This is a genomic window from Veillonella magna DSM 19857, from assembly GCF_000428745.1.
GTDB classification, from domain to species: Bacteria; Bacillota; Negativicutes; order Veillonellales; family Veillonellaceae; genus Veillonella_A; species Veillonella_A magna.
In genome coordinates this window covers 1-46,139 of the sequence record NZ_AUAN01000012.1, presented here as the reverse complement: position 1 = coordinate 46,139, position 46,139 = coordinate 1, and the positions used below count along the sequence as shown (strand labels likewise).

37 protein-coding genes are annotated in these 46,139 nt (G+C 46.1%); 31 read left to right on the top strand and 6 right to left on the bottom strand.

From position 1 onward, the window contains the following. Window positions 1-149 precede the first annotated feature (149 nt). A complete protein-coding gene (locus G344_RS0105455) occupies window positions 150-581 on the bottom strand; it encodes a hypothetical protein (RefSeq protein ID WP_028255327.1) in 432 nt (143 codons plus the stop codon). A gap of 1,154 nt (window positions 582-1,735) precedes the next feature. Here G344_RS0105455 and G344_RS11470 point away from each other — a divergent pair. The 16 genes from G344_RS11470 (at window position 1,736) to G344_RS10750 (ending at window position 26,341) form a co-directional block, all read left to right on the top strand. Continuing rightward, a complete protein-coding gene (locus tag G344_RS11470; protein ID WP_051245777.1) occupies window positions 1,736-5,674 on the top strand; it encodes a YadA-like family protein in 3,939 nt (1,312 codons plus the stop codon). Between the two features lie 559 nt (window positions 5,675-6,233). Beyond that, window positions 6,234-6,899, top strand: a complete 666-nt coding sequence (locus G344_RS0105445) for a helix-turn-helix transcriptional regulator (protein ID WP_028255326.1) — start codon at window positions 6,234-6,236, stop codon at window positions 6,897-6,899. A 17-nt stretch (window positions 6,900-6,916) separates the two neighbouring features. Then, window positions 6,917-8,125 (top strand): diaminopropionate ammonia-lyase, encoded by a 1,209-nt coding sequence (dpaL, locus tag G344_RS0105440; RefSeq protein ID WP_028255325.1) that lies wholly within the window; start codon window positions 6,917-6,919, stop codon window positions 8,123-8,125. Window positions 8,126-8,272: 147 nt separating this feature from the next. Further along, on the top strand, window positions 8,273-9,583 hold the full coding sequence (locus G344_RS0105435; protein WP_028255324.1) for a YgeY family selenium metabolism-linked hydrolase: 1,311 nt from the start codon (window positions 8,273-8,275) through the stop codon (window positions 9,581-9,583). A gap of 91 nt (window positions 9,584-9,674) precedes the next feature. Beyond that, the gene (gene ygeW, locus G344_RS0105430; RefSeq protein WP_028255323.1) at window positions 9,675-10,868 is read left to right on the top strand and encodes a knotted carbamoyltransferase YgeW; all 1,194 of its coding nucleotides are present in this window, start codon (window positions 9,675-9,677) and stop codon (window positions 10,866-10,868) included. 99 nt (window positions 10,869-10,967) lie between these two features. Further along, window positions 10,968-11,903: a carbamate kinase gene (arcC, locus tag G344_RS0105425; protein ID WP_028255322.1), complete on the top strand. Its 936-nt coding sequence runs from the start codon at window positions 10,968-10,970 to the stop codon at window positions 11,901-11,903. 23 nt (window positions 11,904-11,926) lie between these two features. Further along, the gene (gene ssnA, locus G344_RS0105420; RefSeq protein WP_028255321.1) at window positions 11,927-13,255 is read left to right on the top strand and encodes a putative aminohydrolase SsnA; all 1,329 of its coding nucleotides are present in this window, start codon (window positions 11,927-11,929) and stop codon (window positions 13,253-13,255) included. Between the two features lie 46 nt (window positions 13,256-13,301). Beyond that, on the top strand, window positions 13,302-14,990 hold the full coding sequence (locus G344_RS0105415) for a selenate reductase (RefSeq protein WP_028255320.1): 1,689 nt from the start codon (window positions 13,302-13,304) through the stop codon (window positions 14,988-14,990). A gap of 99 nt (window positions 14,991-15,089) precedes the next feature. After that, window positions 15,090-17,642, top strand: a complete 2,553-nt coding sequence (gene xdh / locus G344_RS0105410; RefSeq protein ID WP_028255319.1) for a selenium-dependent xanthine dehydrogenase — start codon at window positions 15,090-15,092, stop codon at window positions 17,640-17,642. A 17-nt stretch (window positions 17,643-17,659) separates the two neighbouring features. Further along, window positions 17,660-18,994: a nucleobase:cation symporter-2 family protein gene (locus tag G344_RS0105405; protein ID WP_028255318.1), complete on the top strand. Its 1,335-nt coding sequence runs from the start codon at window positions 17,660-17,662 to the stop codon at window positions 18,992-18,994. Window positions 18,995-19,300: 306 nt separating this feature from the next. After that, on the top strand, window positions 19,301-20,590 hold the full coding sequence (locus G344_RS0105400) for a nucleobase:cation symporter-2 family protein (RefSeq protein ID WP_374014747.1): 1,290 nt from the start codon (window positions 19,301-19,303) through the stop codon (window positions 20,588-20,590). Between the two features lie 271 nt (window positions 20,591-20,861). Further along, window positions 20,862-21,308, top strand: a complete 447-nt coding sequence (locus G344_RS0105395) for an MOSC domain-containing protein (protein ID WP_028255316.1) — start codon at window positions 20,862-20,864, stop codon at window positions 21,306-21,308. A gap of 22 nt (window positions 21,309-21,330) precedes the next feature. After that, window positions 21,331-22,299, top strand: a complete 969-nt coding sequence (gene moaA / locus G344_RS0105390) for a GTP 3',8-cyclase MoaA (protein ID WP_028255315.1) — start codon at window positions 21,331-21,333, stop codon at window positions 22,297-22,299. Between the two features lie 23 nt (window positions 22,300-22,322). Then, window positions 22,323-23,471 carry an aldose epimerase family protein gene (locus tag G344_RS0105385; protein WP_028255314.1) on the top strand — a complete coding sequence of 383 codons (1,149 nt, stop codon included), beginning with the start codon at window positions 22,323-22,325 and terminating at the stop codon, window positions 23,469-23,471. A 232-nt stretch (window positions 23,472-23,703) separates the two neighbouring features. Beyond that, window positions 23,704-24,255, top strand: a complete 552-nt coding sequence (locus G344_RS10755) for an ECF transporter S component (protein WP_038155034.1) — start codon at window positions 23,704-23,706, stop codon at window positions 24,253-24,255. Between the two features lie 232 nt (window positions 24,256-24,487). Next, window positions 24,488-26,341 (top strand): carbon starvation CstA family protein, encoded by a 1,854-nt coding sequence (locus tag G344_RS10750; RefSeq protein ID WP_071838096.1) that lies wholly within the window; start codon window positions 24,488-24,490, stop codon window positions 26,339-26,341. A gap of 223 nt (window positions 26,342-26,564) precedes the next feature. On the opposite strand, the gene G344_RS0105370 is transcribed toward G344_RS10750, so the two are convergent. Together G344_RS0105370 and G344_RS0105365 are read right to left on the bottom strand one after the other, a co-directional pair. After that, window positions 26,565-27,401, bottom strand: a complete 837-nt coding sequence (locus G344_RS0105370) for a LytR/AlgR family response regulator transcription factor (protein ID WP_028255313.1) — start codon at window positions 27,399-27,401, stop codon at window positions 26,565-26,567. Window positions 27,402-27,419: 18 nt separating this feature from the next. Further along, window positions 27,420-29,138: a LytS/YhcK type 5TM receptor domain-containing protein gene (locus G344_RS0105365; RefSeq protein WP_028255312.1), complete on the bottom strand. Its 1,719-nt coding sequence runs from the start codon at window positions 29,136-29,138 to the stop codon at window positions 27,420-27,422. Window positions 29,139-29,437: 299 nt separating this feature from the next. Between G344_RS0105365 and G344_RS11990 the strand changes: the two genes are divergently transcribed. Then, window positions 29,438-29,578, top strand: coding sequence for a hypothetical protein (locus G344_RS11990; protein WP_169718812.1), 141 nt, complete (start codon window positions 29,438-29,440; stop codon window positions 29,576-29,578). 123 nt (window positions 29,579-29,701) lie between these two features. Here G344_RS11990 and G344_RS0105355 read toward each other — a convergent pair whose 3' ends face one another. Continuing rightward, on the bottom strand, window positions 29,702-30,595 hold the full coding sequence (locus tag G344_RS0105355) for a fumarylacetoacetate hydrolase family protein (RefSeq protein WP_028255311.1): 894 nt from the start codon (window positions 30,593-30,595) through the stop codon (window positions 29,702-29,704). 15 nt (window positions 30,596-30,610) lie between these two features. After that, window positions 30,611-31,015 (bottom strand): hypothetical protein, encoded by a 405-nt coding sequence (locus G344_RS0105350; RefSeq protein ID WP_028255310.1) that lies wholly within the window; start codon window positions 31,013-31,015, stop codon window positions 30,611-30,613. A gap of 249 nt (window positions 31,016-31,264) precedes the next feature. On the opposite strand from G344_RS0105350, the gene G344_RS0105345 reads away from it, so the two are divergent. From G344_RS0105345 to G344_RS0105325, 5 genes are all read left to right on the top strand, one after another. After that, a complete protein-coding gene (locus G344_RS0105345) occupies window positions 31,265-32,278 on the top strand; it encodes a 2-hydroxyacid dehydrogenase (RefSeq protein ID WP_244869498.1) in 1,014 nt (337 codons plus the stop codon). Between the two features lie 42 nt (window positions 32,279-32,320). Further along, window positions 32,321-33,991: a glutamine--tRNA ligase/YqeY domain fusion protein gene (locus tag G344_RS0105340; RefSeq protein WP_028255308.1), complete on the top strand. Its 1,671-nt coding sequence runs from the start codon at window positions 32,321-32,323 to the stop codon at window positions 33,989-33,991. Between the two features lie 14 nt (window positions 33,992-34,005). Further along, window positions 34,006-34,650 carry a hypothetical protein gene (locus G344_RS0105335; protein ID WP_156886155.1) on the top strand — a complete coding sequence of 215 codons (645 nt, stop codon included), beginning with the start codon at window positions 34,006-34,008 and terminating at the stop codon, window positions 34,648-34,650. Window positions 34,651-34,968: 318 nt separating this feature from the next. Then, window positions 34,969-35,538 carry a DUF3793 family protein gene (locus G344_RS0105330; RefSeq protein ID WP_028255306.1) on the top strand — a complete coding sequence of 190 codons (570 nt, stop codon included), beginning with the start codon at window positions 34,969-34,971 and terminating at the stop codon, window positions 35,536-35,538. Window positions 35,539-35,557: 19 nt separating this feature from the next. Next, complete coding sequence (locus G344_RS0105325; RefSeq protein WP_028255305.1) at window positions 35,558-35,977, top strand: flavodoxin; 420 nt, start codon at window positions 35,558-35,560, stop codon at window positions 35,975-35,977. Window positions 35,978-36,334: 357 nt separating this feature from the next. On the opposite strand, the gene G344_RS0105320 is transcribed toward G344_RS0105325, so the two are convergent. Further along, complete coding sequence (locus G344_RS0105320; RefSeq protein ID WP_028255304.1) at window positions 36,335-37,501, bottom strand: pyridoxal phosphate-dependent aminotransferase; 1,167 nt, start codon at window positions 37,499-37,501, stop codon at window positions 36,335-36,337. Window positions 37,502-37,704: 203 nt separating this feature from the next. Between G344_RS0105320 and G344_RS0105315 the strand changes: the two genes are divergently transcribed. From G344_RS0105315 to G344_RS0105275, 9 genes are all read left to right on the top strand, one after another. Further along, complete coding sequence (locus G344_RS0105315; RefSeq protein ID WP_156886156.1) at window positions 37,705-38,832, top strand: RuBisCO large subunit C-terminal-like domain-containing protein; 1,128 nt, start codon at window positions 37,705-37,707, stop codon at window positions 38,830-38,832. Between the two features lie 166 nt (window positions 38,833-38,998). Then, window positions 38,999-39,817, top strand: a complete 819-nt coding sequence (gene larE / locus G344_RS0105310) for an ATP-dependent sacrificial sulfur transferase LarE (protein ID WP_028255302.1) — start codon at window positions 38,999-39,001, stop codon at window positions 39,815-39,817. A gap of 9 nt (window positions 39,818-39,826) precedes the next feature. Continuing rightward, entirely contained in the window at window positions 39,827-40,282 is a 456-nt protein-coding gene (locus G344_RS0105305; protein WP_028255301.1) for a hypothetical protein, read from the top strand. A gap of 69 nt (window positions 40,283-40,351) precedes the next feature. Beyond that, complete coding sequence (locus G344_RS0105300; protein WP_028255300.1) at window positions 40,352-41,164, top strand: MBL fold metallo-hydrolase; 813 nt, start codon at window positions 40,352-40,354, stop codon at window positions 41,162-41,164. A 4-nt stretch (window positions 41,165-41,168) separates the two neighbouring features. Continuing rightward, on the top strand, window positions 41,169-42,278 hold the full coding sequence (locus tag G344_RS0105295; RefSeq protein WP_028255299.1) for a S1C family serine protease: 1,110 nt from the start codon (window positions 41,169-41,171) through the stop codon (window positions 42,276-42,278). Between the two features lie 9 nt (window positions 42,279-42,287). Then, a complete protein-coding gene (gene rlmH, locus G344_RS0105290) occupies window positions 42,288-42,767 on the top strand; it encodes a 23S rRNA (pseudouridine(1915)-N(3))-methyltransferase RlmH (RefSeq protein ID WP_028255298.1) in 480 nt (159 codons plus the stop codon). A 23-nt stretch (window positions 42,768-42,790) separates the two neighbouring features. Beyond that, a complete protein-coding gene (locus G344_RS0105285) occupies window positions 42,791-43,663 on the top strand; it encodes a hypothetical protein (protein ID WP_028255297.1) in 873 nt (290 codons plus the stop codon). A 145-nt stretch (window positions 43,664-43,808) separates the two neighbouring features. Then, the gene (locus tag G344_RS0105280) at window positions 43,809-44,267 is read left to right on the top strand and encodes a CBS domain-containing protein (protein WP_028255296.1); all 459 of its coding nucleotides are present in this window, start codon (window positions 43,809-43,811) and stop codon (window positions 44,265-44,267) included. A 277-nt stretch (window positions 44,268-44,544) separates the two neighbouring features. Next, a partial coding sequence (locus tag G344_RS0105275) for an ESPR-type extended signal peptide-containing protein (protein WP_028255295.1) occupies window positions 44,545-46,139 on the top strand: 1,595 nt, incomplete at its 3' end.

Here is a 46,139-nt window from a genome sequence, read left to right as displayed (position 1 = left end):
AAAAAGTATCCTACGATAGCTATGCAGAATGCCCTTCGTAAGACCGGGCTTCAAAGAGCTATCGTAGGATACTTTTTTATCTATTCATTTCATTCGTAAGACTTGACTGCTAAGACATGAGTCGCCCTCTTGGTTATGTGGTTTATATCTTATAGTAAATGATGTTCTTTTGCGAGGGAACGGATTTCTTGTTCTGATAAGCCGGTGTATTTGCTAATTAAAGCTATGGAGGCTTTGTCCTCCAACATGGATATGGCCATTTTTTGCGCGCGCAATTGACTGCCGGCAGCTTGTCCTTGCTTTAGCCCTTGACTCAGTCTCTCTTTGCGTCCAGCAGCTAATCCTTCCTTACGTCCAATGGCAATTCCTTCACGAATACCATCATTATGTCGCACCAGTAATTCCATTTCGTAGTCTATTATATCTTCATGGACTAATAACGATCCAGTAGGTAACGCGTAAGAAAAATAAGTATCGGTGTTGGTGGCTTCATCTGCGGATATATTTCTTCTCTTAGACACGGTGTCTATTCTATCAGACGTAATGCTATCCACATTAGAAGAAAGTCGTTTGGTAATCATATAATCCCTCCTTACTATTAAAAGTACGAGGAGGAAGTGTTGTTATCCTATGTAACTTTTGAACTGTTCATTATTCTACTCTCGGTGCTAGTGCGTACTCTCAGTATTGATTTATAAAAGTCCTATATATGAATGCTATACGTCATGACTTACGGAGACTATTTTATTTTTACAAAAATTTATTATAATTTTATAAAATATATTTACAGAATAACATACTCTTTAGTATAATACTACCAGGTAATTATTTTATCTCCTCGCTATGTCATTTTCACAATACGATGACATAACCCTATATATAATTCCCACACATGATACGACACTCTAATTATATATAGAATAGAATAATTACTACACACAGCGGAAGGCACCTATGTCAGATTCAATGACCCCTTGACATAGGTGTCTTCCGCTGTGTTTCTTTATGATTTGTATGAAAAGATATATGATTAAAATAAGGAAGTTGATAGATAGGTAAATAATAGTACATGAATTGTATAAACGTTATAACAAATAATAAATATAATTTATAAAAAATACTTTACATGTATATGTATTCTTTAGTATAATGATTGTGGTAGTTATTTGAAGCACTGTATTGTGTCATCTTCACAACCTCGTGACATGCTATAGTTCTATATATTTTTCCCAACAACCTAAATATATAGGCTTAAGTAATTACCGTACAGAGAGAGTACCTATGCTATATCCAACACTCTTGTCCCCACTGCATAGGTGCTCTTTTTTATTTAAGTATCATATAGTATATGGACATGGATGCTATATGTATCTTGTTAATGTATTTCCTCGGTATTTGTGTATGTGAGGAGTTATACGGAAAAAAGAAGAGATTTATATAGAGTGCAGTTGGCACAAGTAGTAGAAGAAGAGAACGGCGGTAATCACAAGTATTTCCGCTGTTCTTTTTCGCTATATTACGCTGAATAACGTTATAAATAAGTAAAATATTTAATTATCTATGGAAATCAAAAAAATACCTAGAAATACCTAGAAATATCTTTACAAAAACCAATGAGTGTAGTTATAATATGAAACGGAAATATACTATGGTTTATGTATACTTTAAATTGGCTATAGTGTAGTGGGTTGTGCTTTGTATTTTTTTTGTTTTGGGGACATGTTAGGAGATGACGATGAGAAAGGGTAAAAATAAGTTAACTCTTACGACAGCTTTTCGGAATGGGTCATCCGAAAAGAAAGAATTGTTAACGAAAAGCGTATTATCAGCGTTGGTAGTAGGGACGGCCTTTACGGCTGCACTAGGCGTAACCTCTACGGTAAGTGCAGTTGAACAGGAGCACAAAGTAGCTGATGTTAATAACCGCATCGCTATGTACATGACCGGCAGTGACAATGTAGATGCGACGGCGACAACTACGGATGCTATTGCTATCGGTAATGGCGCGGCTGCAACTACGTATGGCACCATTGCTATCGGTGCCAATACCGGTGGTATATCTACAGATAATGAAGAAAATCAGGCGAGTACAGCAACAAATGCTATTTATATTGGACACCATGCCGGTAAGAGTACATCCGGTGAGGCAGTGGTGGCGATTGGTGCCAATGCCGGTGATAATATGTCCGGTAGTAGTACGATAGCGATTGGTCCTACGGCAGGTGGCAGTGCAGCTGACGCAGACATGATGATCGCTATTGGTGAGCAAGCCGGTTATACGCAGCAAGGTGCTAAGAACATACATATCGGTGGAAATACCGGTTATGAGCAGCATGGTACAAGAAATATCAACCTAGGCAATCAAAGCGGTATGGAGACGGTAGGCGATGACAATTTCTTTGTCGGCTCCGAAGCAGGGTACCAAGCACAAGGCAGCGGTAATATTATGATCGGTAAACGGGCCGGTACAAGATGGGATGATAAAGAAGAGGATGTAGCAGCTGATATTACACCGGTCCAAGGAAGCAATAATATTTTTCTTGGTGAGTCCAGTGGCATGAGTACTCATGGGGATAATAATATTGCCGTAGGTCCTTATGCAGGACGTGCAACACAAGGTTCTAATCAAGTAGCCGTTGGTGATCATGCCGGAACGGCCGTACAAGGTGAGTTTAATACATCATTGGGTGCGAGTGCCGGTCCTGGCATGGTTGGCGATTATAACATAGCCTTAGGTGCAGAAAGCGGCGATCGTCTGGTCGGCAGCCATAATGTTGTGGGGGGTTACAGAGCCGGTCGATTAGGAAATGGTAGCAGCAATACCTTGCTCGGTATGTATGCCGGTGAAGCTGTTGTGGGAAGCTATAATGCAGCGTTAGGTTCACATGCCTTTAACGAGGGTAAAGGCGAAGCCAATACCGCAGTAGGTCATATGTCGATGTACAAGTCCCGTGCGGCACGCAGTGTGGGTATAGGTAGCGATGCCGGTTATATGATGGAAAACTTAATAAGAGAAGGAACGAGTGACCCCGGTTATACCTATACGGCACTTGATGGTAGTGCGCAGGCCAATGCTATCGGCAACGTGGCCGTTGGTTATAAGGCAGGTCGTTTGGTGAAAGGCGAAGGCAATACCTTCATCGGTGACGGTGCCGGTGTAGGCAATCAAAGCGCAACGCCTATCAAGACTCGTCAGAAAGAAGTGAATTATGCGGTAGCCATCGGTGCGAACGCTACTACTGTAGGCAATGAAATGATTGCGATCGGTAGAGAAACCGGTGTAGGCTCTGATAAGAATGCCAAGTCGGTATTTATTGGTTCCGGTGCCGGTGTAAATAGTCATGGCAATGATAACGACACTCGTAATGTGTACATTGGTGAACAGGCCGGTAAAGAAGTGACCGGTGCTTTAAATACAATGACCGGCGTTGAAAGCGGTATGAACAGTACCGGTAATCGAAATGCTTTCTACGGATACCAGGCCGGACAAAGCAATAGCGGCGGCAACAACGTAGCTGTCGGTCACAGAGCGTTAGTGGCGAATATGGGCTACAGCAATGTAGCTGTCGGTGAACAGGCCGGACTCAATACGTTATCTTCCAACATGGTAGCTATCGGTAACGGTGCCGGTGTCATGATGGATAATTTAAAAAACACCGGTTCATTACAAGCTCTTGATGGCGGTAGTATGTTGACGGCAGTCGGCAATATTGCTATCGGTGATAAGGCCGGTCGTTTGGCTAAAGGTCAAGGCAATGTGTTCTTAGGAAGCGAGGCCGGTGTAGGTCAGCAGGATGCCAGCAGCAAGACGGAACAGAAAGAAGTAAATAATGCTATCGTGGTGGGTACCAAAGCAAAATCTACCTCGGATGATACTATTGTGTTGGGGCGTGAAAGTGGGATAGCTGACGATGCGGAAAACTCTATTGCGATTGGTAGTGAAAATACTATTACGAATGCTCAGGTAGTTGCATTGGGGAATGGCATTACTACTACGGCAGCTAACTCTGTATTTTTAGGCTCCGGCAGTGCGTATGTTGCCGATGATGTAGACCGTACGAAAGGCACGGCTAATGATTACACTTCTATGGGCAATGGTGAACACAATTATACATTTGCCGGTGGCGATCAAGTTGTTGGTGTAGTCAGCGTGGGTTCCGGCACAGCTACACGTCGTATTCAGAATGTGGCCCCGGGCTTTATCGGTGTACATAGCACAGATGCTATTAATGGTAGCCAGTTGTATGCTGTAATGAATACACCGGTTCGCATCTCCAGTGGCGGCAAAGTAGCAGACAGCGGTTACACTAAGGGGAGCGCAGTGACGCCTAATGAAGGGTCCTTTACAGTAAACGATCTTGCCTTTGATTTTGGCGATGGCTTACTGGCGAAAGCTGTAAAAGATGGCAATAAGAACGTTATCTTCGTAGGGCTTGATAAAGAAACGATTAATAATGATGAAAGCTTCCGTGGCCTTAAAGGTGAAACCGGAGACAAAGGCCCACAAGGTGACAAAGGTGAAACCGGAGATAAAGGTCCACAGGGTGATAAAGGTGCAACCGGTGACCAAGGTCCGCGCGGTGAGCAAGGTGCTAAAGGTGAAACCGGAGATAAAGGTGTAACCGGAGACCAGGGAGCTAAAGGAGAGACCGGCGACCAAGGTCCACGCGGTGAGCAAGGTGCTAAGGGTGAAACCGGTGACAAGGGTCCACAGGGCGACAAAGGTGCAACCGGTGAGCAAGGCCCACGCGGTGAACAAGGCTTACAGGGCGAACAGGGCCCACGCGGTGAACAAGGCCCACAGGGAGAACAAGGTCCTCGGGGTGAACAAGGCGCCAAAGGTGAAACCGGAGACAAAGGACAGACCGGTGATCAGGGAGCTAAAGGTGAGACCGGAGATAAAGGACAGACCGGTACAGAAAATGTTACTAAAGAGACGACTGTAGTTAAAAATGTAGCCGGTAGTGCTATCTTTAAAGCCGGTGTAACCGAGGATAATAAGGAAGGTTATCTCGTTACTAAAATAGGTGATACGATTTACAAAGTGTCTGATTTAAATAAGGACGGTTCCGTAAAAGAGTCTGCGACGCCGGTAAATCCTGAGGATGTAGCAGCTGTACAGGTATTGACTGATGTAAATCGTGATAGTAGTGTTCCTGTAAAGTTAACCAATGTAGAGAATGGAGATAAAACTGAGAATTCTACGGATGCAGTAAACGGTGGTCAGTTATACGCGGTAGAAAAGAAAGTAGATACTAATACGAAACGCATCGATCAGGTAGAACAGCAGGTTGGCAATAATACACAAGCTATTCGTGATCTTCGGAAAGAAAGCCGTAAAGGCGATGCGATGAATGCGGCTCTTGCTGCTCTTAAACCGGTAGCCTATAATCCGGCAGAACCGACACAGATTATGGCCGGTGTAGGTACATATCGAGGTGAACAAGCAGTTGCTGTTGGTGCGGCACATTATGTAAATGGTCGTACTATGCTTAACGGTGGTATTGCTTATGCAGGTAACTCTCATGTTATGGCCAACTTAGGTGTAACATGGCGCATCGGTAGTGGAGAGGTGCCGAAAGCTACTTCTGAATTTGAAGATGAAGTGAAAGAGTTACGTGCTATGGTAGCTGAGTTGAGAGAACGTTTAGCTGCTATCGAAAAGGGTAAATAGTAGCTATCTATTATAACCGTGAGTGGGATCACGTTGTAAAAGAAGATTGGGTATATATAATAAATAAAATAAACTCCTGTAGGATGGGTATAATCAAGACTCTGTCCTACAGGAGTTTTTTATTTACTAAATTCTCATATCAATGGTGTACCAAACAAATTTTTTGGTGGATTTTCAAAACAAACCTAACGAATTGTTAGGTAAAAGTTATAAATCAAAATAATTTTTATGTTAGTGATGATTAAAAGACATAGCATATGCAAGAAGTGAAATTAGGATAGAGAGAACAGAAGAGATAAAAGAAAAATCGCATAATCACTGACTTTGTTGAATTTTATTGATAAATTAATAATGTATATCCTATAGAAATTCGATTAAATTCTTTACTGTGCTGAAGAAAATTTTCTAATAAACATATAAAGTGTGATTAATTATAACCAAACAGCAATTGTTGTATGCCAAACTGTATGTTATGATGTGGCCATAGGGAAACCTAAAAAATTGTTAGATTGATTACCAAAAACAATAGGTAAACCAAAAAGATTGTTAGGGAGGGCCTATGCAATATGGTTTAAAGCAACTGGAGCAAATCGCTCATGGGCTTGCGATGCAATTTGGTAGCTCGTGTGAAGTGGTTATCCATGATGCGAGAACAAAAGGCATGGAAGGCACCATTGTTTGCATAGAAAACGGCGAGATATCCAATCGTCGCGTAGGTGATGGACCTTCCCATGCAGTACTGGAAGCCATTAAAAGTGGCGACAAAGAGTTGGCTGATCGGTATGGATATTTAACAAGAACCAAGGACGGTCGCGTGTTTCGGTCCAGCACCATTTATATCAGAGATGAAGACGGCAACATTCATTATGTATTCTGTATCAACTCGGATATTACGGATTTGTTGAATCTGCAAAAAGCGGTAGCCGGTATTACCGGTAGCACGGGTCTTACGGAAGGTCCCGCGGAAAAACCGGATGCGGAACGAATTACCACCAGCGTAGCGGACTTACTGGATGATTTAATTGCGCAAGCGGTAGCCTTGGTGGGTGTACCAGCCGGTGAAATGACGAAAGCCCAACGGTGTCAGGCGATTAAATATCTCAATGATGCCGGAGCGTTCTTAATATCTAAGGCAGCCGATAAAATTACTGATTACTTTGGTATTTCAAAATTCACGTTATACAGCGATCTTAATTCGGTAAAGGAAAAAGACGCCGCATTATAAAGGAGGAGTACAACGGAATGGATGCAATGAAATGGGTAGTTAATACGATGACGAAGTCGGAGGATAAAAATCTGGCGATTATGTCCATCGAAGAAGGGGAAAAAGCGAGAGCCTTTCATCAAAGCTTCCCGCAGTATGAGGTAACTCCGTTGACGGAGCTGCCGCTGATGGCGGATCATCTTGGTCTCGGTACCTTGTTTGTAAAGGATGAGTCGTATCGTTTTGGTTTGAACGCTTTTAAGGTATTGGGCGGCTCCTACTCTATGGTTAAGTATGTAGCTCAGAAATTGGGTAAGGACGTATCGGAATTAACATATGATGTATTCACTTCCGAAGAGCTCCGCAAGGAATTCGGACAGGCGACCTTCTTTACTGCCACTGACGGCAACCATGGTCGCGGTGTAGCGTGGGCAGCTAAACGGTTAGGTCAAAAGGCAGTTATCTTTATGCCGAAGGGCACCACCGAGACGCGCTTAAAGAATATTGAAAAAGAAGGCGCTACGGTTACTATCGAAGAGTTAAATTATGACGATTGCGTACGCAAGGCAGTAGCGGAAGCCGCTAAAGTTGATAACGGCGTAGTGGTTCAAGATACGGCTTGGGACGGCTATGAAGAAATTCCGAGTTGGATTATGCAGGGCTACGGTACGATGGCATTGGAAGCCGGCGATCAGCTTAACGAAAAGGGCGTTATGCCGACACACATCTTTGTTCAGGCCGGGGTTGGTTCCTTAGCCGGTGCGGTTACCGGATATTTCACTAATCTTTATAAGGATGCACCGGTAAAACCGAAGATTATCGTTGTGGAAGCACAGGCAGCCGATTGCTTGTATCAAGGCGCTTTGGCCGGCGATGGTAAACCGCGTATCGTAGGCGGTGACCTTCAGACGATTCAGGCCGGGCTTGCTTGCGGTGAACCGAACACGATTTCTTGGGATATCCTGCGTAACCATGTGGATGTATTCGTATCTGCTCCTGATTGGGTAGCGGAATTGGGTATGCGCATGACGGCAGCACCGCTTAAAGGCGATAAACCTATCGTATCCGGTGAATCCGGTGCGGTTCCGTTCGGTACGGTAGCGGCGATTATGACGATGGATGCGTATAAAGAGCTGCGTGATGAATTAGGTCTTGGCAAAGATTCTAAGGTGCTTTGCTTCTCCACCGAAGGGGATACGGATCCGATTCGCTACAAAGAAATCGTATGGGAAGGTAAAAACTTCTAAGACAATAGCGACACAATTACCGTTACGTTATGGATAGTAACGGTAGCCTCAACTAAGTAACACGAATGAGTAACACATGATTTGATATACACTTCTAATACATAGAACGCATGTAAAGTAGGTTGGACACAGAGGAGGAATTTTACAATGGATTTTGAAGCAATTAAAAAAGCGGCACAGGGATATGAAGGCGCTATGACTAAGTTTTTACGTGACTTGGTTCGCATTCCGGGCGAAAGCTGCGATGAAAAAGGTCATATCGACCGCATCGCCGAAGAAATGCGTGCCGTTGGCTTTGATGAAGTTGTCATCGATAAACAGGGGAATGTACTCGGTTACATGGGTACCGGTAAAACATTGATCGGTTATGATGCTCACATCGATACAGTAGGTATCGGTAACCGCGATAACTGGGAATTCGATCCGTATGAAGGCTATGAAACAGAAACCGAAATCGGTGGTCGTGGCGTATCCGACCAGATGGGCGGTATCGTATCCGCTGTGTACGGTGCTAAGATTATGAAAGACTTAGGTCTTTTAAATGATAAATATAAAGTGCTCGTTACCGGTACGGTACAGGAAGAAGACTGCGACGGTCTTTGCTGGGAATATATTATCAAGGAAGACGGTGTTCGTCCTGAATTCGTAGTATCCACGGAACCGACGGACGGCGGTATCTATCGCGGTCAGCGCGGTCGTATGGAAATCCGCATTGACGTTAAAGGCGTATCCTGCCATGGTTCGGCTCCGGAACGCGGCGACAATGCGATTTACAAAATGGCCGATATTCTTCAAAACATTCGCGATCTTAACGAAAATGATGCCGAAGAAGGTACGGAAATTAAAGGTCTCGTAAAAATGCTCGACCCGAAATACAACGATCAGTGGGAAGAAGCTCGCTTCTTGGGTCGCGGTACGGTAACGACTTCCGAAATTTTCTTTACCTCTCCGAGCCGTTGCGCTGTAGCCGACTCCTGTGCAGTATCTCTTGACCGCCGCATGACGGCCGGTGAAACTTGGGAAAGCTGCCTCGATGAAATTCGTGCATTGCCGGCTGTTAAAAAATATGGCGACGATGTAAAAGTATCCATGTACCAGTATGATCGTCCGTCCTACACCGGTCTTGTATATCCTATCGAATGCTACTTCCCGACTTGGGTTATTCCGAAGGATCACAAAGTAACGGTAGCTTTGGAAGAAGCGTATAAAGCATTGTACGGTGAAGAACGCATCGGTGACTCCACGACTATCGAAATGCGTAAAGCTCGTCCGCTTACCGATAAATGGACCTTCTCTACAAACGGTGTATCCATCATGGGCCGTAACGGCATTCCTTGTATCGGCTTTGGACCGGGTGCGGAAGCACAGGCACATGCGCCTAACGAAAAAACTTGGAAAGAAGACCTTGTACATTGCGCCGCTGTATACGCAACCTTACCGGGCATGTACTGCAAATAAAAATCCTATACATACCGACGGCGACCTCGCGTCGCCGGAGTGGTATGGTGCAACAAATATAATAACTATAAATTGAAAAGAGGATACAACAATGACTGATTTCAACAAAGCAATTAAAGACTTAGAAAAATTGGATTTCAAAGGCATGTTCGGTGATGATTTCTTCTTGACTTGGGAAAAATCCGAAGATGAATTAAAAGCTGTTTGGGCTGTAGCCGATGCTCTTCGCGCTCTTCGCGAACGCAACATTTCGACGAAAGTGTTCGACAGCGGTCTCGGTATCTCCTTGTTCCGCGATAACTCTACCCGTACTCGTTTCTCCTTTGCTTCCGCTTGTAACTTGTTAGGTCTTGAAGTACAGGATCTCGACGAAGGTAAATCGCAGATCGCTCACGGTGAAACCGTACGTGAAACGGCTAATATGATTTCCTTCATGGCTGATGTTATCGGTATCCGCGATGACATGTATATCGGTAAAGGGAATGCCTACATGCATGCTGTAGCTGATGCAGTTAAGGAAGGTAACGAAGACGGCGTATTGGAACAGCGTCCGAACCTTGTTAACCTCCAGTGCGATATCGATCATCCTACACAGTGCATGGCCGATGCAGCACATATCATCAACGAATTCGGCGGCCTTGAAAACCTTAAAGGCAAAAAAATTGCTATGACTTGGGCATACTCCCCGTCGTACGGTAAACCGCTTTCCGTACCGCAAGGTGTAATCGGTCTCTTCACTCGCCTTGGTATGGAAGTTGTATTGGCGCATCCGGAAGGCTATGAAGTAATGCCGGAAGTAGAAGAAGTAGCTAAGAAAAATGCACAGGCATCCGGCGGTTCCTTCCGTCGTACCAATAGCATGGAAGATGCTTTCAAAGATGCAGACATCGTATATCCGAAGAGCTGGGCACCGTTTGCAGCTATGGAAAAACGTACCAACTTGTACGGTGAAGGCGACATGGAAGGCATTAAAAAGCTGGAAAAAGAATTATTGGAACAGAATGCACAGCACAAAGATTGGGCTTGCACTGAAGATATGATGAAATTAACGAAAGATGGCAAAGCATTATACTTACACTGCTTGCCGGCAGATATTACGGGGGTAAGCTGCGACGAAGGTGAAGTAGATGCTACTGTATTCGATCGTTATCGCGTACCGCTTTACAAAGAAGCAAGCTACAAACCGTATGTTATTGCAGCTATGATTTTCTTGAGCAAATTCCAGGATCCGGTAGGTCTCTTAAAAGAATTAGAAGAAAAGGGAACTAAACGGGTTCTCCGCTAAGAGAGACGAGAGCTACTTGGGGTTCCCAGGTAGCTCTTTATGTTTACAAAAAATGAAGCTTATAGATATAGAAGCACAGGTATTAATTGAGGTGGAATTATGAAAAAACGCGCTGTTATCGCCTTAGGCGGTAATGCTTTGGGAAATACATTGCCGGAACAGATGATTGCCGTAAAGGGAACATCTAAGGTTATCGTCGATTTAGTGGAAGCCGGCTATGATGTGGTAGTTACGCATGGTAACGGTCCGCAGGTAGGCATGATTAATAACGCTATGGCAGCATTGTCTAGGGAAAATCCGAAGCAGCCGAATACGCCGTTATCCGTATGTGTGGCCATGAGCCAAGCATACATCGGGTATGATTTGCAAAATGCGATTCGCGAAGAGCTGCTCAATCGAAATATCAAGGATTTGGCAGTGTCGACTATGGTAACGCAGGTACGCGTGGATGAAGAAGATCCAGCGTTTCAGCATCCTACAAAACCGATCGGTCATTTCATGACGGAAGAAGAAGCTAAGTATGCAGAAGAACATTACGACTACAAATGCGTAGAAGATTCCGGTCGCGGCTGGCGCCGTGTCGTAGCTTCGCCGGCACCGGTAGAAATTGTGGAATTGGAAGCCATTAAACAGCTCGTTGGCAAACAATTGGTGATTTGCTGCGGCGGTGGCGGTATTCCGGTTGTACACAACGGTAATCATTTATCCGGTGCTTCGGCCGTTATCGACAAGGATTGGACCAGTAGCTTGTTGGCTGCCGAAATTGATGCGGATGTATTCATTATTTTGACGGCAGTAGAAAAGGTGGCTGTAAACTTTGGTAAACCGGATCAGCAGTGGCTGGATGATATTACTGTAGAAGAAGCTCGTCAATATGCGGCAGAAGGTCAGTTTGCTGCGGGCTCCATGCTTCCTAAGGTGGATGCAGCGATTAAATTTGCGGAAAGTAAAAAAGGTCGTACGGCTATTATTACACTTCTCGAAAAAGCCCGTGAAGGTATTGAAGGTAAAACGGGGACTCGAATTCACTTATAAGCCGTTACAGGAAGGAGTTACCTATGATTTTGCTTGGTGAAGGCACAGTAATTACACGGGATCCTGCCAATCCTATCATCACCCGCGGGGCAGTGGTAATGGATAAGGGAGCCATTGTGGAAGTCGGTGCGTATGATACATTGAAAAGTAAGTATGCGGATGCGACCGTTGTAAACGCGCACGGTAAATTGATTATGCCCGGATTTATTAACGCGCATCATCATATTTATTCGGCTCTTGCGCGCGGACTTAGCATTCCCGGTAATAATCCAACCAATTTTAATGAAATATTAGAAGGCTTATGGTTTTTCCTCGATCGCCATTTAAAGAAAGAGGACGTGTGGGCCAGTGCGGTGGCTACCTATCTGGCGTGCATTGAAAACGGCGTGACATCTATTTTTGATCATCACGCCAGTTATGGGGAAACGGAAGGGTCCCTTAGCGTGATTGCCGATGTAGCGCGTCAATTCGGCGTGCGTTCCTGTCTTTGCTATGAAGTAAGCGATCGCAACGGCCATGAAGAAATGGAAAAAGCGGTAGCGGAAAACGTACGCTTTGGCAAGGAAGCGGCTAAGGATCCGGCGCATTTAGGTGCCATGTTTGGTTTACATGCATCGTTTACGTTAAGCGATGATACGTTGGCGTATGTAAGGGAACAAAATATAGATAAGCTAGGCTATCACATTCATGTAGCGGAAGGTATGGCCGATGTGGATGACAGCTTGGCCAAGTACGGTGTACGGACGGTGGAACGGTTGTATCGTCAGGGGATTTTGGGCGATCGCACGATTGCCGGTCATTGCATTCACGTAGATGCGGAAGAAATTAAACGTTTGCAAGAGACAAAGACGACGGTGGTACATAATCCGGAAAGCAATATGGGTAATGCTGTAGGGGCACCGGACATCCTAGCATTGTACAAAGCCGGTGTACGACTTGGTCTCGGTACGGACGGCTATACCAGTGATATGCTGGAATCGTATAAGGTGGCCAATTGCTTGGTAAAACACAGAAGCGGGCTACCGAATCAAGGGTGGACGGAAATTCCAACGATGCTCTTTGACAATAACAGAGACATTGCTGGTGATTTCCTTAATGCCCAGGTAGGCATACTGAAGGCGGGAGCGGCAGCGGATGTTATCGTAATGGATTACACGGCACCGACGCGATTAGATGCAACAAATATAAACGGACATTTGTTGTTCGGCGCCAACGGTATGAATGTAATTACTACTATCAGTGACGGTATCGTGCGTATGCAGGATCGTCAGTTGGTAGGTATGGATAAAGAAAAGCTGATGGAAGAAGTACGCCGCGTAGCGGACGGACTTTGGAAGCGGCTGTTGGCGTAAGACGGATAAGTATCCGGTATCTAATTAGACAAAGGAGAGTGTCCTCATGAGCGACATTATGTATCCCGTATGTTTTGATACCTTAATGAATCATATTTTTAAGGAATATGCGTTGCATAACCGTATTTTTAATGTAGAGTCAATACATCGCTATGAAGGAAGCAATACCTTATCGGCTTTCGGCGTGACGATGGAAAATCCCTTGGGACCGGCAGCCGGTCCGCATACGCAGTTGGCGCAGAATATTGTAGCAGCCTATGTGGGCGGGGCACGTTTTATCGAGTTAAAAACCGTACAGACCATGTATGGCGAAGAACTGGGCATTCCTCGTCCGTGCATTAACTCTAACGATGAAGCATATAATGTGGAATGGTCATCGGAATATCGCGCTGATGAAGCCATGAACGAATACATCAAAGCATGGTTTGCGGTAAAGCTTATCAGCAAGGAATTCGGCTTTGGCGATCCGAACGGCTTTATCTTTAATATGAGCGTAGGCTATAACCTAGCCGGTATCAAGGACCCGTTGATCGATGGTTTTATCGAAAATCTAAAAAAAGCAGGGGCTACCCAATGCTGGCAGAGCTGCAAGGAATGGGCGTTACAAAATCTTCATCGCTTCACCAATGTTGATGCAGCTTATGTGGAAAGCATTAGCGATGAAATTTGCCAGTCCATTACGTTATCCACCATGCACGGTTGTCCGGCCAATGAAATTGAATCTATTTGCGAATATCTCATTACGGAAAAGAAACTGAACGTATATCTGAAATGTAATCCAACGCTGTTAGGCTATGACACGGTACGCGAGCTACTTGATGCAACGGGCTTTGATTATGTTACCTTTGATAAGCATCAGTTCGAAGTCGATCCGGGAATGAATGATGCAGTGCCGATGATTCAGCGTCTTCAGAAAGTGGCGGAAGGCATTGGCAAACAGTTTGGCGTGAAGTTGACGAATACCTTCCCGGTGACAATCGGACACGGTGAATTGCCGGGTGAGCAGATGTATATGTCCGGTAAGTCCTTGTTCCCGTTGACGATTTCCGTTGCGGCTGCGTTGGCGAAGGCTTGCGATGGTAAATTGGCCATTTCTTACAGCGGTGGCGCGGATCGCAAGACGATTAAACGCATTTTTGCTGCCGGCATTTGGCCGGTAACCGTATGTACGACGCTTCTTCAGGGGGCCGGCTACAATCAGCTGGATGCCTTGGCGAAGGAAGTGGAAGCCGTAGACTATGGTACAGTGGGAACACTTGATGTAGCCGCTATTGAAGCATTGGCAGAGGAAGCCAAGAGCAACCAAGCCTTACATAAAACAGCGGCTATGCGCAAAAAGCGTGATGCCAAACCGGGCTTCCAAGATGCGCATTCCACGGACTATGCCTGCAAGATTACTTGTGGCAACTGTGTTCGCGTATGCCCGAACAGAACTAACGAAATGATTACCGTAGATGGTAAAAAATTGATTATACATATTGATGAATCGTGTAACGAATGCGGCAACTGTGCTTGTAATTGTATCGAGCCGTGCCAACCGTATAAGGATCGCTTGACGCTCTTCCTTGATGAAGCGCGAATGGAAGCCAGCACGAATGATGGTTTCTATAAAGAGGGAGATCGGTGGGGATTCCGCTTTAAAGGGCAGCGTGGCGTAGCGCCGTTAGCGGATGTACCGGCGGAGCTGCAACCGATTATTGCAACGTTTGAAGAAACGATGCCGTATTATTTCTAGCCTATGTGCATAATGTAGATAAATATTACAGGTCTGCGGTACTGGTTGGTATCGCAGTGCCTGTAATAGTGATAACTAATGAAGGGAGGTTCCTTGTATATGTTTCGTTTTCAGGTAAATGGTGAGTGGCGCGAGTCCGAAAAAGACATGAAGCTACTTGATTACTTGCGTGATGAATTGCATTTAACGGGAACTAAAGACGGCTGTGGTGCCGGTGCATGCGGTGCTTGTACGGTAATCGTAGACGGTAAAAAAGTAAAATCCTGCGTGTTTAAGTTGTCCATGTTGGAAGGTAAGCACGTAGTTACTATAGAAGGTTTGACCGAACGGGAACGTGAGGTCTATGCGTACGCGTTCGGCGAGTGCGGTGCTGTACAGTGCGGTTTCTGCATTCCCGGTATGGTCATCAGCGCAAAAGCGTTGTTGGATGAAAACCTCAATCCTACGCGTGATGATGTAAAGCTGGCGATTAACGGTAATATTTGCCGTTGTACGGGCTATGTAAAAATTGAAGATGCCATCTTGATGGCTGCTAAATTTTTCCGCGAAGATTTACCCATTCCGCAAAGTGATCGGTCCGGTAAAATCGGTACGCTGCTTCACCGGGTGGATGCGAAGGAAAAAACCTTGGGCACCGGTCGTTATGTAGATGATATGGTATTGCCGGGTATGATTTATGCCAAGGCAGTACGCTCTAAATATCCGCGGGCTATCGTAAATAAAATCGATATTTCAAAAGCAAAGGCACATCCGGACTGCGTAGAAGTATTGGTGGCAAAGGATGTTCCTTTTAATAAGACCGGTCATATCATTCCGGATTGGGACGTACTTATTGCAGAAGGCGATACGACGCGCTATGTAGGCGATGCCATTGCTTTGGTGGCGACGGCTCATAAAGAAACGCTTGATGAAGTATGCGGGTTAGTCGATGTAGATTATACGGAATTGGAACCGATTACTTCGCCGGCGCAGGCATTGGCGGAGGGCGCTCCGAAGCTACATCCGAAAGGGAATGTACTGGCCCATGAAGTGTTGTCTCGCGGCAATGCGGAGGAAGCTATTGCTAACGCTAAATATGTGGTGACGCGTCATTATTCGACTCCGCAAACAGATCATGCGTTTATGGAACCGGAATGTGCGATTGCCGTAAAACGCGATAATGGCGAACTCGATTTATATACGGGCGGACAAAGTGTATACGATGAACAGCATGAAGTATCACGGATGTTAGAAATTCCGGCAGAGGCCGTACATGTACACAGCATGCTCGTCGGCGGCGGCTTCGGCGGTAAAGAGGACATGAGCGTACAGCACCATGCGGCGCTTATGGCGTGGAAAACGGGTAAACCGGTAAAGGTTAAATTCTCTCGTCAGGAAAGTCTGGACATTCACGTAAAACGTCATGCCATGGAAATGGATATTACCACCGCTTGCGACGAAGAAGGCAACATCGTTGGCAGTAAGGTAATTATCGTATCCGACTGTGGTGCCTATGCATCCTTGGGTGGCCCGGTATTACAGCGTGCCTGCACGCACTCCGGTGGTCCGTACCATTACGATAACTTTTATGTGGAAGGCACCTGTGTATATACCAACAATGTACCGGGCGGCGCGTTCCGTGGTTTCGGGGTAACACAAAGTTGCTTCGGGCAAGAGGTAAATATCGACTTGCTCGCAGAGATGGTAGGCATGGATCCGTGGGAATTCCGTTATAAAAATGCGATTCGCCCCGGTGAATCGTTACCGAACGGGCAGTTAGCCGGACCGGAAACGGGGCTGGTGGAATGCCTTGAAGCCGTTAAGGATGCTTACTATGCCGGTGAACGTACGGGGCTGGCGGTATGCATGAAGAACAGTGGTATCGGCGTAGGTTTACCGGACGTAGGTCGAGTGCGTCTCGTGGTTATTGATGGCAAGGTACATATTCGTACGTCGGCCGCTTGTATCGGTCAGGGCATCGGTACCGTGGCTACGCAGATTCTATGCGAAACGGCAGGTATTTCGGCAGATGATGTAGTTATGGAAGCGCCGGATACGGATTTAACGCCGGATTCCGGTACTACGACGGCATCAAGACAGACCGTCTTTACCGGTGAGGCTACCCGCAAAGCAGCTGCCGATCTTAAAGAAGCGTTGGCAGGTAAGACGCTTGCCGATTTGGAAGGTATGGAATTCTACCAGGAATATCACGGTATTACCGACAAGATGGGATCGCCGAAACCGCATCCGGTCAGCCATGTGGCATATGGTTACGGTGCTTGTGTGGCGACTATCGATGAAAAGAATTTTGTGTCCCAAATGGACGTGGCGTTCGATGTAGGTCGCGTCATCAATCCGAAGGCCTGCGAAGGTCAGGTGGAAGGCGGTACACTCATGGGCATGGGGTACGGCGTTTCGGAAGATTTCCTTATGGATAAGGGACAAGTAAAAAGTAAATACGGCACCCTTGGCCTTCTTAGAGCCAAGCAGCGCCCTCAAATTCATGTAAGCTTTATTGAAAAGGGAACGCCGGATCAAATGGCGTACGGTGCCAAAGGAATTGGTGAAATCAGCAGTATCCCAATGGCTCCGGCTATTTCAAATGCGTATCGTCGTATTGATGGTGAGGAAAGACGTTCCCTTCCACTCAAACATACGGGGTATAAGAAATAGTCAGGAGTTGAAGAAGAATGAAACAAGGCGAAACAACAGTAAGTCCGGTAGACCAAATTCTGCCGGTAGGCCATATGTTTGCCTATGGATTACAGCATGTATTGGCCATGTATGCCGGTGCGGTAGCCGTGCCGATCATCGTGGCCCAGGCATTGGGGCTCAGTACGGAGCAGCTTACATATTTAATTAATGCCGACCTTATGGCTGCCGGCATAGCTACGTTGATTCAAACATTGGGATTTTGGAATGTAGGGGCTAAAATTCCGATGATTCAAGGGGTAAGCTTTGCATCGGTAGCGCCGATGCTCGTCATCGGTCACGAGCAAGGGTTGCCGGGCATTTTCGGAGCGGTTATGGTAGCCGGGGCGGTAGCGTTTTTCCTATCGCCGTATTTCAGCCGCTTAATTCGATTCTTCCCGCCGGTTGTTACGGGGACAATCATTACTCTTATCGGTATTTCTTTGTTGCCGGTAGCCGTGCGCTGGGCCGGCGGCGGTAATCCGGCAGCTCCGGATTTTGCAAGCATGCATAATTTGTTATTGTCGCTCATTACCTTGGGTATTGTTGTGATTGTATATCGTTGCTTTAAAGGGTTTATCAGCAATTTGTCCATTCTCATCGGCTTGGTAGGAGGTACCTTAATCGCCTACTTTATGGGCTATGCTAATTTCTCGGCTGTGGAACATGCAGCTTGGGTGGGCATTGTACCGCCATTGTTCTTTGGTGTACCTACCTTTGAACTATCCGGTATTATCTCCATGGTTGTAGTTATGTTGGTTATTATGGTGGAAACGACCGGTGACTGCATTGCTATCGGTGAAATCGTTGGTCGCCGCATTGACAAACCGCGTTTGGCTGCATGTTTACGCGCCGATGGGTTATCTACGTTTATCGCATCAATCTTAAACAGCTTCCCGCATTCCGCTTTTGCCCAGAATGTAGGCCTCGTGGCGGTAACGGGGATTAAGAGTCGCTTCGTAGTAAGTTGTTCCGGTATTATCTTATTGGCCTTGGGCTTATTCCCTAAAATGGGCGCGCTTATTGCGTCGATTCCGAGTGCCGTTCTCGGCGGAGCAGGGCTTGCCATGTTCGGCATGATTATTGCCAGCGGTATTCGTGCATTGGGTAAGGTGTCCTTTGACGGCAACTACAACCTGATGATCGTAGCCGTCAGCTTGAGCCTGGGAATGATTACATTGGCAGAGCCGCACTTCTTCAGCAAATTCCCGTCTTGGGCACAGATTGTCATGCACAGTGGGATTACCTTCGGTAGCTTAGTAGCGGTTGCTATGAATTTGCTTCTTAACGGCAGTGAAGGACATCCGTCAGATCGTCCGGATAAAATAAAGTAACTTACGTACGTCGGCATCACGTCATACATCGGTATAACGTCATACATCGGAGTAACGTGTGTCGGTGTATTAAGATGTATTAATAAGAGAAAGCTAATGTATGTAAGTTTATTGATAAGAAAAAAGGAATTTTGCTTACATTTGTCGAAATATGTGTAATAGGTATGCCATCAAAGCGGGACCACAAAGGGATGCAAGAACAGGTCGTAGTATCAAGTTTCACGATTAGCGTATAACTAACGCAGAATTTAGAGGTGAACCATGAACGATAACGTAAAAGACCGCGACATCCATCCGGTCGATGAGATGCTACCGGTGACGCAGCTGTTTGCGTATGGCCTTCAGCACGTGTTGGCCATGTATGCCGGTGCAGTAGCAGTACCTATTATTGTCGCCCAGGCGATGCACTTGTCGCCTGAAGAACTGATTCGTTTGATCAACGCGGACTTATTCACATGCGGGATTGCCACGTTGATTCAAACCATCGGCTTTTGGAAAGTAGGGGCTAAGATTCCTATGATTCAAGGCGTAACCTTTGCTTCCGTAACTCCGATGATACTCATCGGGGTTGAACACGGCATGACGGCGATTTACGGAGCCATCATTGCGGCAGGTTTATTTACCTTCCTCATTGCGCCGTATTTCAGTCGTTTAATTCGTCTGTTCCCACCGGTAGTAACCGGTACCATTATTACCATTATCGGTATTACATTATTGCCGGTATCGGTACGTTGGATTGGTGGGGGCGGAAATCCGAATTCCCCGGATTTTGCAAGTCCCATGCATCTTATGTTAGCCTTTATTACCTTGTGTATCGTTATCATTGTATATCGTTATTGTAAAGGCTTCTTAAGTAATATCGCTGTTTTGATTGGTCTTATCGGTGGCACGGTGATTGCTATGCTGCTGGGACAGGCTAATTTTAGCGAAGTAGGGCGTGCCAACTGGTTTGATATCGTAACTCCCTTGGCCTTCGGTGTGCCGGTCTTTGATATAGGCTCTATCATTTCGATGTGTATCGTAATGCTCGTCGTTATGGTAGAAACGACCGGTGACTGCATTGCTATCGGCGAGATTGTAGGACGACCTATCGGACGCAAAAACTTGGCTAAGTGTTTGCGCGCGGATGGTCTTTCTACCTTGCTGGGCGGTATTCTTAACAGCTTCCCGTACACGGCATTTGCACAGAATGTAGGCCTTGTAGCGGTAACACGCGTTAAGAGTCGTTTTGTAGTGGCTGCGTCGGGCATCATCTTGGTGGCCTTAGGGCTATTCCCGAAAATGGCGGCTATCGTAGCCTGCATTCCTAACTCCGTATTGGGCGGAGCCGGTCTTGCCATGTTCGGTATGATTATTGCCAGCGGTATTCGCGCATTGTCTAAAGTTAACTTCGAAGGCAATTACAACCTGATGTTGGTAGCTATCAGTATCGGTATCAGTATGATTACATTGACTGTGCCGAACTTCTACCACAACTTCCCAGGTTGGGCAAAGATTGTGCTTCACAGTGGGATTACATTGGGCAGCTTGACAGCGGTGATTCTCAACCTGATTCTAAACGGATTCGGCGAGGAATATCATGTAGAAGAGGATTAGTTTTGCAAATCAAGGTTCCCGCTTGGATACTAAAAAAGTCTGTAAGCTATATTCCATCGGAATGTAGCTTGCAGGCTTTTTCTTATAGTTGCGTGGGCAACGGTCAGGGGCAGTCGGGTTAAGTACAATACAAATTATAGGACCTCATGGAACTTGGCTAGTTATGTTATAATAAAAAACAGGTGTAGGCGATCATGAGGTAGTTGATTTTATAATAATGTGTAAGCCGACGGTGATGCCGTCGCGCAGTATAGGAGTATATATGAAAGACATGACAACTGCTAAGGTAATCGCTATTTCTATCAGTGAAAAGAAGGGGCAGAAAAAACATAATATCCCCGAAGCGGAGCTGATTGCCGATTTTGGAATGAAGGGAGATGCTCATGCCGGTAAATGGCATCGTCAAATCAGTTTGCTCGGTATTAAGAGCATCGATCTTATGCGGGCCAAGGGAGCCGATGTAGCGCCCGGCGATTTTGCGGAAAACATTACCGTAGAAGGGGTAACCCTGTACGAACTGCCGGTAGGCACGGTTATGCACATCGGTGATAGTGTGGTGCTGGAAGTTACGCAGATTGGCAAGGAGTGCCATTCCGGTTGTGAAATTTTTAAACAGGTTGGTTCTTGCATCATGCCGACACAGGGCATTTTTGCAAAGGTAGTAACGGGTGGTATCATCCGTGTCGGTGATGCGCTTCGCATTGAAACAGTAGCGTAGCTGCGAAGAGAAAGGTAATTATATGGTAACGGATTCATGGGGGCGAACAATTGAATATGTACGTATCTCCTTGACAGAGGCTTGCAATTTTTGTTGCCCCTACTGCAGGCCGGAAGAGATTACTCCGGAAAGCCAACATAATTTAGTCAGTGCTGATGAGTGGATGGTTATTCTCGAAGCCTATCATCGCCTTGGGGTGCGTGCTTTACGGCTTACCGGCGGTGAACCTTTGCTGTATCCCCAGTTGGAAGAGCTTTTGCAGCGCGTAGCAGCTACGGGATGGTTTGAAGATATTTCAATGACTACCAACGGTAGCTTGCTGGCACCAAAGGCAAAACGGCTTCGTCAGCTCGGCTTGAGTCGCGTTAATATTAGCTTGGATGCCGTGGATGAAACGACCTTTGATGCGCGCACAGGTCGGCGCGGACAGATGGCAAATGTGTTGGCCGGTATCGAAGCCGCCCTGCAGGCAGGCTTTGTGAATGTAAAAATCAACACCGTTCTTATGGAGTCCTTGTCCGATGATTCGGTACGAGCGCTGTTGGCGTATATCGATAGATGGCCTGTTATTTGGCGTTTTATCGAATACATGCCTTTCCAAGGCGATACGTTTAAGGGACCGTCGTTTGAAGAATGGCGTGCGCAATTGGAACGACTTACCGGTGGCGAGCTTCGTGAAGTGCGTCACGTACATGGCTTTGGGCCGGCGTCCTATTATGCATTGCCGAACGGTCGCGAGGTAGGATTTATTTTTCCCATGAGTCATAGCTATTGTGATTCCTGTAATCGTGTACGCATGACGGCGGATGGCAAGTTGCGGCTTTGCCTGTTGCGGGATGACGAAGCGGACATTGCCCGACAGGTGCGCCAAGGACTGGATAGTGAGGCACTGGCTATGTATATTGCGGAGGCCTTACAGTTGCGCAAGGAAAAGCATGATGGTATAAGTATGGACACACCGCAGCGAGAAATGTGGCGTATCGGCGGTTAGGTTATCGTTGAAAGGGGAACGCAATGCGGCAATACATATATGGTGTTGATGAAACCGGTCGGACGGTGCAGGGCTATGAACTGAGCAATGAAGAGATAATGGTGCGCTTCATTGATTACGGCGCGCGACTGACGGATTTTATTGTAAGACCGTTAGCCCGTAATATTGTATTGGGATTTCCTTCGTTAGAAGGTTATCTGCACGACGGGGCATCCTTAGGAGCTACCGTAGGACGTGTGGCCAATCGCATAGCGGATGCGTGCTTTACAATTAACGGCAAGACCTATTCGTTTTCGCCCAATGATGGAACGCATCTTCTGCACAGCGGATCTGCCGGATTGGGAACGATACTGTGGCACCAAGGGGAGTTACCCCCGGGTCTTTTGACAGTCATGAGTGATGCCGATGACAGTGTATGTCTCACGGTGACTATGCCCGGTGAGGTAGATGGGTTTCCCGGCGATGCAGAGGTCTACATGATGGCCGGCCTTTATGGTAAAGAGCTGCGGTTAACCTATTACTATCGGACTACCGAGGATTCGGTGGTAAATATAACAAACCATAGTTACTTTAATCTCAATGGCACCGGCGATATATTGGATCATGAGGTGCGATTGTATGCGACACATTATGCGCCGTTTGGACGACCGCAGATTCCCGACGGTTCCATAGTTACGGTGAAGGGAAGTCCCTTTGATTTTACGGCGTGGCAGCGGATGGGGCGGCAGCTTCATAGGTACAAGGAGGCGTTAGCACTGTATCGCGGTTACGATCATCATTATGTGACGCAGCCTCCGGCGATGGACATGCCGTGCGTTATACCTGATGGGACTAAACAAGGCATCGTAGCTGATAATATACGGTTGATACACGAAAATGATGAGGTAAAGGGCAGTGAAGAGGCGACACATATGCTGTGTGGATCCTTTCGTACGTGTGATATCATGCTGACCATCAGTTCCGATGCGCCGGGCTTTCAGTTGTATACGGGAAACTGGTTGGATGATGCGGCAGGCCGTGAAGCGTATGGACCTTATGCGGGCATATGCATTGAGCCGCAATTTATTCCCAATGATGTAAATTTACCTGCATTTCGTCAATCGTTAACAGAGAAGGGGCGTTGGTATAAACGGACCATTGCGTATACGGTGGATACTTCTATGACGGAGTAAATAATAAATGCGTATCGAGTACATACATATAGCGAAACGAACAAGTACATGCAAATGTGTCTTGTATAGCGATAGGTGTAAAAAAAAAGATTGCTGTAGAAATTGATATAAAAAGGACGGCTGACCGATTAGGTTGGCTGTCCTTATTTATTTTTCTTAAACTGGATATACACATAGATACAAAAGTAAGGTACTATGTACCTACAGGAATTGAGAAAAAGGAGCGATGTATATGTCACAGTTAGCAGAAAAATTAGATACTCATACAGGGGCATCGTCATTACACACCACAAAGCGGTTAACCGTAGCCGCCGTCTTCATGGCTATGAATATTGCCCTTAGTTCGGTGAGCGTACCGGTGCCGGGCGGTCATTTATATGTAAACGATATTATCATTTGTTTGGCAGCGTTGCTGTTTACACCGCGGGAAGCATTTTTTATCGGCGGTGTAGGTGCGTTCTTAGGTGACTTCTTCTTTTATCCGGCACCTATGTTTGTTTCCCTCGTTACGCATGGATTGGAAGCCTATGCGGTATCGTCGTTGGTAGCGCGTACCGGTTGGACACGATCAAAGCTGTGGGTGGCTTTTGCATTATTGGTGGGAGCCGTTATCATGGTTACCGGCTATTCCTTGGGGCGTGCTTTCGTGTACAGCACACCGGAGTATGCGTGGATTAAGCTGCCTTTTGAAATACTCCAAGCCGGTATCGGTGTAGTGGTAGCGTACTTCGTATATTTCTTCACCGGATTTTACGGGTTATGGCAGTCCTACTGGAAGCGATAATAGAGAGCGCGATTTCTTTTTACAGAGGGATACTTCTTTTGGCAGGGCGCCGTCTCTTTTTACAGAGAGATATTTCTTTTTAGAAACCTTGTATTTCCATTTAACCCCCAATTTATTCCATTCATCGTAAAAGCGTTTACGACCTCCCCCGATATAGAGTAGAATGCGTACAGGTAGAAAAACTACTACGGAATCATACGTAACTACATGTATTGGAGGAGGTTTTTTAGACATGGAAATGAATGGCTTGTATCTAGTTATCGTTTCAGCTTGTGTCTTGATGATTGCCTATCGTTTGTATGGTGCTTTCATCGCAGCAAAAGTTTTAACTGTTAATAAGTATCGCGTTACGCCGGCCGTTGCCATCAACGATGGTGTTGACTATGTGCCGACGAACAAGTGGGTAACCTTTGGTCAGCACTTTGCGGCGATTGCCGGTGCCGGTCCGTTGGTGGGTCCCGTTATTGCGGCCCAATTCGGTTACTTACCGGGAGTGTTGTGGATCTTGATCGGTTCTGTATTAGCCGGTGCGGTTCACGATTTTGTATTGTTGTTCGCCTCTGTTCGTTATAACGGTAAATCGATTGCCGATATTGCGAAGGGGGAAATTTCCAGTGTAGCCGGTATCGGCACGATGCTTGCTACGTTGTTCTTGCTCATCATCACGATGGCAGGGATGGCAGCGGTAGTTGCCAACTCGTTGGAGAACTCTCCGTGGGGTTTCTTCACGGTAAGTATGACGATTCCTATCGCCGTATTCATCGGTATTTATCTTCGTTGGTTGCGCCCTGGTAAAATCAGAGAAGCTACGATTATCGGTGTAGCTATGATTTTGGCCGCTGTGTTCTACGGTCCTGATGTGGCTGCTTCTTCGTGGGCACCGTACTTCACGTACGATCGTCAGTCCATCGAAGTTATGTTGGCTGTATACAGTTTCTTTGCAGCTGCGTTGCCGGTATGGCTCTTATTGGCACCGCGCGGTTACTTATCTACGTACATGAAAGTAGGTACCATCGGTGCGTTGGCATTGGGAATTATTGTGGTAATGCCGGTGATTCATATGCCTGCCTTCTCTGACTATGTATGGGGCGGCGGTCCGGTATTGAGTGGTTCCGCGATTCCGTTTGTATTTATCACCATTGCTTGTGGTGCGTTGTCCGGTTTCCATGCTACGGTATCCACCGGTACAACTCCTAAAATGATTACGAATGAAAAAGAAATGCTTCCTATCGGTTACGGCGCTATGCTTACCGAAGCGTTCATCGCTATGATGGCGTTAATCGCAGCTACCAGCCTTAACCCGAATGATTATTTTGCAATTAACTCTACGGCAGAAACCTTCTCTGCCTTGGGCTTATCCGTTCATGAATTACCGCAGTTGTCCCAGATGGTAGGCGAAGACTTGATGCACCGTCCGGGTGGTGCCGTTTCCTTGGCGGTAGGTATGGCTCATATCTTCTCGAAGATTCCGAGCATGGCACAGCTCATGGGTTACTGGTATCATTTCTGCATCATGTTCGAAGCATTGTTCATTTTGACATTGATCGACACCGGTACTCGTGTAAGTCGTTACATGGTACAGGAACTCTTAGGTTTTGCGTTCCCGAAAATGCGCGATGCCCATTGGACTCCGGGTGTATATATCGCTTCCTTCTTGGTATGCGTAACGTGGGGTTACTTGGTATTGCAGGGTAACATCGGTACGATTTGGCCGCTCTTCGGCGTATCCAATCAGCTGCTTGCTACAATGGGTCTGGCCATCGGTACAACGGTTATCATGCGTCTCGGTCACCAGCGCTATGCATGGGTAACGGCTATCCCGTGTGTGTTCATCGCTGTAATTACCGTTATGGCTGACTATCAGAACGTATTCGGCAGCTACATGCCACAAGGTAAATACATGCTCGTAGTAGTAAGTATTATCATGTTTGCTCTTGTAGCCTTAGTAATGGTAGAAGCTGTTCGCAGCTGGATTCGTTTGGCAAAAGAAAAACCGGACTATCGTACGTCGAAAGAAATCGAAGAGGAAACGCTGGAATCTATGGATTCCGGTATGGTAGCGAATATGGAAGTAGGTCGCGACTAAGATCGGATTGTGACCAAGACTGAATTGTGACTTGGTTTGATAAAGACGGACGAGATTGTCCATCTATACATTAAGAGCTGTAGCCAGTGAGGTAGAGAACTCATTGGCTACAGCTCTTTTATGTGTAAGTTATGTAATTGTTGTAGATATATAAGGGATACAGCCATCGACCGCCGTTGTTGACCACAGGCATCGAAGGGTGAAGATAGGATACGACGTTGACTTAGCCGATGCCTAAAATTTCTTTAATTAATTTTACCTGCGCTTTGCTTACGGGAATGTCGATGAGCTCTTCGCCTTTGGCCGTCTTATTGGGGAGTCGTAACCAATAGGTGCCCTTGAACCAAGGAACTACTTCGCGCACACGGTTTAGATTGACAATGTAACTGCGGTGCACGCGGTACAGGGTAGTTCCTTTGACCCGTTCTTGAATATCGGCTAATGTCTTGTTGGAGCTGTAAATACCGGTGGTGGTGTGCACTTCCAAGCGACCGGATTCGCCGGTGATAAAGTAGATGCTGTCGAGATCGATCAGGAGAATATGGGCACCGTTATCTACGGCCAGTTTATTAGGACGCGGCATGAGGGGCTCATCGGTATCGGAAGCACCCGGCGGTGCTTCCGTAGTTGTAGCAGCGGCGGGGGGAGTATTGCCGGTTGGCTGCGTAGTAGCATAGGTGTCGGTATCATCCCGTAAGACTTGACGCGCACGTTGGATGGCCTTGGTCAGTCTCTCTTCCTCTATGGGTTTTACCACGTAGTCTAAGGCCTGTAGCTCGAAGGCTTGCAAAGCATATTCGTCATAGGCTGTGGCAAAAATGATAATGCTGTTTGGCGATATATCGTGAATGACCGATGCGATTTCAAGGCCGGATAGGCCCGGCATATGAATGTCGAGAAAGATAAGATCCGGCTGAGATTTCGTTATGAGAGAAATTGCGTTGGTTGCCGTATCGGCTTCGCCGATGATATGAACAGCATCGGCGTGATTGGTTTCCAACATGTAGCGCAGCTCATCGCGGGCCGGCTTTTCATCGTCTACGAGAATGGTGCGTAGCATAGTAAACCTCCTTTTCGTTTAAATGGTAGAGATGTGACGACGGGTGGCTTCCTCCGGTAATTCGCGGGGAAGGCGAATGGTTATTTGCGTGCCTTCCTCCGGTTCGGAGGTAATGGACAGGCCGTATTTTTTGCCATATATTCCTTGTAGGCGTTTATGCACATTACTGATGCCGATATGCCCTTCCGGGGGATGCTCCAAATAATAGGTCGGATCGTTGTCAAAGCCTACGCCGTCATCGATAACGGTTATGACCATGTCATCGCCGTCAACAGCACCGAGAATAGATATGGAGCCGCCTTCCTCACGGGGCTGAAGGCCGTGTTTAATGGCGTTTTCGATAATGGGCTGCAGCGTTAGCGAGGGAATGCCGTAGGCGAATAACGCCGGATCGATGGTATGCGTTACAAATAAGCGATCCCCGTGACGAGCCACGGCAATTTCCAAAAAGGCGGACACCTGTTCCCATTCCTTTTGAAAGGAAATGATGCGTCCCGTATACTGCAAGGTGAAGCGGAACAGTTGAGAAAATTTAATCAACAGTCGCCGTGCTGCTTCGGGATTGGTGCGGATAAGGGACGAAATAGTGTTCAAGGTGTTGAATAAAAAGTGTGGATTAATCTGGGTGTGCAAGGCTTGCATTTTTGCCTCTTCCGTCAGCTTGGCTTGGCGATCGATTTCCGTCAACTCCAGCTGTGTGGAGAAGAGGTCTGCCAGTCCTTGGGCAAAGGCGATGTCCGATGCATCGGGAATGCGAGATGGCTCGGTGTAGTACAGCTTTAAAGAGCCGATGATGGTATCCTTAATGGTCAAGGGCACGACAAGGGCACTTTGTAAGGTACAATGGGGGACGTTACAACCGATTTCATCGTGGTTATAGGCAATGTGAATTTTACCGGTGCGCAAGGATTCTACAGTTACGCTGGTTAATGGATGCGGACGCTCCGGGCCGTGATGATTGGCTTCGGCTCCGATATAGGCAAGGACGCGCTCCGTGTCCGTAACGGACACGGCGGCGTAGGCGGTGTGCTTTTTGATGATCTTAACCACAGCAGTGGCCGTGTCCGGTGTTAAACCTTGGCGCAGATAGCTTACGCTTTGTCGGGCAATGGCCAATAAGCTTTGGCTTTGGCTGGCCTTTAAAATTTCTCGGCGGTGCATACTGTCCTTGATGATTTTTATGAAAAGTGATAAGCCGATGGAGTTGGCAATCGTCATGGGCAGAGCGATTTCGCTGACCAAATGATAGGCCAGGGCAAATGGCGTGGCAACGAGCAAAATAATTGTCATCTGCAACAGTTCGCCTATGCAGCCGATGAGTAAGGCCCAACCGGCGGGAATGGGTGTACGCGGTGAGTAGCGGTAAATAATTCCGGCCAGTAACCCTTCCAGAATGGATGAGATGGCGCAGGCCAAGGCGGTAAAGCCGCCCAGGGAATAGCGATGTATACCGGCTAACAGCCCGACGATACCGCCGATGCGCGGTCCGGCGATGAGACCGGCGGCCATAATGCCCACCATACGCGAATTGGCTAAGGCATCATCAATGGGAATGCCAGCGTAGGTACCGGCGATGGCAATGCCGGCAAAGATGATAATAAAGATGGTACTGTCCTTAGTTGACAGCTTGTGAGCAATCAGTCGATCGAAGAAGCGCATCTGTGATACAATAAGGCCTAATACGACGGCAATGCTGATACGCTTTATCATTTCAAAAAGTAATACTTCTACAGTCATAATGAGATATCCCTCGTGAATATACGAAATACAACATCAAGATGAAACCCGCATAATGTGGATATGCCTTGTAAGGTAAGGCATGGTTTGGTATCAGTATATCATATGAGAAAAGCGTATATCTAATATAAATTATAACTTGAGTTAAATTATCAAAATGTAGTACCATAAAGGTAATGAAATATTTCGTAGACAATACCGTACTTGTCATACCGCCGGAGCACAGACAAAATAATTGTGGGCGGTGCATGCTTGAGAGGTAATGATGGGGATACACAACTATATGCGGAGGTGACACTATGTGTTATTTTGAACTTATTAATAAAACAGGGCTTACTCGTTTTGGACAAGGCATGGAAGGGACGCTTCACTTTTTGGGGAGCCTCGTTATCCTGTTAAGTTTATTGCGATTAGGCGTATTCTGGTTGCTTGGCGTGTAAAAAAATAAAAGCCTTTAGGTTGTCTAAAACTGAACTGCCCCCGGTCGTTAGATGTTAGGTCTAACAATCGGGGGTCAGTTTATTAACGACAAATCCAAAGGCTTTTTTTATTTGGTTAACGACTTAGCGTCCTACCGGATTTTCAAGGGTACCGATATCGCTGATGGTAATGGATACTTTATCATCGTCTGCCAGGAAGCGAGGCGGTGTAAAGCCCATGCCCACACCGGCAGGGGTACCGGTGGCAATTACGTCACCGGGCTCGAGAGTAATGGAGCGACTCAATGTAGATACCAAGGTGGGGATGTCAAAAATTAAATCCGCCGTTGAACCGGTTTGGCGTAACTCGTCATTAACGTACGTATGAATTTCAAATGTTTTCGGCTGCTTATCGCCGATGAGAATGGCCGGTCCCATGGGACAGAAGGTATCCAGGCTCTTGCCCAACAGCCATTGACTGTGACGCTTTTGCAAATCTCGCGCCGTTACATCGTTGACGATGGTATAGCCGAAGATGTGATCGTACACTTCGTCCGCCGGAATGTGGGAGGCGCGTTTACCGATGATGATAGCCAATTCGCCTTCGTAGTCTACCTGTGAGGTAGTATCTTCGTGCAGGCGAATCGTTTTGCCCGGGCCGATAACGCTGGTCGGCAGCTTGGAGAAGAAAATGGGATGCTCCGGTACGGCTGCCTTTTCACGATCGAATTCGGCAATGTGTTCATCGTAATTTTTGCCGACGCAAATTACATTTTTATTCATAGTCAGCGGGGCTTCCAAGGTTACCTCGCTTAGGCGATACGGCTCGGCAATCGGTGTTTCGCGATGCTTTTGCAAGGTGGACGCCAATTGCAGAATTCCTTCGTCGCCTTCACGGATAAGTTCATCCAAGGTTTCCGGGAGAAACGAGAAATACGCTTCCTCTAAATCGGCGGCTCCTAAAATCGTCTGTGTTTCGTCGTCGATGACGCCCCACTGACGAAAGCCGTTTGCGGTTGTAAAGGTAGCAACCTTCATACTTGTCAACTCCTCTTATTTTTCCAAAAGTTTAATTTTTTTCAGCAGCCACTTTTCGCAGCTTTTACGGTCGTTGAAAAAGCGCAAATCGCGTTCGTTCTTATAGTTAATGTAGAGACCGTAAATAAAAGGTACTACCGTATCCGGTGCCATGTTAAATTTATCAATGGCCAAATAGGTACCCGGTTCCGTTACTGTTTCTAATTCTTCGAATGGGATTTCTCTGATGCTGAATGCTTCTCCGTTGGCACGGCGTCTTGTTCTCTTAGGCACAAGACTGAAGGTCTTTTTCAGACCGTGTTCGTCAATGGTCAAGAAAACAGGAAGATCCGGGTCATAGTCAGCAATCAGCTTTACGAGTATGCTCTTTGCCTCCCGTAGGGTGATTTCTTTCTCATCGATTTGTTCTAATACTGACATAGTCCAATCCTTCTCTTTCTTTAAGATACATGTTTCTTTTGTACTGTTTATATTAGTGGATAAGGAAATTACATACCTAGCGGTATTATATTTCATATCATTAGTATAGCAGATGAGCGCGGTTAAACAAAGTATATTCAGTATATAAGTATATAAATTTTATAGGCAAACGTAGCCTAAGAAGAGTGAATATGTGTTATAATAGTACATCATATGTCGTATATGGCCACCGGCTGTAGACGATACTAAATGAAAAAACAGAGAGTTACGATTGGAGGGATTACCATGGGAAAACCGTTGGTTGTTGTACCGGGGTTGGTGCGTAAGGATGCCATTGCCTACTTAAGTGAACACGTAGAGGTAAGACAGTGGACGGAAAAGACGCCGATGCCACGGGAAACATTAAAGGAATGGCTCCGTGAAGCAGATGGACTTTGGAGTATTAATAATGTGTCCGTTGATGCGGACTTAGTGGCGGATGCGCCGAAGCTGAAGGTGATAGCCCAAGCTTCTGTTGGCTATGATAATGTTAAGGTGGATGATCTTACGGCTAAGGGAATTCCCTATGGCAATACACCGCATGTGTTGACGGAAACGGTGGCTGAGCTGGCCTTTACCTTAGTGGCGACAGCGCGTCGTCGCATACTGGAAAATATGGAGTTCGTTACATCCGGCCAGTGGGCACAGCGTCCGTCGAATATTAAGGGGCGTGATTTGAGTCGCACCACGCTAGGGATTATCGGTATGGGCAATATCGGTTTATCAATTTCCCGCCGGGCTCGTGCCTTCGGTATGACTGTTATTTACCATAATCGCCATCCTCGTAAGGACGATCATTTGTATATGATTGAATATCGTGATATGGACAGCCTGCTTCGGGACAGTGATGTGGTGCTGGTTGTGACGCCGCTTACGGAAGAAACGTATCACATGATGAATAGGGAAGCGTTCAAAAAAATGAAAAAGGATGCCTTGTTTGTTAATGTGGGACGCGGTAAAATTGTAGATACCGATGCATTGGTGGATGCCTTGAATGAAGGTGACATCGATTATGCTGCATTGGATGTAACCGATCCGGAACCGTTGCCGCCGGACCATCCGTTACTGAAGACCGGTAAGGTGTTGGTAGTACCGCACATCGGATCCTTTACGGACAGAACTCGTAAGGACATGGCCTTTTTAACGGCGGATAATATTATAAACGGCGTGCAGCAAAAACCGCTGAAAACATGTGTGAACGAAGAAATCAATTATAAGGAGTAAGGGCTTCGCCAAGGCGTGGCCGCATATAGGAGGAGATTACGGTTGGAAACGACAAATGAGGCAGTAAATTTTATTGAAGCCATCATCAACAAAGACAATGAAGAGGGGACGTACGGCAAGCGTGTACACACTCGTTTTCCGCCGGAGCCGAACGGCTATTTGCATATCGGCCATGCCAAATCGATTTGCTTGAACTTCGGTCTCGGTGTGACATATGGCGGGAAAACCAATTTGCGCTTTGATGATACCAATCCGGTGAAAGAAGATGTAGAATACGTACAGTCTATTGAAGAAGATGTAAAATGGTTGGGCTTCCAGTGGGATAAGGAGCCGTACTATGCATCCGATTATTTCGATAAGCTCTATGACTATGCGTGTGTGTTGATTAAAAAAGGCAAAGCCTATGTAGATGATCAGACACCGGAACAGATTAAGGCCAACCGCGGTGATTTTGCTACGCCGGGGACGGACAGCCCTTACCGTAATCGTTCGGTAGAGGAAAATCTCCGGTTGTTTGAAGAAATGAAGGCCGGCAAATATAAAGATGGCGAAAAGGTGTTGCGTGCTAAAATCGACATGGCATCACCGAATATTGTTATGCGCGATCCTGTATTATATCGTATTTTACATACCGAACATCATCGTACGGGAAATAAATGGTGCATTTATCCGATGTACGATTATGCGCATCCTGTAAGTGATGCTATCGAACGCATTACGCATTCCATCTGCACCTTGGAGTTTGAAGTGCATCGCCCGCTATATAATTGGGTATTGGAAGATTGGGACGATACGGAAAAACCACAGCAGATTGAATTCGCTCGTTTGAATATCACCAATATGGTTATGAGTAAGCGCAAGCTGCGTCAGTTGGTAGAACTCAAGCTGGTCAGCGGCTGGGATGATCCTCGTATGCCTACCATTTCTGGCTTGCGTCGTCGTGGCTATACGCCGGCGGCAATTCGTGATTTTTGTCAGCGTATCGGCGTGGCTAAAGCGGATAGCATCGTAGATGTAGCCCTTCTCGAATTCTGCATTCGCGAAGATTTAAAAATGAAAGCGCCGCGTCAGATGGCAGTTCTCGATCCGGTGAAGGTTGTTATTACCAACTATCCGGAAGGTCAGCAGGAAATGTTGACATTGGAAAACAATCCTGAAAATGAAGCTATGGGCAGTCGTGAAGTAAGCTTTAGCCGAGAAATATACATTGAACGGGCAGATTTTATGGAAGAACCGGTGAAGAAATTCTTCCGCCTGGCTCCGGGCAAGGAAGTCCGCTTGAAGGGTGCGTATATTATTAAGTGCGAAGATGTAGTGAAGGACGCAGATGGTGTCATCACGGAAATCCATTGCACGTATGATCCGGAAAGTCGCAGCGGTTCCGGTTGTCAGCGTAAAGTAAAAGGTACTTTACATTGGGTTGATGCCGCTACGGCAGTGGATATGGAAGTACGTCTATATGATTACTTGCTTACGAAGAGCGACGATGAAACGCCGGATAAAGACTTCTTAAAACAAATCAATCCAAATTCGCTTACGATTTGTCAGGCAAAAGGCGAACAGGCATTTGCTGCGACAAAGCCGGAAGACCACTTCCAGTTCTTGCGTCAAGGTTATTTTGTAACGGATAAGGACAGTACGGAAAATCATATTGTAATGAATCGTATTGTCGGTCTTCGCGATTCGTGGGCTAAGATGCAGAAAAAAGGATAAAAGGCGGGGAGTACATGATGAATTACAAAGCGTGGTGTTGTGCCGTGTTGTTGGCGGGAGCACTTACGGCAAGCAGTGTCCAGGCTGCGGGCTTGCGCACTGTGGAGTTATCGGCTAAGGACGTGCCTGCCGGTTTTACAGCGGGATCTACGGAAGGCAAGGCGTTATTTGTAGGTCGTACAGATATGACGGCAAGAGCAGCCTTTATGGATATGGGGCTGTTGAGTGCCCATTCGTTTCTGCTGAATTACAAGGATAACGATGTCGTTAAGTATGCGTGGATCGGCGATGTACGCCTTGGTGATCAGGGCTTGCAACGGCTTGGGGTTAACGGATCAATGCCGGTAATTTCAGCACAGGGCAAAGATTTGGAGGATAGCTCTTTGCCTGAAGTAGCGGCGGTAATAAATAGCGGCCGTGCCAATATTTTGGTGCCGTATACTGTAGTTGAGCCGTTAAAGGAAATAAAAAAGGGGCTATATACAGGTACCTTACAAGTGGCGACCAACGAAAAAGGAGTTACCTATAAAGAGGTATTGCATATGGTGGTATATGACAATATTTACTTCGGTCCAACCTTGCGTATCTTGGCAATTGCCGGTGACGATGATGCCCTGTTATGGCCTCAACTGAAACAGATGATGAATGTAACCAAGTGAGCGGCTACAAAGCGTCTCTAATAATATAAGAAAAGCGATAGCGCAGATAATGCGGTATCGCTTTTTATATAGACTGACATGTATCAAAAATGCATACCTCTATGCGATTAAGTAAATGAAAATAAATATCAATTATATTGACATAATTATGGTTTGGTTGTATGATTAAGCCAGAAGATGATTAGAAAATTATTGTTTTCCTAAAAATCTCATATGATAATAATATGAGATTAATTATCAGATAAATCCGGATTTACTAGTATGACAGGCCATGAGAGCAAGTGTTCTCCGAATATATGACGAAGGCAGGTAGATCATATGATAAACTTGGTAGAATATATTATCGGTTATCATTGTGCACCGGCAATACGGGGAATAAAGGTAGCAAACCTTGTGGCGATACCACGTAATGTAGATACAATGGTGGCATCTGTATTGTCTGACTATAATACACAATTTAATCCGAAGGGCTTGCATTTTTACGAGCTTTGTCATTGCAAAGAGCGGCGATTACTCTTGGTGTATCGCAAGAAGATGTTGGATGACTACTTGCGACAACCCGGTCATATGGCGTTTTTGAAGCGCTATGGCTATGATGCGAGGGAATCGCTAGAGGCATGGTTAGTGCGTTTGCGACGGCGTGTGGAAACAGAGGTTGATTTCCCTCACGAAATCGGCTTGTTTCTCGGCTATCCGTTGGTAGATGTAAAAGCCTTTATCGCCTCGAAAGGAAACGGCTATAAGCTGTGCGGTGAATGGAAAGTGTATGAAAATCAGGTGTCGGCAATGCGTTCGTTTTACTGCTTTCGCGTTTGTCGCGAGTTCTGTCATACAGAACTGTTAAATGGAAAGGCATTAGGCGCATTAGTTGCGGCCACTGCGTGCTAGTAATAAGGAGGTAACAACAATGATTGGTGTAATTTATTGGTCCGGTACAGGTAATACGGCTGCTATGGCGGAAGCGGTAGGCAAAGGAATTGCTGCAGCCGGTCAAGATGTAGTTGTAAAATCTGTTAGCGATGTAACGGTGGATGAAGCAGCCGCTTTTGATAAACTCGCATTAGGTTGTGCCGATATGGGTGCAGAGCAGTTGGAAGATATGGAATTCGAACCGTTCTACAACGAATTGGAAGGTAAACTTAGTGGTAAGAAGGTTGTGCTCTTCGGCTCCTATGGCTGGGGCGGTACATGGCTTGATGATTGGGCAGAACGCGTAAAAGCAGCCGGCGGTGAAATTGTTGCCGATAATGTAGCTATTTTAGGTGCACCTGATGACGATGGCAATGCGCAGTGCGAAGCTCAGGGCAAAGCATTGGCTGAAGCATAAAAGCATCGGACGCTGATATAAGAATAAACTGCAATGTGGATATATCATTAGCCATCGTATCGAGTTGTTAATGATAGAGTAATTATATTGTGTACATGTGTAAAACAGTATTAACTGTACAAGCACAATACAAAAATAAAATATACATATAAAATATAAAACCCCTGCGATGTGTGGAGATGGGATATACCGTAACCATACTTCGCAGGGGTTTTGTTTATCGTTATGTATTAAAGAATATATTTCGTGTACTATGACGCGATATATTCCAAGCAGCTTATGTTAAGGGGAGTAGTTGATTATATAGGCAGTTTATTCTAAGGAGAGTAGCCGCATACATAAATGGTGTAATATGTTTTATTTACTATGTTCCGCTACGAATTCACCGATGCGTTGTAAAGCGATGGCGATTGTTTCACGGGATGATGCATAGGAGCAACGAATTCGATTCTTGCCGCATACACCGAAGGCCGAGCCGGGGACAACGGCTACGTGCTTTGTAAGGAGTAGTTGTTCGGCAAATTCTTCATCACTAAGTCCGGTAGAAGAAATATCGGGGAACACGTAGAAGGCACCTTGCGGCACGGCTACCGGTAATCCCATTTTTTGGAAGCCGGTGACGATAAGTTCGCGGCGAGCCTTGTATTCATTGCGCATATCAATTACTGCATCATCACATTCGGTTAAGGCTGTAATCGCTCCGTGTTGAATCGGAGTAGCCGGCGCAACGATACTGTACTGATGAATTTTAATGGCCGCATCGATGACTTCGTGAGGGGCACACATAAAGCCGATACGTAATCCCGTCATAGCATAGGCTTTGGAGAAGCCGTTAAGGATGACGGTGCGCTCTTTCATACCGGGAAGAGACGCAATACTTACATGGGTGGTGTCATAGGTGAGTTCGGAATAAATTTCATCGCTTACAACAATAAGGTCGTGTTTCTTTACTACTTCTGCAATACCTTCTAAATCCTGACGCGTTAAAATAGCACCGGTAGGATTGCTGGGGTAGCCCATGAGAAGAACGCGTGTCTTCGGTGTAATGTGTTTTTCTAGCGCAGCCGGTGTCAATTTAAATCCTTCCTCCAGGGTAGTGGGAACCATGATGGGATTGGCTTGCATGAGATGAACCTCTGCCGGATAGGCCACGTAGGACGGATCGGGAATGAGTACATCGTCGCCGGGATTAACCAAGACGCGAAGTGCTAAATCGATGGCTTCGCTGGCACCGATGGTGAGCATCATTTCGTTTTCGATGTAGTCAACGCCGTAACGACTGTGGTACCAATGACGAATAGCCGTGCGCAACGGCAACAAACCGGCGTTGGCGGTATAATTCGTTTCCCGCCGTTCCAAGCTGGCAATACAACTGTCGATGACTTTAGCCGGTGGTGCATAGTCGGGTTCGCCGACGCAAAGAGAAATTACGTTATCAATGGACATAGCCATTTCCCAGAATTTGCGAATTCCCGAAGGGGGTAATGTTTGTGCTGTTGTTGAAAGTTTTGTAGTCCAATCCATGAAATTCACCTCGTTGTTTGTATTCGTTGACAGTGAGCACTGTCAACGGGGTAAAAATAGTTCTGTGTACAACAGTGTACCATAAAAAAACAATTACGGATAGAATTTCATTAGTCGCCGTGATGGACCGGAAAGTGTGATATAATAATGAATCATACCGCCGGAGATGTGGGCGGTCCTTAAGGAGTGATACCATGGATGCACTGGATACAGAGCGATTTACGGTTACATATCAAATAGAGGCCGATACCTATGAAGAGGCCAAGCAAATTGCGTGGAGCGTGCAGGTGGAACAGACCATCGAGTTTCTGTACGAGCGTTTGCAATCGGAATATATTCGCGACCATGTAGTGGGACGGCTCGTTTCTTTGGATGCGGTCGACAGCGGAGGGTATCGTGCGGTAATTTCCTATGCCGATGCGTTGACTGCCTATGAAGCGACACAATTTTTAAATGTAGTGTTCGGGAATTCTTCATTGCAGCCTCATATATGGGTAGTAGATATACATATATCGGAAGGATTGGCAAAGGCTTTTGGAGGTCCTCGCTTTGGCTTGGACGGACTGCGTAGGTTGTGCCATACGCCGCGACGGGCTTTGATGCAGGCGGTTATCAAACCGATGGGGACACCAACGGATGAGTTGGCCTCTATGTGTCGGGCGTATGCATTGGGCGGAGCCGATGTGATTAAGGATGATCATGGAATTACCAATCAAAGCTTTGCGCCTTTCAAGGAACGGGTGAAGCGTTGCGCAGCGGTAGTGCATGAAGCCAATGCCAAGTCCGGAGGTCATACATTATATGCGGCGAATGTATCGGCTGATGGTGAAGCCGTATTGGAGCGTGCGCATTTTGCTAAGGAAGCCGGCGCAACGGCGTTGATGGTGGCACCGGCCCTGACGGGATTCGGTTGGTTGCAACGATTGGCGAAGGATGAAAGCTTAGGGTTGCCGTTGATTGTGCATCCGGCGATGATGGGGGGCTTTGCATTGCCCGGTACGTCAGGCATTGCGGATTATTTGTGGATTGGATTTTTGCCGCGTCTCTTCGGTGGTGATATGCCCATTTTTGTATCGTATGGCGGACGCTTTACTTTTACGGCAGAGCAGTGTAAACGAATTCATGAATATATCAGCCGACCGATGCCGGGGTTGCGGGCAGCCTGTCCTTCCCCCGGGGGCGGCGTGACGGAAGCACGTTTGCCGGAGCTGTTGCAACTATACGGTAACGATACCATGTTTTTAGTAGGCGGCGATATGTTTCGACGAGGCAATGATTTGGAAAGCAACATGCGCTTCTTTGTGGATATGTTGGAACAACTCAGTGTGTGATGTGATGTATCGCATACAAACAGTTTAGACGTGTAAAGCCAATACACAAGTAAGGCAAATACATAAGCAAAGCAAACATACAAGCAAAGCAGATACATGCCGTTGTTAAGGAAAAACATAAAAATACATAATTAGTATTAAAGGATGGATGAGAGAAGGAGAAGATATGACGGAAGAATTGGAGGCTAAAGTAGCAAAACTGCTGGACAGCTTACGTTCTATGGGAAGTGCTGTGGTCGCTTTTTCCGGCGGTGTAGATAGTACATTTTTAGCGGCTGCAGCCAAACGGGCATTGGGGGATAAGGCCCGAGCATTTACTGTTAGCTCACCGACGTTGCCGAGACGAGAAATCGAGGACGCCAAGCGGTTTGCAGCGATGATTGGAATTGACCATACAATCGTGGAAATTGATGAACTGGCTATGCCGGATTTTGTACGCAATGACTCACAGCGTTGCTATTATTGTAAAAAGAATAGATTTTCGCAATTGATTGATTGGGCGCACCGCGAGGGAATCAATGAAGTACTCGATGGTGGCAACCTCGATGACACCAAGGACTACCGACCGGGTATGCGAGCCTTGGAAGAACTCGAGGTGGTGCGAAGTCCGCTTCTTGAAGTCGGCTTTACTAAGGCGGATATCAGAGCGGTCGCCAAGGCGTGGGGGCTTGAGGTATGGGATAAGCCCAGCTCTCCTTGCTTGGCCACGCGGATACCGTACGATCATGTGATTACACGGGAAGCGCTATCTATGATTGATGCAGGAGAAAATTACCTGCGTCGTTTCCTTGACGAGCCGTTTCGTGTGCGTTACCATGATGGTATGGCACGTATAGAAGTGAGCGAAGCGGAATTTGTAAAATTTACCGATTCTGCTTGGCGCAAACAGGTGCAAGAAGAATTTGATCATATAGGTTTTATATATGTTAGTGTGGACATTAAGGGTTTTAAGAGCGGCAATCTTAATCGACAGATTACCGAGTAGGAGGCTATCGTGGATTGGCATAGAATTCGATCACAACAAGATGCTGATGAATTAATGAAGGTATTCAACGGATTTAGGAACTGTGTGTTAACAGAGCTCGACTATTTGAGTGGTGCCTATGTGCAACCGGCGTTGGCTATGTATCCGATCAATGCTAAGCGACGGGTACGCATGGTATTTCAGCGCCAAGATAAAAACTTGCCGGCCATTGAACTAGTATTTTGTGATACCAGTCGTTTAAACTTGGTACCGATTAGAACAAATTGTACGGCTGAAATTACCGGCGCCGTATTGGCTTACCAAGGAGGACGTCTGTATTGGGCAGACCGCGATGATTTTGTGATTGATAACATCAATAAAGACCCGGCAGTAAATCAGGCGACGTGGATTGAAGCAAAACGTGCGCAGTGGCGCGTTCTTAAAGACCATCTCGGCGCAGGCCATGTATATGAAGTAACAAAATAGGCAGATAAACGACGGGGTTGTCGAAGGCAATCCCGTTTTTTAGTCATAGAAAGGATGAGATGACACACCGTGGGGAAAGGAAATACGACAGCCTTTCAAGTGCATGTGTTGGCCAGTGGCAGTAAAGGCAATGCAACAGTAGTGGCTTATAAAAATACGTCTATCCTCATCGATGCCGGTATCAGTGCACGGCGAATTACGCAGGGAATGAAGGCACTGGGCTTGGATGCGGCTAAGCTGGCAGGTATTTTTATTACGCATGAGCATTCGGATCATATTGCAGGATTGTTGCAAATGGTCAAGCAATATGATGTGCCGGTGTTGACAAGGGAAGGGACTATGAAGGCACTTATTGGCAAACGGGTTGCCGGCTATCAGTCATTTACCGTTTTGACAAAGGCGAATATTACTGTCGGTGATATTTCGGTAGAGACGTTCAAGACAAAGCATGATGCAGTTGACTCTATGGGCATAAGCTGCTACGGCGGCTCCCATAAAATGACGTTAATGACTGACACGGGTACGATTGACGATAGAATGTTGCGGGCAATGGATGAAAGTGACATGTTGGTGCTGGAAGCAAATTATGATCCGCAAATGCTGCGATACGGACCGTATCCGCCGGATTTAAAGCGCCGTGTTGCCGGTGAATACGGACACTTGAGCAATGAAAGTGCGGCGCAAGCATTACTTATGATGAAACGCCCCGACAATTTACAAGTAATCTTGGCGCATCGTTCGGAAAAAAATAATGCCGTACCGGTGGTGAACGATACAGTGCATCGACTTACCGGTGAAGTTGGATTGATTGAAGGGAAAGACTTTAGGCTACAACACGGACAACCGAAGGAATGTGTAAGTATGGTCGGACAGGAGGCTTGAGGCGATGGACGGAAAGAAAAAAAATATTTTTATATTGATGGCAATTATTTTTGTTTTAGTTGGTGGAATCGGTGGCTACTTAACACATGAGTGGGCTGTGCCAACGACGCCGACTACGACGGCAAGTGACACCAAGGAGGAAACATCGGTACCTCTTACACCGGCGCGGGATACAGCCATTGTAAAAGCCGTTAAGAAGGCAGGCCCGGCAGTTGTAGGGATTACGACGCGAGTTTACAACCGTGATATTTTTAATCGACAAGTATTAGTCGGTGAAGGCGTGGGATCCGGTGTTATTTTTGATAAAAAAGGATATATAGTGACAAACTATCACGTTGTGGCACAAGCGACGGATAAAAAGGTAACGGTATCGCTCAGCGACGGAACATCGGTAGACGGTGCGGTCATCGGCGTAGATCCTACGACGGATTTGGCAGTTGTTAAAATCGATGGCAACGAGAATTTGCCGGTAGCCGAATTCGGCGATTCCGACAGCTTACAGGTAGGTGAGCCGGCCATTGCCATCGGCAATCCATTGGGGCTAGAATTCCAAGGAACCGTTACGGCTGGCGTTATTAGCGCGCTGCATCGCACGCTGGATATGGAATCACAGCGCTTTCCTCTCATTCAGACGGACGCAGCTATTAACCCCGGTAACTCCGGAGGGGCATTGGTTGATGCTGATGGAAAGGTCGTAGGCATTAACAGTGAAAAAATTGCGCATACCGGTGTAGAAGGCATGGGCTTTGCTATTCCGATTAATGAAGCTAAGACGATTGTTGATGAATTAATCAAAAATGGCTATGTGACTCGTCCGTACTTGGGGCTTGGCCTATTGGACAAAGAAGCGGCCGCTAAATATGGTGTCAAATTAAATGTCGATGGTTTGTATGTAGCACGTGTATACGATAATGGTCCCGGTGTGGATTCGGGCATTAGACAAGGCGATTTTATTACGGCTGTTGACGGTAAGGCAGTCAATACAATGATGGCTATGAAGCAGCTGTTGGATGCGCATAAGCCGGGGGATACAGTGCAGCTCACGGTGCAACGGGGACAGGGCACAACGGTGCTTGATATTACCTTAGGCAAAATGCCAGCGCCGGAAGCGTAAGGAGGTATCATGAAATTTTCTATACTTACCATAGGCAAACTAAAGGAAGCCTATTTACGCGATGGAGTGGCAGAATTTGTTAAGCGCCTGCGCCCGTACGGCGGAGTTACGATTACAGAATTGAATGAAAGTAAAATCGGCGATAAACCCAGCGATGCAGATCGTCAACACGTGGTCGAAGAGGAAGGCGAACGCCTTTTAAAATTGGTGAATGACAGGAGTTGGCTTGTAGTACTGGATGTATATGGCAAGACTATGTCATCGGAAGCTATAGCAGCGAAAGTGGCGGAGCTGGAGCTCGATGGTATCAGCGAGATGACCTTTGTCATCGGGGGCGCCTTCGGAGTATCGGAGAAGCTGCGAAATGCTGCGCGGCTTCGGCTGTCGTTCAGTCCAATGACATTTACCCATCAAATGGTGCGACTGTTGCTGGTGGAACAATTGTATCGGGCATGTAAAATTAATCGTGGCGAACCATATCATTGGTAATATAATACAGAGGAGTGGAAACCGTGACAGAGGATATTATTTTATTGAAACAGCCGGCATTACTATGGTCTGTGGAAACCATGTCTCCCGATGAAGCGTATCGGCGTGACATTGACGAGGTGCGAATGCGCTTGCAGCAAATGGCGCAGCAAATAGCGTTGCAGCACACTTCGTTGACGACAAAAGCAGAAACAATATATGGTAATGAACACATAAAAGAACGTTTACTTACGATTGGCTATTCTGTAGAGGCTATTACATCGTATTGTGAGCTTTTATGCAGTTCGTTGCAGACCTATAAAGAAGCGTCATCCATGCTGAGCTTGCTTCGGGACAGTCAGCCAACGTATGCAGAGCATCAGCTGAACTCATTGTTGGAACAAAATAGAGAATTTAATTCACTGCTTACCGATTTAAATTATTATGTCGTCTTGGTAGTCAATGCGTTGGTTACCGAGAATCGTTCGTTGGAGAACTTGATGCACAGCAGAATGGATGATACAACCGATCATGAGCAAGTAAACAATGAATATAAAGATTTTATTCGTCGCGGCTTAGAACTTAATAAATCCTTGGATAAAAGGATTATGTATATTGATAGTCTGCTACGGGATATCCGGAAGCAAATGGCGGCCTCTCAAGTAAGTCGTTTAGAGGCACAGGTAGCGGAACGGCGCCGTAAAATCAACGAGCAACGATATCAAGCGAAAGTAGAAGATGTCCGTGATTATGAAGATTTGGAAGGTCAATATCGTCATAAATATGATGAAGAGGGAAATCTCATCGGTACGGAAGAAGGCGGAAGCGGCGGAAATCGTCAGGGTATTAAGGCTATTATTATTGCGATAGCACTGGTAGCTATCGTTCTTGTTGCGCATTACTTTATTACGTTGTAATGCGAAGTGATATATAGCAGGAAAAATAAGATATAGAGTAAATAAAAGGAATTTGGCGTAGGTGTGTCAAACTATAACAATATAGGACGATTAAATTACATATTTGGCTAGGTCCCAATAGAATCAAATTGAGAGGGTGACAACTATGAAAGTTAGTGAAGTAATGAATAAGTATCCTACTATTATAAGTCGTGATGGCACCATTAACGAAGCGGCACAGTTGTTAGTGAAACATAATTTAACAGCTATTTCCGTTGTGGATGCACACAATAAACTGGAAGGTATTATTACCGAAGGCGATTTGTTGTATAAAAAAGTACGGCCTCATGCACCGCATTATGTGAATGTACTGGGAGCAAGTATTTACTACAGCGGTATCGGCGAATACAACGCACAGTTTAAAAAGTTGTTGGCTACCCACGTAGCAGAATTAATGACAAAGGATGTTATTACCTGTCATCCGGAAACGGAAGTAGAAGAGGTAGTCGGTGTAATGTTGGAAAAACATTTGAAATCCGTACCGGTTGTTGATGAAGACAACTGCCTGCAAGGGGTAATCACGCGTCATGATATTATGAGACTGATTGCCGATGGAGAAGTATAAGTATAAGTGAATGTGAGGTGGGGATGCATATTGAAAGGGAAAGTAAAAATGAAGAAGACAATTTTATATGATGATTCTGAACTCTTGAAATGACTTTTGTAATCTATGCTTTGGACAGTTTAATTGTAAATTCTATATCTATTGCTTAAAATTACTTTTTTTGTTTTGTAGTTAAGAAGATTACCTAAGTTATTATTATATTCATAAGATGTAGGTTTTTATGATAATAGCTGATTTTAGGTTATTCGTAATAAAATTTAAAGGAGAAGTGTACTTTATGAATAAAATATTTAAAGTGGTTTGGAGTCAAGTGAAGGGATGTTTTGTAGTTATTAATGAATTTGGAAAAACGCATCAATCTAAATCAAAGCGCATAGCCAAAAAAGGGCTGTATAGAGGTGTATTGGGAGCATGTATCTTGGGGATTATTTCTAGTAGTCCTGTATTTGCTGTTACTGGGGGGAATGAAACTATTAAGTTTCAGGACGGAGAAGGAACGGTGGTAGGTAATGCTACGGCGCAAGGTAACTCCAATACGGTGGCCATTGGTAAAGAATCTACAGCAAAAGGTGGGTCATCTGTTGCCATAGGTGGGGGAAAAACCGATGGAAAAGGAGCCTCTGATGAGGATCAAGGGACAGGCCAAGGACAGGTGGCTATAGGTTGGAGTACAGCGGTCAATGGAACGGGTGTAGTTGCTATCGGTAATTCAGGGGCTTCAGGCAGAGGTGCTGTTGCTTTAGGCAATAAATCGTCAGCCTCGGAGGAGGGATCTGTGGCTATCGGAAATCATTCGACCGCACTGGGGACAAATTCTGTGGCTATTGGTGGTGGAAGTGCTAATGGAGTAGGTGCTATTTCTATAGGAGCAGATAGTTCATCTACCTATAATGGTGCTATAACTTTGGGGAGAAACTCAGAAGCAACAAACCAGGATGCCATCGCTTTGGGGGCAGGTTCGGCAGTCGGTTCTGTAGGTGGTTTTGCTGTATCGGGAGGATATGTTGGTACGAGTGATTACTATGGCATTGCTATAGGAGCAGGTGCATCTGTTGATGGTGGACATAATAATATTGGGGGGGGGATTGCGCTAGGAAAGGATGCGAAGGTAACAGCAGAAGGTAGCGTAGCATTGGGATATGGCTCGGAAGCTGGAGCTGCCAACCAAAATGAAACGGCAAAGTCATGGGAGATAACAATAGGGAATGAGAAAACAACATATTCTTTTGCCGGTTATTATAAACAACAACAATATGTGATTGGTAATGGGGTTGTCAGTGTTGGGGCAAAAGGTGCAGAACGAATGATTACTAATGTAGCAGCCGGTAATCTTTCTCCTGAATCGACGGATGTAGTGAACGGATCGCAGTTATATGCAGTCACTGATGCTGTGAAAAAAATAGGAAAAGTAGCTGGTGCTAAGACGACACTCACAGAAACGAGTGATGGGGCAATCACTGTAAGCAAGAGCACAGAAGACGGTCATGATAACTATGACATTACGTTCAATGCAGATAAAGTAGCAGAAGCTACGAACCTTAGCTATAAAGCGAGTGGGGATACTGCATCGAAAACAGTAAGCTTGTCTAAGGGACTCACTTTCGCGGCAGGGACAAACCTGACGGCGACATCCGGTGCGGACGGCGTTATTACGTATGACTTGAAGAAGACGCTTACAGGAATCACGAGTATTAGTAATGGTAGCAATGGAGCGACCATTACATTAAGCGATGATGCTGTGACGCTGAATAATAAGCCACTTAAGGGCGTAGCGACTGGAACAGACGCTACTGATGCCGTTAATAAGAGACAATTAGACAGTGCCATTGAGACGATTACGGGAAATAATGGTGCCCTGAGTAATACCATTAC

Coding starts and splice junctions, on each gene's coding strand:
- G344_RS0105320 (WP_028255304.1), bottom strand. CDS start 37,501: ATGGATTGGACTACAAAACTTTCAACAACAGCACAAACATTACCCCCT.
- G344_RS0105395 (WP_028255316.1), top strand. CDS start 20,862: ATGACAACTGCTAAGGTAATCGCTATTTCTATCAGTGAAAAGAAGGGG.
- G344_RS0105365 (WP_028255312.1), bottom strand. CDS start 29,138: ATGACTGTAGAAGTATTACTTTTTGAAATGATAAAGCGTATCAGCATT.
- larE (WP_028255302.1), top strand. CDS start 38,999: ATGACGGAAGAATTGGAGGCTAAAGTAGCAAAACTGCTGGACAGCTTA.
- ygeW (WP_028255323.1), top strand. CDS start 9,675: ATGACTGATTTCAACAAAGCAATTAAAGACTTAGAAAAATTGGATTTC.
- ssnA (WP_028255321.1), top strand. CDS start 11,927: ATGATTTTGCTTGGTGAAGGCACAGTAATTACACGGGATCCTGCCAAT.
- G344_RS0105330 (WP_028255306.1), top strand. CDS start 34,969: ATGATAAACTTGGTAGAATATATTATCGGTTATCATTGTGCACCGGCA.
- G344_RS0105280 (WP_028255296.1), top strand. CDS start 43,809: ATGAAAGTTAGTGAAGTAATGAATAAGTATCCTACTATTATAAGTCGT.
- moaA (WP_028255315.1), top strand. CDS start 21,331: ATGGTAACGGATTCATGGGGGCGAACAATTGAATATGTACGTATCTCC.
- G344_RS0105370 (WP_028255313.1), bottom strand. CDS start 27,401: ATGCTACGCACCATTCTCGTAGACGATGAAAAGCCGGCCCGCGATGAG.
- G344_RS11990 (WP_169718812.1), top strand. CDS start 29,438: ATGTGTTATTTTGAACTTATTAATAAAACAGGGCTTACTCGTTTTGGA.
- G344_RS10755 (WP_038155034.1), top strand. CDS start 23,704: ATGTCACAGTTAGCAGAAAAATTAGATACTCATACAGGGGCATCGTCA.
- dpaL (WP_028255325.1), top strand. CDS start 6,917: ATGGATGCAATGAAATGGGTAGTTAATACGATGACGAAGTCGGAGGAT.
- G344_RS0105385 (WP_028255314.1), top strand. CDS start 22,323: ATGCGGCAATACATATATGGTGTTGATGAAACCGGTCGGACGGTGCAG.
- G344_RS0105325 (WP_028255305.1), top strand. CDS start 35,558: ATGATTGGTGTAATTTATTGGTCCGGTACAGGTAATACGGCTGCTATG.
- G344_RS10750 (WP_071838096.1), top strand. CDS start 24,488: ATGGAAATGAATGGCTTGTATCTAGTTATCGTTTCAGCTTGTGTCTTG.
- xdh (WP_028255319.1), top strand. CDS start 15,090: ATGTTTCGTTTTCAGGTAAATGGTGAGTGGCGCGAGTCCGAAAAAGAC.
- G344_RS0105405 (WP_028255318.1), top strand. CDS start 17,660: ATGAAACAAGGCGAAACAACAGTAAGTCCGGTAGACCAAATTCTGCCG.
- G344_RS11470 (WP_051245777.1), top strand. CDS start 1,736: ATGAGAAAGGGTAAAAATAAGTTAACTCTTACGACAGCTTTTCGGAAT.
- G344_RS0105415 (WP_028255320.1), top strand. CDS start 13,302: ATGAGCGACATTATGTATCCCGTATGTTTTGATACCTTAATGAATCAT.
- G344_RS0105455 (WP_028255327.1), bottom strand. CDS start 581: ATGATTACCAAACGACTTTCTTCTAATGTGGATAGCATTACGTCTGAT.
- G344_RS0105335 (WP_156886155.1), top strand. CDS start 34,006: ATGATGAATTACAAAGCGTGGTGTTGTGCCGTGTTGTTGGCGGGAGCA.
- G344_RS0105350 (WP_028255310.1), bottom strand. CDS start 31,015: ATGTCAGTATTAGAACAAATCGATGAGAAAGAAATCACCCTACGGGAG.
- G344_RS0105295 (WP_028255299.1), top strand. CDS start 41,169: ATGGACGGAAAGAAAAAAAATATTTTTATATTGATGGCAATTATTTTT.
- G344_RS0105400 (WP_374014747.1), top strand. CDS start 19,301: ATGCTACCGGTGACGCAGCTGTTTGCGTATGGCCTTCAGCACGTGTTG.
- arcC (WP_028255322.1), top strand. CDS start 10,968: ATGAAAAAACGCGCTGTTATCGCCTTAGGCGGTAATGCTTTGGGAAAT.
- G344_RS0105445 (WP_028255326.1), top strand. CDS start 6,234: ATGCAATATGGTTTAAAGCAACTGGAGCAAATCGCTCATGGGCTTGCG.
- G344_RS0105345 (WP_244869498.1), top strand. CDS start 31,265: ATGAAAAAACAGAGAGTTACGATTGGAGGGATTACCATGGGAAAACCG.
- rlmH (WP_028255298.1), top strand. CDS start 42,288: ATGAAATTTTCTATACTTACCATAGGCAAACTAAAGGAAGCCTATTTA.
- G344_RS0105355 (WP_028255311.1), bottom strand. CDS start 30,595: ATGAAGGTTGCTACCTTTACAACCGCAAACGGCTTTCGTCAGTGGGGC.
- G344_RS0105435 (WP_028255324.1), top strand. CDS start 8,273: ATGGATTTTGAAGCAATTAAAAAAGCGGCACAGGGATATGAAGGCGCT.